Source organism: Ensifer aridi (assembly GCF_002078505.1).
GTDB lineage: Bacteria > Pseudomonadota > Alphaproteobacteria > Rhizobiales > Rhizobiaceae > Sinorhizobium > Sinorhizobium aridi.
The window spans coordinates 1-57,671 of the sequence record NZ_LUAV01000010.1; the positions used below are offsets into that span (position 1 = coordinate 1).

The 57,671-nt window shown below is 62.1% G+C and carries 50 protein-coding genes and 1 riboswitch (1 of these 51 running past the window's edge); of the genes, 24 read left to right on the forward strand and 26 right to left on the reverse strand.

The genetic code is table 11. The features are described 5' to 3' along the window. From AYK65_RS08480 to AYK65_RS08490, 3 genes are all read left to right on the forward strand, one after another. The coding region (locus tag AYK65_RS08480) for a PfkB family carbohydrate kinase (protein ID WP_244559959.1) at positions 1-295 on the forward strand (295 nt) is incomplete at its 5' end. Positions 296-430: 135 nt separating this feature from the next. Continuing rightward, positions 431-1,360, forward strand: a complete 930-nt coding sequence (locus tag AYK65_RS08485; protein WP_026613976.1) for a pseudouridine-5'-phosphate glycosidase — start codon at positions 431-433, stop codon at positions 1,358-1,360. A gap of 235 nt (positions 1,361-1,595) precedes the next feature. Then, on the forward strand, positions 1,596-1,997 hold the full coding sequence (locus AYK65_RS08490) for a VOC family protein (RefSeq protein WP_081158173.1): 402 nt from the start codon (positions 1,596-1,598) through the stop codon (positions 1,995-1,997). A gap of 112 nt (positions 1,998-2,109) precedes the next feature. Here AYK65_RS08490 and cckA read toward each other — a convergent pair whose 3' ends face one another. Next, positions 2,110-4,725: a cell cycle histidine kinase CckA gene (gene cckA / locus AYK65_RS08495; RefSeq protein WP_081158174.1), complete on the reverse strand. Its 2,616-nt coding sequence runs from the start codon at positions 4,723-4,725 to the stop codon at positions 2,110-2,112. Positions 4,726-5,101: 376 nt separating this feature from the next. Between cckA and AYK65_RS08500 the strand changes: the two genes are divergently transcribed. Next, positions 5,102-6,076: a flagellar biosynthetic protein FliO gene (locus tag AYK65_RS08500; protein ID WP_081158175.1), complete on the forward strand. Its 975-nt coding sequence runs from the start codon at positions 5,102-5,104 to the stop codon at positions 6,074-6,076. 117 nt (positions 6,077-6,193) lie between these two features. Here AYK65_RS08500 and dksA read toward each other — a convergent pair whose 3' ends face one another. Continuing rightward, entirely contained in the window at positions 6,194-6,613 is a 420-nt protein-coding gene (dksA, locus tag AYK65_RS08505; protein WP_026613972.1) for an RNA polymerase-binding protein DksA, read from the reverse strand. 398 nt (positions 6,614-7,011) lie between these two features. Between dksA and AYK65_RS08510 the strand changes: the two genes are divergently transcribed. The 4 genes from AYK65_RS08510 to AYK65_RS08525 all read left to right on the forward strand — a co-directional run bounded on the left by AYK65_RS08510 (position 7,012) and on the right by AYK65_RS08525 (position 10,995). Beyond that, positions 7,012-7,548 (forward strand): SixA phosphatase family protein, encoded by a 537-nt coding sequence (locus AYK65_RS08510; RefSeq protein WP_046120892.1) that lies wholly within the window; start codon positions 7,012-7,014, stop codon positions 7,546-7,548. Positions 7,549-7,724: 176 nt separating this feature from the next. Continuing rightward, a complete protein-coding gene (locus tag AYK65_RS08515) occupies positions 7,725-9,221 on the forward strand; it encodes a YcjX family GTP-binding protein (protein WP_081158176.1) in 1,497 nt (498 codons plus the stop codon). Beyond that, positions 9,218-10,297 carry a YcjF family protein gene (locus AYK65_RS08520; protein ID WP_026613969.1) on the forward strand — a complete coding sequence of 360 codons (1,080 nt, stop codon included), beginning with the start codon at positions 9,218-9,220 and terminating at the stop codon, positions 10,295-10,297. The genes AYK65_RS08515 and AYK65_RS08520 overlap by 4 nt, the downstream gene beginning before the upstream one ends. A gap of 146 nt (positions 10,298-10,443) precedes the next feature. Then, positions 10,444-10,995 carry a hypothetical protein gene (locus tag AYK65_RS08525; protein WP_026613968.1) on the forward strand — a complete coding sequence of 184 codons (552 nt, stop codon included), beginning with the start codon at positions 10,444-10,446 and terminating at the stop codon, positions 10,993-10,995. A 73-nt stretch (positions 10,996-11,068) separates the two neighbouring features. Here AYK65_RS08525 and folK read toward each other — a convergent pair whose 3' ends face one another. Genes folK through folP form a run of 3 tightly spaced genes read right to left on the reverse strand, consistent with a single transcriptional unit; the run spans position 11,069 to position 12,817 of the window. After that, positions 11,069-11,593 (reverse strand): 2-amino-4-hydroxy-6-hydroxymethyldihydropteridine diphosphokinase, encoded by a 525-nt coding sequence (gene folK / locus AYK65_RS08530; RefSeq protein ID WP_026613967.1) that lies wholly within the window; start codon positions 11,591-11,593, stop codon positions 11,069-11,071. Further along, the gene (folB, locus tag AYK65_RS08535) at positions 11,580-11,951 is read right to left on the reverse strand and encodes a dihydroneopterin aldolase (RefSeq protein ID WP_026613966.1); all 372 of its coding nucleotides are present in this window, start codon (positions 11,949-11,951) and stop codon (positions 11,580-11,582) included. The genes folK and folB overlap by 14 nt, the downstream gene beginning before the upstream one ends. Further along, positions 11,948-12,817 (reverse strand): dihydropteroate synthase, encoded by an 870-nt coding sequence (gene folP / locus AYK65_RS08540; protein ID WP_026613965.1) that lies wholly within the window; start codon positions 12,815-12,817, stop codon positions 11,948-11,950. Before folP ends, folB begins: the two co-directional genes overlap by 4 nt. Before the next feature lie 203 nt (positions 12,818-13,020). On the opposite strand from folP, the gene AYK65_RS08545 reads away from it, so the two are divergent. Next, positions 13,021-13,650, forward strand: a complete 630-nt coding sequence (locus tag AYK65_RS08545) for a DUF922 domain-containing Zn-dependent protease (RefSeq protein WP_026613964.1) — start codon at positions 13,021-13,023, stop codon at positions 13,648-13,650. Positions 13,651-14,081: 431 nt separating this feature from the next. On the opposite strand, the gene AYK65_RS08550 is transcribed toward AYK65_RS08545, so the two are convergent. Both AYK65_RS08550 and AYK65_RS08555 read right to left on the reverse strand, forming a co-directional pair. Next, positions 14,082-14,402, reverse strand: a complete 321-nt coding sequence (locus AYK65_RS08550; RefSeq protein WP_026613963.1) for a 2Fe-2S iron-sulfur cluster-binding protein — start codon at positions 14,400-14,402, stop codon at positions 14,082-14,084. A gap of 193 nt (positions 14,403-14,595) precedes the next feature. Next, positions 14,596-14,964, reverse strand: coding sequence for an Hpt domain-containing protein (locus AYK65_RS08555; protein WP_026613962.1), 369 nt, complete (start codon positions 14,962-14,964; stop codon positions 14,596-14,598). A gap of 499 nt (positions 14,965-15,463) precedes the next feature. Between AYK65_RS08555 and AYK65_RS08560 the strand changes: the two genes are divergently transcribed. Then, positions 15,464-21,724, forward strand: a complete 6,261-nt coding sequence (locus tag AYK65_RS08560) for an apolipoprotein A-IV repeat region-like domain-containing protein (RefSeq protein WP_081158177.1) — start codon at positions 15,464-15,466, stop codon at positions 21,722-21,724. 438 nt (positions 21,725-22,162) lie between these two features. Beyond that, entirely contained in the window at positions 22,163-22,585 is a 423-nt protein-coding gene (locus AYK65_RS08565) for a VOC family protein (protein ID WP_046121032.1), read from the forward strand. A gap of 139 nt (positions 22,586-22,724) precedes the next feature. Here AYK65_RS08565 and AYK65_RS08570 read toward each other — a convergent pair whose 3' ends face one another. The 5 genes from AYK65_RS08570 to AYK65_RS08590 form a co-directional block, all read right to left on the reverse strand. Next, positions 22,725-23,597: a cytochrome c1 gene (locus AYK65_RS08570; RefSeq protein WP_026613959.1), complete on the reverse strand. Its 873-nt coding sequence runs from the start codon at positions 23,595-23,597 to the stop codon at positions 22,725-22,727. 32 nt (positions 23,598-23,629) lie between these two features. Further along, complete coding sequence (locus AYK65_RS08575; RefSeq protein WP_026613958.1) at positions 23,630-24,910, reverse strand: cytochrome b; 1,281 nt, start codon at positions 24,908-24,910, stop codon at positions 23,630-23,632. 14 nt (positions 24,911-24,924) lie between these two features. After that, positions 24,925-25,503: a ubiquinol-cytochrome c reductase iron-sulfur subunit gene (gene petA, locus AYK65_RS08580; protein WP_026613957.1), complete on the reverse strand. Its 579-nt coding sequence runs from the start codon at positions 25,501-25,503 to the stop codon at positions 24,925-24,927. A 322-nt stretch (positions 25,504-25,825) separates the two neighbouring features. Then, positions 25,826-27,748 carry an ABC transporter ATP-binding protein gene (locus AYK65_RS08585; RefSeq protein ID WP_081158178.1) on the reverse strand — a complete coding sequence of 641 codons (1,923 nt, stop codon included), beginning with the start codon at positions 27,746-27,748 and terminating at the stop codon, positions 25,826-25,828. 42 nt (positions 27,749-27,790) lie between these two features. Further along, complete coding sequence (locus AYK65_RS08590) at positions 27,791-29,644, reverse strand: ABC transporter ATP-binding protein (protein ID WP_026613955.1); 1,854 nt, start codon at positions 29,642-29,644, stop codon at positions 27,791-27,793. Between the two features lie 473 nt (positions 29,645-30,117). Here AYK65_RS08590 and AYK65_RS08595 point away from each other — a divergent pair, with 473 nt between their 5' ends. Then, the gene (locus tag AYK65_RS08595) at positions 30,118-30,585 is read left to right on the forward strand and encodes a tRNA (cytidine(34)-2'-O)-methyltransferase (RefSeq protein WP_026613954.1); all 468 of its coding nucleotides are present in this window, start codon (positions 30,118-30,120) and stop codon (positions 30,583-30,585) included. 50 nt (positions 30,586-30,635) lie between these two features. On the opposite strand, the gene AYK65_RS08600 is transcribed toward AYK65_RS08595, so the two are convergent. Further along, a complete protein-coding gene (locus AYK65_RS08600; RefSeq protein WP_026613953.1) occupies positions 30,636-31,208 on the reverse strand; it encodes an NADPH-dependent FMN reductase in 573 nt (190 codons plus the stop codon). 78 nt (positions 31,209-31,286) lie between these two features. Here AYK65_RS08600 and soxR point away from each other — a divergent pair, with 78 nt between their 5' ends. Continuing rightward, positions 31,287-31,772 (forward strand): redox-sensitive transcriptional activator SoxR, encoded by a 486-nt coding sequence (gene soxR, locus AYK65_RS08605; RefSeq protein WP_026613952.1) that lies wholly within the window; start codon positions 31,287-31,289, stop codon positions 31,770-31,772. Between the two features lie 2 nt (positions 31,773-31,774). Here soxR and AYK65_RS08610 read toward each other — a convergent pair whose 3' ends face one another. Next, complete coding sequence (locus AYK65_RS08610; protein ID WP_081158179.1) at positions 31,775-32,953, reverse strand: MFS transporter; 1,179 nt, start codon at positions 32,951-32,953, stop codon at positions 31,775-31,777. Positions 32,954-33,115: 162 nt separating this feature from the next. Beyond that, positions 33,116-33,376 carry a hypothetical protein gene (locus tag AYK65_RS08615; RefSeq protein ID WP_026613950.1) on the reverse strand — a complete coding sequence of 87 codons (261 nt, stop codon included), beginning with the start codon at positions 33,374-33,376 and terminating at the stop codon, positions 33,116-33,118. Positions 33,377-33,618: 242 nt separating this feature from the next. On the opposite strand from AYK65_RS08615, the gene hemF reads away from it, so the two are divergent. Further along, complete coding sequence (gene hemF / locus AYK65_RS08620; protein WP_026613949.1) at positions 33,619-34,530, forward strand: oxygen-dependent coproporphyrinogen oxidase; 912 nt, start codon at positions 33,619-33,621, stop codon at positions 34,528-34,530. Between the two features lie 87 nt (positions 34,531-34,617). Next, the gene (locus tag AYK65_RS08625) at positions 34,618-34,896 is read left to right on the forward strand and encodes a BON domain-containing protein (protein WP_026613948.1); all 279 of its coding nucleotides are present in this window, start codon (positions 34,618-34,620) and stop codon (positions 34,894-34,896) included. Positions 34,897-35,006: 110 nt separating this feature from the next. Here the strand turns inward: AYK65_RS08625 and AYK65_RS08630 are convergent, their stop codons facing one another. From AYK65_RS08630 to AYK65_RS08645, 4 genes are all read right to left on the reverse strand, one after another. After that, complete coding sequence (locus tag AYK65_RS08630; protein WP_046120887.1) at positions 35,007-35,624, reverse strand: ABC-type transport auxiliary lipoprotein family protein; 618 nt, start codon at positions 35,622-35,624, stop codon at positions 35,007-35,009. Between the two features lie 81 nt (positions 35,625-35,705). Further along, positions 35,706-37,076 carry an MlaD family protein gene (locus tag AYK65_RS08635; protein WP_046120886.1) on the reverse strand — a complete coding sequence of 457 codons (1,371 nt, stop codon included), beginning with the start codon at positions 37,074-37,076 and terminating at the stop codon, positions 35,706-35,708. A 91-nt stretch (positions 37,077-37,167) separates the two neighbouring features. After that, the gene (locus AYK65_RS08640) at positions 37,168-37,980 is read right to left on the reverse strand and encodes an ABC transporter ATP-binding protein (protein ID WP_046120885.1); all 813 of its coding nucleotides are present in this window, start codon (positions 37,978-37,980) and stop codon (positions 37,168-37,170) included. A 13-nt stretch (positions 37,981-37,993) separates the two neighbouring features. Further along, positions 37,994-39,148: an ABC transporter permease gene (locus AYK65_RS08645; RefSeq protein ID WP_026613944.1), complete on the reverse strand. Its 1,155-nt coding sequence runs from the start codon at positions 39,146-39,148 to the stop codon at positions 37,994-37,996. A gap of 68 nt (positions 39,149-39,216) precedes the next feature. On the opposite strand from AYK65_RS08645, the gene AYK65_RS31575 reads away from it, so the two are divergent. Continuing rightward, the gene (locus AYK65_RS31575) at positions 39,217-39,405 is read left to right on the forward strand and encodes a hypothetical protein (protein ID WP_139793151.1); all 189 of its coding nucleotides are present in this window, start codon (positions 39,217-39,219) and stop codon (positions 39,403-39,405) included. On the opposite strand, the gene AYK65_RS08650 is transcribed toward AYK65_RS31575, so the two are convergent. Beyond that, positions 39,372-40,586, reverse strand: a complete 1,215-nt coding sequence (locus AYK65_RS08650; RefSeq protein ID WP_026613943.1) for an MFS transporter — start codon at positions 40,584-40,586, stop codon at positions 39,372-39,374. The genes AYK65_RS31575 and AYK65_RS08650 overlap by 34 nt on opposite strands. A 121-nt stretch (positions 40,587-40,707) precedes the next feature. Continuing rightward, the gene (locus tag AYK65_RS08655) at positions 40,708-41,550 is read right to left on the reverse strand and encodes a UDP-2,3-diacylglucosamine diphosphatase (RefSeq protein WP_046120884.1); all 843 of its coding nucleotides are present in this window, start codon (positions 41,548-41,550) and stop codon (positions 40,708-40,710) included. Between the two features lie 180 nt (positions 41,551-41,730). Between AYK65_RS08655 and AYK65_RS08660 the strand changes: the two genes are divergently transcribed. The 4 genes from AYK65_RS08660 (at position 41,731) to AYK65_RS08675 (ending at position 47,155) form a co-directional block, all read left to right on the forward strand. Then, a complete protein-coding gene (locus AYK65_RS08660) occupies positions 41,731-44,043 on the forward strand; it encodes an NADP-dependent malic enzyme (protein ID WP_046120883.1) in 2,313 nt (770 codons plus the stop codon). 223 nt (positions 44,044-44,266) lie between these two features. Then, complete coding sequence (locus AYK65_RS08665) at positions 44,267-45,004, forward strand: autoinducer binding domain-containing protein (protein WP_026613940.1); 738 nt, start codon at positions 44,267-44,269, stop codon at positions 45,002-45,004. A gap of 157 nt (positions 45,005-45,161) precedes the next feature. Continuing rightward, positions 45,162-45,806, forward strand: coding sequence for an acyl-homoserine-lactone synthase (locus AYK65_RS08670; RefSeq protein WP_026613939.1), 645 nt, complete (start codon positions 45,162-45,164; stop codon positions 45,804-45,806). Between the two features lie 242 nt (positions 45,807-46,048). Next, complete coding sequence (locus AYK65_RS08675; RefSeq protein ID WP_081158180.1) at positions 46,049-47,155, forward strand: DUF2865 domain-containing protein; 1,107 nt, start codon at positions 46,049-46,051, stop codon at positions 47,153-47,155. Between the two features lie 60 nt (positions 47,156-47,215). On the opposite strand, the gene bluB is transcribed toward AYK65_RS08675, so the two are convergent. From bluB to AYK65_RS08690, 3 genes are all read right to left on the reverse strand, one after another. Further along, entirely contained in the window at positions 47,216-47,932 is a 717-nt protein-coding gene (gene bluB, locus AYK65_RS08680) for a 5,6-dimethylbenzimidazole synthase (protein WP_046120882.1), read from the reverse strand. A gap of 44 nt (positions 47,933-47,976) precedes the next feature. Beyond that, positions 47,977-48,186, reverse strand: a riboswitch (cobalamin riboswitch). 213 nt (positions 48,187-48,399) lie between these two features. Further along, on the reverse strand, positions 48,400-49,227 hold the full coding sequence (locus tag AYK65_RS08685; RefSeq protein WP_081158207.1) for a TolB family protein: 828 nt from the start codon (positions 49,225-49,227) through the stop codon (positions 48,400-48,402). A 3-nt stretch (positions 49,228-49,230) separates the two neighbouring features. After that, complete coding sequence (locus AYK65_RS08690; protein ID WP_046120881.1) at positions 49,231-50,913, reverse strand: NAD+ synthase; 1,683 nt, start codon at positions 50,911-50,913, stop codon at positions 49,231-49,233. A gap of 267 nt (positions 50,914-51,180) precedes the next feature. Between AYK65_RS08690 and AYK65_RS08695 the strand changes: the two genes are divergently transcribed. From AYK65_RS08695 to AYK65_RS08710, 4 genes are all read left to right on the forward strand, one after another. Further along, positions 51,181-53,103 carry an LTA synthase family protein gene (locus tag AYK65_RS08695; RefSeq protein WP_046121030.1) on the forward strand — a complete coding sequence of 641 codons (1,923 nt, stop codon included), beginning with the start codon at positions 51,181-51,183 and terminating at the stop codon, positions 53,101-53,103. 329 nt (positions 53,104-53,432) lie between these two features. Beyond that, positions 53,433-53,855: a TadE/TadG family type IV pilus assembly protein gene (locus AYK65_RS08700; protein ID WP_026613933.1), complete on the forward strand. Its 423-nt coding sequence runs from the start codon at positions 53,433-53,435 to the stop codon at positions 53,853-53,855. 1 nt (position 53,856) lies between these two features. Then, complete coding sequence (locus AYK65_RS08705) at positions 53,857-55,593, forward strand: pilus assembly protein TadG-related protein (RefSeq protein WP_081158181.1); 1,737 nt, start codon at positions 53,857-53,859, stop codon at positions 55,591-55,593. 139 nt (positions 55,594-55,732) lie between these two features. Then, positions 55,733-56,635, forward strand: coding sequence for a helix-turn-helix domain-containing protein (locus tag AYK65_RS08710; protein ID WP_081158182.1), 903 nt, complete (start codon positions 55,733-55,735; stop codon positions 56,633-56,635). 6 nt (positions 56,636-56,641) lie between these two features. On the opposite strand, the gene AYK65_RS08715 is transcribed toward AYK65_RS08710, so the two are convergent. Both AYK65_RS08715 and AYK65_RS08720 read right to left on the reverse strand, forming a co-directional pair. After that, positions 56,642-57,037 carry a GFA family protein gene (locus tag AYK65_RS08715; protein WP_046120878.1) on the reverse strand — a complete coding sequence of 132 codons (396 nt, stop codon included), beginning with the start codon at positions 57,035-57,037 and terminating at the stop codon, positions 56,642-56,644. 108 nt (positions 57,038-57,145) lie between these two features. After that, positions 57,146-57,671 carry the 3' end of a class II 3-deoxy-7-phosphoheptulonate synthase gene (locus AYK65_RS08720; RefSeq protein ID WP_046120877.1) on the reverse strand. Its footprint extends 848 nt past the window's final position, so only the last 526 of its 1,374 coding nucleotides appear in the window; the start codon falls outside the window, past its right edge; the stop codon is at positions 57,146-57,148.

Sequence of the window (57,671 nt, forward strand, 5' to 3'; positions counted from 1 at the left end):
CGGCGTCGTCACCCGCGGCGGGCGGGCTGCGGTCGCCTTCGATCGCCACGGCGCCTGCGTCGCCGTGCCACCCGCCCTTCCCTCACTTGCCGACGTCACCGGCGCCGGGGACGCGCTGGCTTCAGGCTTCCTCGCCGCTCGGCTTGCTGGCTTCGATCTTGCCGGATGCCTGCGGCACGGCATTGCTGCGGCCATCATAACGCTCCGTTCGCCTTTCGCCGCGTCGGAAGAAATGTCGGCGGAGGCCATCGAACAGGCACTCGCCCTTGTGCCGGCACCGGAAATGCTGTCATGAGATTGGCAGCCGAAAGCAAGGCGGGGCGAGAAGCAGCAGGGTTTCCGTCTTTGCCCGCTCCCGTCTTTTCAGAAGCAATCACGACGGCCTTGATCGAATCGAAGCAAAAATCATCGTCACCCAAGGGAAAAGATCATGACCAAACCCGCCTCGCCATCGCTGCCGATGGAATATTCCGATGAAGTCGCGGCCGCCAAGGCGCGCGGTGCGCCGATCGTTGCGCTTGAATCGACGATCATCACCCACGGAATGCCCTACCCCGGCAATCTCAACATGGCCCGCAGCGTCGAGACGATCATTCGCGAGCAGGGCGCGGTCCCCGCGACCATTGCGGTCATTCACGGTGTTCTGCATATCGGCCTCGATGAGGCGAAACTAGAGGCGCTGGCGAAGACGCAAGGCGCGATGAAGCTTTCGCGCGCCGATCTCGCCTACGCGATCGCCGAGCGCCGCACGGGCGCCACGACCGTCGCCGCGACGATGATCGCCGCCGCCCGCGCCGGCATCGACGTTTTCGCGACCGGCGGCATCGGCGGCGTCCATCGCGGGGCGGAAGAGAGCTTCGACATCTCGGCCGATCTCGATGAACTCGCCCGCACCGGCGTCATCGTCGTCTGCGCTGGCGCCAAGGCCATTCTGGACATTCCGAAAACGCTCGAAGTGCTCGAAACCCGCGGCGTGCCGGTCGTGACCTATGACAGCGAAATCTTCCCTGCCTTCTGGTCGCGCGATTCCGGCATCAAGAGCCCGCTGATGCTGAACAGCCCGGCGGCGATCGCCAATTTCCAGCGGATGCGCGATCTCCTCGGCATCGACGGCGGCATGCTCGTCGCCAACCCGGTTCCAGAGGAAAGCGAAATCCCGCGCGAGGAAATGGAAATCTACATTACCCGGGCGCTCGACAATGCCGCAAGCGACGGCATTTCCGGCAAAGCGGTCACGCCCTATCTGCTCGACAACCTCTACCACATGACAGAGGGCCGCAGCCTTGAAACCAATATCGCCCTTGTCGAGAACAATGCGCGCCTCGCAGCCGAAATCGCAGTAGCGCTCGCGGCGAAATAACGCTGCGATGCAAAGGTGGTCTCGGCACGTAGACCACCACTAACTGTAACCGAGCTGTGGAATTAAGGGATGTTGAATCGCTTGCAACACGCGTTGTGAGCGGTTCCTTGCCGAAAGCGCCTTCGTGAAGCATTCTCATTGCAGAATATCCATTTTCGTGACTTCGTAAGCGGCAAAAACCGTCGCCTTGTCGGACGTTCGCGACAACGGCTTTGAACTTCACGGGAGGAATTCGATGCGTTTTATCAATCCTATCCCGTTCGTCCACGACATCAATCACTCTAAGGAATTTTACGAGAAGAGACTTGGGCTGAAAATATTAGAGGATTTCGGAAACTTCGTTCTTTTCGAGGCTGGCTTTGCGCTTCACGAAGGAACTTCACTTGAACAAACAATTTGGCGGAAAGCATTTATCAGGAAAGAACCCTATGGGCGAAGAAATTTGCTGTTGTATTTTGAGCATGAAGATCTTGACGCGGCGTTCGAAAACATTGCGCCACACGTGCAGCTGATCCATCCTATTGAGCGGCAAGCATGGGGACAGCGCGTATTCCGTTTTTATGATCCAGACAGACACGCAATAGAGATTGGAGAGCCACAAACCCTCAGGCCTCTTGGCAATTCGCATAAATCCTAAGGTTTGCGACGCCCCTTAAGAGGAATTTCGGTCGAAGAACCAGCGCATAACTTCAACTTTTTGCCACCCACTTCTGCGACAGCAAGCATTCCACTGCAAAAGCAGAAGCTCGTTAGGAATCGAGCATCTCGCGGACCGCGACGGCCAGTTGCTTCAGCGAGAACGGCTTTGGCAGGAAGCCGAACTTGGCGTCGGCGGGCAGGTTGCGAGCAAAGGCGTCTTCCGCATAACCGGACACGAAGATGAATTTCAGATCCGGGTATTTCTTGCGCAATTCGCGGAGCAGCGTCGGACCGTCCATTTCCGGCATCACGACATCCGAGACGACGATATCGACGGCGCCGTCGAGCTCGTCCATGATCTCGAGCGCTTCGACGCCCGACCCCGCCTCGTAGACCGTATAGCCACGCGTCTCCAGCATTCGCTTGCCGCCGCGGCGAACCGCCTCCTCGTCCTCGACCAGGAGGACCACCGCGGAGCCGCCGGTGAGATCGGCCGGCTCCGGCCGAGGCGCTGCCGCCGCCGGTGGCTCGCTTGGCGCCGGCGGGATCGCGGCGGAGGTTTCGTTGTGTGCCGCTTCCTCACGTGTGTCGGCCGCTTCGACATACCGCGGAAGCAGGATGCGGAAGGTCGTGCCTTTGCCGACTTCGGACTCCGGATAGATGTAACCGCCGGACTGCTTGACGATTCCGTAGACCATCGAAAGGCCGAGCCCTGTGCCCTTGCCGACCTCCTTCGTCGTGAAGAAGGGCTCGAAGATCTTGTCCATGATCTCCGGCGGAATCCCGGTACCCTCGTCCGCCACCTCGACCATGACGTAGTCGTCCTCCGGCAGCTCGCGCCGTCCGATTGCCGGCACTTCGCTTGCCGGCAGATTCCGCGTCCGGAGCGTGATGGTTCCGCCGCCTGGCATGGCATCGCGAGCATTGACGGCGAGGTTTAAAAGAACCTGCTCGAACTGGCCGAGATCCGTCTTCACCGGCCAGAGATCGCGACCGTAGTCCACTTCGACCTTGACGTTCGTGCCGGTCATGCGGTCGACGAGCATCCTGAGGTCGCCGATGACGTCGGTGAGGTTGAGCACGGTTGGCCGCATGGTCTGCTTGCGCGAAAAGGCGAGCAATTGCCGCACGAGAACGGCTGCGCGGTTGGCGTTGCGCTTGATCTCCATCAGATCCGCGAACGTCGCGTCCGCCGGCCGGGCCGACAGCAGGAGATGATCGGCTGAAAGCAAGATCGCCGTCAGCACATTGTTGAAATCATGCGCGATGCCGCCGGCAAGGGTTCCGACCGCGTTCATCTTCTGTGTTTGCGCCATCTGGTTTTCGAGCGCCTTCTGCTCGGTGATTTCCAGCGCATAGATGATCGCCGCTTCCTCGGGAGCTTGGTCGCTCTGGTCGATCACGGCGTTCACGTAGAAGCGGAAGTGACGCCCCTCATCCGTCGGATGCAGCGCGTCGATCGGGGCGATATCGCTCTGCCGGTCCTTGGCCGCGGCCAACGCCTCCTGCAGCCGGCCCTTCTCAGACGGGTGCACTACGGCCTCGATCAGGGCACCGCGCTCGACATCGTCCTGCGAAACGAGGCCGGCGAAAAGCTTCAGGAAGGGTGCGTTGGTCCTGAGAATCCGCCCGTTTCCGTCCACCGAGGCGATCGCCATAGGCGTGTTGTTGAAGAAGCGGGTGAAGCGCATGGCCGCATTCGAAGCCGACTGGTCGCCGTCGTCGCCTTCGCGCGACATCACGATCGTCCTGCTTTCTCCCGGCGCGCCGTCGCGCGTCGAGGAAACGCGATGGATCAGCCTGGCCGGGAGGCTCTGGCCGTTCATCTTGCGCAGATCGAGGTCCAGAACTTTTGTCTTCTTTAGGCCCGGTTCGGCCTGCACCGATTGCACGAGCGCCAGGCCCTCGCCCGCGACGAGGTCCGCGATGCTGATCGATCCCGGCTGGAACTTGGTGAGATCGATGCCCAGCCAATCGGCAAGTGTCGCGTTGATATAGAAGATCTCGCCCTTGCGCCCCGCGGAGAAAAAGCCCGCCGGTGCATGGTCGAGATAGTCGATCGCGTTCTGCAGCTCCTTGAAGAAGCGCTCCTGATCGTCGCGCTCCGCGGTGATGTCGGCGATCTGCCAGAGATAGAGCGGATTGCTGTCTGCATCCTCGAGCGGCAGCACGCGCGCCTTCAGACGAAACCAATGGGCGCCCGCACCGGCTCCCTTGCCGTTGGCGAGCGGTTTCAGCAGCCGGAATTCCTCGTGTCCCTGCTTGCCCTCGTGCAGCCCGTTGGTCAGGCGATAGATCGCCTCCGTCGCTTCGCGGTTCCGCGACAGGATGGTTTCGAGAGATTGTATGCCGGCTGCGCTCTTCGCGCCCGTCAGAGCGCCGTAAGCGGCATTCGCATAGATGATGCGGCCCTTGCGGTCGGTGACGATCGTCCCGTCTTCATGCGCGTCGAGGAAGGCACGGGCCAGTTCGTCAGGTCGTGACTGCGGCATCACCTCGATGAAACCGATGACCGACGAAACGAGGAAGAATATGCCGACCATGGCCAGCACGCCGAGAATGCCGAGGACGATTTCGTTCTCGAGCTGATTCTTGAAGACGACGAAAGCGGCGGCCGAAGCGGTGAGAACGATCGCCAGCAGGACGATCCTGAGGATCGTGCCCGGCCGCACGCCCCGGTCAACGACCGGCATCTGGTAGTCACCTGACTGCCGCAATTTCGTCATCGGGGTCCTCACCTGCTGCCGGGTCGGCGCCCTACCGGCACGATCCCGCACGCTTGCAACGCCGCCCATCCCTGCAGACGCACAAGGGCCGCTCTAATACTTTGAATTGCTGCATAAGTTATCCCTAAAACGGTTCCGGTTTAAGGAAACTATGCAGTGACCGGCATCCGATGACGTCGCCGCGAAATCGGTAGCCGCCTTCCCCGCGCTCCCGCCCATCGAACTGGAATCATCTTTAACAATCAGAGATAACAGCAAAAAGCGTCTCGGCGGAAGCGCCGCGGTCAATTCACAGGGAATGTCGGGCGGAAGCTTGTTCCGGCCCGAAAAAAGCCGTCAAATGCTGCCATCCGGGCGGCAGTAAGGAGTTCAGCCTATGATGGAAACGATCCTGGGGGACAACGGTAGCCGGTTCATCATCGCCGCCGGAGCAGTGGCCATTGGTCTCTTGTGCCTTGTGGCGGTGCTCTGGATCATGCGGAACAGGCCATCCTCTCCCTTCGTCCGTGGCGGCAAGAACAGGCAGCCGCGCCTTGCCGTGCTCGATGCTGCAGCAGTGGACACACGCCGACGGCTCGTGCTCGTGCGCCGCGACGATGTCGAACACTTGATCATGATCGGCGGCCCGACCGACGTCGTCATCGAGAGCCGCATTGTTTCGGAGGAGGCAGCCCCGGCATCGGCCGGCGTCCGCGTCGCGGCGGAACAACGGCCTGCCGATACCCCCACCGCGGCAGCCCGACCGGAGGCAAAGCCCCAGCCCGTTTCCTCTACCGCCCCCGCCGAGCTTGCAGCCGTCGAACCGGTTCGGCAAATGACACGGCCCGTCGAGCCTGTAAAAGCTCCGGTGCGCGCTGAGCCGGCACCGCCGGTGCGCGTTGCGGCCGATCAGTCCGAGACGGCTAGCTCGCCGCCGCAACAGCCAGCGGTCTCCAGACCGGCGCCGCTACCGTCTGACGCCCCGCCTGTGGCCACGGCCGTCGAGCCGGTGCGCCATGTTCTTACAGCCGCACGCGACCGAGTGCTTCCGTTGGTCCAGCCTGCAAGCGGAGACCGCTCAGTGCCACCTAACCCCGCTGAGCCCTTCAAGCCGGTACTGGCGCAGCCTGGGCCGACGCGGCCGGCCACACCGGATGCTGCCGAATTCGAGCGCATGCTCGATGCGGAAATCAGCGGAGATCTCCAACGCCTGACACCGACAGCCCCGCTGCGGCCGGAAAATCGTCCAGCGCAGGGCGGTCGCCAGGAGCCTATGCTCGGTGCCACACCGGAAGACCTCCGCAAGGAACCGACGATCGAGGAGGAGATGAACCGGATGTTGGCTGACATCTCCGCGGGCCGCAAACCGTGAAGGGAGAGTGCGGCGGTCTCGTCCCCGCACGAGCGGCTACGATCTATACGGCAAAACAAAAGAAAACGGCGCGGTTGAACCGCGCCGTTTGCTGTAGGTCAGGCAATCTTCCGCGACTTACTCGTCGCGGTAAACCTTCTCGCGCCGCTCATGGCGTTCCTGAGCCTCGATCGAAAGGGTCGCGATTGGCCGGGCGTCCAGGCGCTTGAGGCCGATCGGTTCCCCGGTTTCCTCGCAGTACCCGTAGGTGCCTTCGTCGAGGCGCTGCAGTGCGGCATCGATCTTGGCGATCAGCTTGCGCTGGCGATCCCGAGCGCGCAACTCGATTGCCCGGTCTGTTTCGGAGGAAGCGCGGTCCGCAAGATCAGGATGATTGGCGCTCTCCTCTGCCAAGTGATCCAGTGTCTCGCGGGCTTCGCGAAGGATATCGTTTTTCCAGGCATTCAACTTCGCACGAAAATATGCCCGATGGTTTGCATTCATGAATTCCTCGTCCTCGGAGAGGACATAGGTACTAAGATCGATCTTCTCACTCAACGCGATTCTCCTGAAGAACATCTCATTGCGGCGGTGTATAGACCTATGGAAGCTCTGATTCAAGCCTCGTAGACGGTGCTTACGCGGCAATTTAGCACTGCGCGGATTCCAGGCTAAACGGCTAATATTTCATCAAAATTACACACAAAGTCCTGGTCGGCGAGTTACCGCCGCAACTGCCGGCAGGAGCCGTCATTCAGCCGGTGCGCGAATTCGATCGCGGCCGGATTGCGACATTTGGTGTGCGCCGAGCGTCAGTTCAATAGCGCCAAAAACGCGGGACATGGCTTGATCTTTGCGTCGACCGGCGGGACAAGGGACCGAGCCGACGGGGGCGTTTGTGCTGCGGGCGCAGGCAGATGCCTCCATTCCCGGGAGTTTCAATACCGGACAGGTACATGCAAGATAGCGTCGTTCCAGCCTTCCGCCTCTTTCTCCTTCGTCATGCCCGTTCGGGCTGGGCCTTGCCGGGCCAGCGGGACTTTGACCGCACGCTCGACGGCATCGGTTATGTGGAGGCGGAACTTACCGCGCAGACCATTGCCGATCACGGGCTGCGACCGGACCTGATCCTGTGTTCCACAGCAACACGATGCCGCCAGACGGCAGAACCGCTCTATCGCACCCTCGGCGAGGACATCGACATCCGCTATCTCGACCCGCTCTATACAGGCCCCACGAGCGTCTACACCGAGCTTGTCGAGGCGTATGCGGACCGGTCCTCGCTGATGATCGTCGGGCACAATCCGATGGTCGAGGAACTGTTCTGGCAAATTCTCGATGGGACAACGGCTACAACGGCATTCGGCGATGGTTATCCGCCGGCCGGATTGGCGATCATCAACTTTTCGGCCCGCCCGACGGCCGGCTCCGTCTGGTCCGCCGCACTTGCGCAGTTGCTGGTACCGACCCTCGAGGACGCCGAAGGGCAATGACCCGGTATTTCGTCCGGTTCGAATCCGGCCCGAGGAGCCATCCAAGTTCCCTCGAATCGTTGCACCCACGGAAACATTTCCTATATCGCCCCCGAGCAACGTCGATGCCTGTAACCCGGCGGGGATATCGGCCATAACGCTGTATCGCTGAACGATTCCCGGAGGGACGAGAGAACTTGGCGCCCATGCTGACCAGCCTCAAGGACGACACGTTGATCGCGCTGGACAATCTTGCAGACCGAGCGGCCGGGCTCGTCCATCCCACCGTCAGGCTCGGCGTCACCGGTCTTTCGCGCGCCGGCAAGACCGTGTTCATCTCCTCGCTGGTGCACAACTTGTTGAACGGCGGGCGGCTGCCGCTGTTCGAGCCTATCCGCTCCGGCCGCGTTTCGAAAATCCGGCTGGAACCGCAGCCCGACGACGCCGTGCCGCGCTTCCAATACGAGGATCACATCGCCGCTCTCGTCCGTGACCGGGCATGGCCGGATTCGACGCGCGCCATTTCGCAATTGCGCATCACGCTCGACTACGAAAGCGCGAGCGGCTGGAATCGACTGTTCTCTCCTGGACGGCTGTCAATCGACATCGTCGACTATCCCGGCGAGTGGCTGCTCGACCTGCCGCTGCTCGCCCAGGACTTCCGGCAGTTCAGCGAAGCGACGGTGCGGCGAGCGCACGAAGGCACGCGTGCAGCCCTATCGCGCGAGTGGCTGGACCTTGCCGCCTCCATCGGCGCCGAAACGGCCGAGGACGAAGGTGCCGCGCGTCGGCTCGCCGAAAGCTTCACTGCCTATCTCAAGGCCTGCAAGGAAGACGACCGCTCGCTCTCGACTCTGCCGCCCGGCCGCTTTCTAATGCCAGGCGATCTCGAAGGTTCACCGGCGCTCACTTTCTCGCCGCTGCCCGACCTGCCGGCCGGACGGGCGCCCAAAGGCTCGCTTTGGGCGATGATGGAGCGGCGATACGAAGCTTACAAGACGCATGTAGTGAAGCCGTTCTTCCGCGAGCATTTCGCCCGCCTCGACCGCCAGATCGTGCTGGTCGATGCGTTGCAGGCGATCAATCGCGGGCCGGAGGCGCTTAGGGATCTGGAGCAGGCGCTCGCCGACGTGCTTGCCTGCTTTCGTCCCGGCGTCAATTCCTGGATTTCCTCTCTCCTTACGCGGCGGATCGACCGGGTGCTGATTGCCGCGACGAAAGCAGATCACCTGCATCATGAGAGCCATGACCGCCTCGAGCGGATCGCCGCTCGCCTGGTCAGCCGTGCAGCCGAACGCATCGGAATGAGCGGAGCCGGCCTCGAAGTCATGGCGCTGGCGTCGGTCAGGGCGACGCGGGAGGCGACGGTAAACCATGATGGGCACAGCCTGCCAGTCATCGTCGGAACGCCTATAGCCGGCGAGAAGATCAACGGCGAGATCTTCGATGGCGAAAAGAAAACCGCCATATTTCCCGGGGACTTACCGGAAAATCCCGATATTCTGTTTGAGGTTGCGGAGACCTCTCCCCGCCCCCGCGTCGCCACCGCGGCGGAGCCGTCAATGCCGGAGCTGAACTTCGTTCGCTTCCGGCCGCCGCATCTGGAGGAGACGCGCGGCGGGTTGAAACTCTCTGTACCGCATATCCGGCTCGACCGGGCCATGCAGTTCCTGCTCGGAGATCGCCTGGCATGAATGACGATTTCAAGGATCGCCGCCGCAAGCCCGCCGCCTTTCCGGTTACGCCGGAAGAACGCACCCCGCGTGCTGAACAACAACCGCGGCGCGCACCGGCAAGCTTCAGCGACAAGGTTGCCATGACGCCAGATGCGGAGGACCCGTTCATCGAGACGACTGCGGCGATCGAAGCGCTCGACTTGCCGGAAGCTCAGCCCCGCCGGCGGCGCCTCTCCTTCGGCAAGGTGGCCGCGGGCGCTTTCGGTATCCTCTTGTCGCTGGCGATCGGCCTCTGGATCGACCGCCTCGTGCGCGATCTATTTTCCCGCGCCGACTGGCTCGGCTACGCCGCCGTCGCGGTCGTGGCAATCGGCGCGGTTGCCTTCCTGATTGTCATTGCCCGCGAGCTCACCGGCATGATGCAACTGACGGCGATCCAGGCGCTGAAAGCGGACATCTTGGAAGCAGCCGGACCCGGAAAGACCAAGGCCGCGCGTGCCGCTACGTCAAGGCTCGTCCACTTGCTGGCCGCAAACCCACGTACCGCCAAGGGTCGGGCGCGGCTTGCGCAGACCGAAGGCGAGATCATCGACGGTCCGCACCTCCTCGAACTAACCGAACGCGAGTTGCTGGCGCCGCTCGACCGCGAAGCGCGCCGAATCATCCTCGCCGCGTCGAAGCGCGTGTCGATCGTCACCGCCGTCAGCCCGCGCGCACTCGTCGACCTCGGCTATGTGCTCTACGAATCCGCGCGCATGATCCGCGCGATGGCCGAGCTTTACGGCGGGCGCCCCGGCACGCTCGGCCTCTTGCGCCTGATGCGTGACGTCATCGCTCATCTGGCCGTAACCGGCTCCATCGCCGTCGGGGACAGCTTCATTCAGCAGGTCCTCGGCCACGGTCTCGCATCGAAGCTCTCGGCCCGCCTTGGCGAGGGCGTGATCAACGGCTTGATGACGGCGCGCATCGGGATTGCGGCGATGGATCTCTGCCGCCCCATGCCGTTCCGGGCACTGAAGCGCCCCGGTATCGGTGATTTTCTTGCCGATCTGACGCCGGGAGCAGCGAGAGCTGAAAGCTCGCTGGACGGCTGAGCACCATGATGGCGGGCCGCCTCAATTTCTGGCGAGCGGCCGAAGCCGTGAAGCGGTAATATATGAGCGGCGACGAAACCATCCATTAACCATTTTCGCGCAAATGTGATTACCAGATTTGCACGTTGACCCATCAAGGATCGTTCATGTTTTCGCGCCTTTCTTTGATTGCTCGCGGCGTTGCCGCTATCGCGCTTGTCGCTGCCCTCGGCGCCGCAACGCCGGCACTCTCCGGCGCCCGCGACAAGGCGTTCTTCGACAAGGTCGCCGGCCAGTGGAAGGGTCCAGGCGAGATCGTGGCCGGCAAGTACAAGGGCACGAAATTCACCTGCGACCTCACCGGCGAACCCATGTCCGGCGCACAAGCCGGATTGAAGCTTGACGGCTTCTGCCGCGTCGGCGTCTTCAAACAGCCGATGTCGGCGACGATCACGCAGAAAGGCAACAGCTATACCGGAAAGTTCCTCGACGGCGCCGACGGCAAGGGCCTCGACGTCGTGTCCGGCAATGTTGCCAAGGACAAGGTCGTGGTCGGCATCAACCGCAAGCAGCTCAACGGTGCGATGATCGCTCGCCTCCAGGACGAGGAAACCATGAACATCACCATCTCGGTGAAGGTCGAGGAGACGATGGTCCCTGTCATCGGCGTCAGCCTCAACCGGCAGATGGATACGATCGCGGTGGGCTCGATCAAGTAGCCGCGCTTTACAGAGAAATCGCAAGCCCGATTGAATGCCGGGCTTTTGCGGCGTTCGGAAGGGTAATTGCCGCTCAACCCTGCGCGCGCCACCAGTCAAGGTTCTCATCGGCAACATCGATCCCGGTGACATCCGCCTCGTTCAGCCACTCCCTGATCGTCCGCCCCCTAACGGAAAGGTCTGCGGCAAAATCCGCAAGAGGCATCAGCACGAAACCGCGCTCCGTCATGCGCGGATGCGGCAGATGCAGCGCGTCGCTGACAATACTCAGGTCATCGAAGGTCAGGAGATCAATGTCGATGGTGCGCGGCCCCCAGCGCTCCTTTCGCACGCGCTTCATAGCGCGCTCGATCTCGAGACAGGTTTCAAGAAGTGTCTCGGGGCCGAGTGTCGTCTCGACTTTCGCGCAGGCATTGAAGAACCAGTCCTGATCCGTCTTGCCCCATGGCGGCGTCCGATAAAGCCGCGAAACCGCCCTAACCCGGCAGTCCGGCCGCGCATCTAGTGCTCGCAAGGCTTCCGCCATAGCTCGGCGCGGTTCGCCGAGATTGCCGCCGAGGCCGAGTGTCGCGCTGCGCCAGCTCTTATTCGGCAACATGCTCGACCGTGACTTCCACGTAATCCAACACCCCGGGAACGGGTGCGTTCGGTTTGCGTATCGAGACCTTCGCCCGACGGATCTGACGGAAGCGCGCGCAAAGCGTCTTGGCGACCTCAAGCGCCAGTGCCTCGATCAGATATCGCCGGCGCCCGGTAACGATCCTCTCGATCTCGGCGAAAGCGATACCGTAATGCACGGTATCGTCGATGCAATCCTCGACCAGCGCGGTGCCCTGCTCCACTTCGAGCTCCGCATCCACGAAGAATCGCTGCCCGAGGAACTCTTCCTCGTCGAGCACGCCGTGGCGGGCAAAGAACGCGCAGTTCTTAAGGGTGATCGTGTAGGTCGCAGTCATGGCTTCATGTCCCGTCGGCTGTTCTTTGCAGTCAGCATAGCATCGGCCATCGCCAGCGCATCCCTGTTGATTGCGACATCATGTACCCGAAAAATCGCAGCGCCCTGAGCCCTGAGAAGCGCGGTCGTCGCCGCGGTGCCGACGTCTCGGGCCTGCGCTTCCCTCCCCGTCACCGCACCGACGAAGCGCTTGCGCGACGTTCCGACGAGGAGCGGCAGGGCAAATCGATGCAGTTCCTCGAAGCGCCCGATCAGTTCCAGGTTTTCATCCGTATCCTTGGCGAAGCCGAAGCCCGGATCGAGAACGATCTGCTCCCGCCGAACGCCGGCCTTGGCGGCGATCTCGAGCGACCGGTCGAGAAAATGGAATTGATCCTCTATGACATCGCCGAGTTTCTCGCGGCCTCGCCCCGTATGCATAATGCAGAGGCCCGCCCCCGTCTCGGCCGCGACGGAGGCAATTGCCGGTTCGCGCTGCAGGCCGTGCACATCATTGACGGTATGCGCCCCGGCCTCCACGGCAAGGCGCGCGGTGTCGGCACGATAGGTATCGATGGAGATGATCGCCTCGGTTTCACCGGCAAGAGCGGCGATGACGGGCATGACACGGGCTCGCTCCTCCTCGGCGCTTACCGGTTCAGCGTCCGGGCGGGTGGACTCGCCGCCTATATCGAGAATTTCCGCTCCCTCCTCGACGGCACGCAAAGCGGCTGCCACGGCGGCATCGGCGTCGGTAAAGCGCCCTCCATCGGAGAATGAATCCGGCGTGACATTGATGATTGCCATCAAAACGCCACGCGGACCCAGTTCGAGACTGCGTCCATGAGCCAATCGCCAACGGAAGGGCTGAAATGGAGTATATGTCATGGTCTTTCGATCCGCGGCTCCAACGGCATAGAGTTTCATCGACGGCGCATGCTGCAGGCAATTTCGTTTTGACGCAAAGCGTTATCGCCTTTTCCTCGTGCGATACACCAATTTTCGGACGGGAGTCCTAGCCGATTTGTGTTGCGCTGGCATTGGCTATGCCCCAAGCTTCTATGAAGTTCAACCGACGAGAATACGCAGCGATGCCCGGAATACACGCCCCGTTAAGAGCCGCCCTGATCGCATTGCTCGTTGGCCTTCCGCTTGGTGGCGCCTCGGGCGAAACGCTCATCAGCAAGAGCGTCTCCTACTTTTCGATCGGCGGACGCACGGCAGAAGAGCTCGACAAGGCGCTCTCGGTGTCCGGCCCCTTGATGAGGAGCACCGGCACACGCCATCCGGGCGCGACGCGCATCAAGTTCGGCGGCACCGTAACCTATGTCGGTCGCGAAGGGCGTTGCGCGGTCGGCACGGCGCGCGTCACGCTCAGCACACGCATTATCCTGCCGCGATGGAAGTACCGCAAACAGGCCGGACGCGACCTTGCCTTGGTCTGGGATACGCTCGCCAGCGACATCAAGCGCCATGAGGAGCGCCATGCGGAGATTGCCCGCATTCACGCGCGCCAGATGGAAAAGGCGCTACTCGCGTTGAAACCGGAAAACAATTGCGAGCGGATGCAGGCTCGCGTGGCCGAGGTGAGCGCGGAAGAGGTCGAGAGCCACGATAAGGATCAGGCACGCTTCGACCGTACCGAGGCAGCGAACTTCGATCGGCGCATGATTCGATTGCTGCAGCACCGGCTGGAAAGCCTAACGAAAGCCGGCCGTTAGCGAGCCACCTTCGCCGAAAGCGCCATACCCCCAAGAAATGGGTGATTATAGTTTCGCCCATCGAAGAAAAGCGCAAAAACCCACAGTATTTTATTGGCGGAATCTAACGATAGCGAGCGACGCCCGACTCAGCTATATTAATATCATGAAACGAGCGGAAGAACTGAAGTTCTACTGCTCGATGTGGGTAACGTTGAATTGCGGATCGACAGTAAGACTACGTGCTTTGCTGGCGGGCTGCTTGAGTTTGGCTCCGTTGTTTTCGGGTTTTGAAGCAAGATCCAGGCAATGAAGCAGCACAGGTTCTCCTGGCGTGTCTTGGTGCAACAGATGCTCCCTCCCTCATCTGTTTGCGATGCGCCCTCCTTGCCTCGCTAGTCGACCGACCGGCGAGGCATTTTTTTTCTAAATATTAAAGTGCCGAGCGCCGATCAGGCTTGGCGTTCGGGAACGTGAACGACCAAGCCGTCCAGGGCCTCAGACATCTTGATCTGACAGGAAAGCCGCGATGTCGGCCTTACGTCGTAGGCGAAATCCAGCATGTCCTCTTCCATCGCCTCCGGAGCGCCGACTTTCGCCGCCCAGTCCTCGTCGACATAGACATGACAGGTGGCACAGGCACAGGCGCCGCCGCATTCCGCTTCGATCCCCGGAACCGAATTGCGAACCGCATTCTCCATGACCGTGGAGCCGTTCTCGACATCGAGTTCGTGGCGCGTGCCGTCAAAGGCTACGATCGTTAGTTTTGTCATTTCTCTTTCCGGAACGAATTGATTGGGATCGGCCGCCTAGCGCAGGGGTTTGTCGAGGCAGGCGTCGCCGCGGCATTTGAAGTCAGGCACGTTCTTCCAACAAATCGGCCGGCCAGTCAACACGAGCCGGGCTTCGCCGCAGCCGGCGGTGGCGCGGCGGCAAGGCGTAGCGGACCTACGGCCGAGGCTGAAATCAACGGCAGAGTCTTAGGATGAAAAGCTCGGCATCGAGAACGGCGGCGGCAAGTCCGCTCCGCAGCATCGCATCCGTCGGTTGCTCTTCGATCGCGGCGGCGGCATTTGCGACATTGTCCGCGCCGACTGCAAGAGCCGCCCCCTTCAGCCGATGGGCGACTTGCCTGCAGCGGTCCGGGTCGCCGTCCGCCATCTCGCACATAGCCTGGCGTGCCTGCCGCGCGAAGAGCTGCAACACCTCGGTTTCGAGGCTCGCGTCTCCCATCGTCTGTTGGGCGAGACGGGCAAGATCAATGGGATTTCCGGCCGAAGAGGAAGAACTTGCGGGATTGTTAGGTGCTTGGAAGGCTATCGGCAGTGCCGCCATGGGCTCGTTTCCTTATCAGTGTCGCAGCGAGTGACCGCACCGTTTTCAAACAGTTATCGTCGGTGGGTGGCACTGCCATCGGCTTAAAAAGGCGGCACAATGAGACAGAAATTTGGGGAAATGGTTAATGGCCGTTAAACCGCGTGATTTCCTGGGCTTTTCCGGTCAGGAGACGGCTATTTGGTTAACAAATGATTAGGATTTTAGTGAATGCGGACCGCTCTTAATTGTAAGAACCCGGCTAATGTGTCACTACGATACGATTAGGAGCGGGCCTGCATATGAAATTGGCAACTGTTCTGGTGGATAAGCGGCGCGCGGCATCGCAAGGTGCAGGCGCGGCAGATCCATCGAGGCGATGAATGGGTGATCGGTCAGGGTATTGCGCAGATGGAATGCGTATGCCTTCCTGTCACCGCCCTGTCGAGGATGTCACGGCGCACCTTAATGGCGTCAGGAAGACGGCCATCAGCGGGCAATAGTAGTGAGGCGTATCCCTATGGCGACGAAGAAGAGCAACGAGTCGATCGACGAGAAAGCGTTTCAGGCGCTGGAAGCGGCCCTGAAGATCGACTTTGACGACCTGAAGTCGGCCTTGAACGACAAGACTTCCCTGGATGAGCCGGAGGAGCAAGTGTCCGAACCCGCGAAGCAGGCTACGGCGCCCGATCAGGCGCGCGCTGCAAGAGCACCGCAGGAAGCCGTGAAGTCGCGTGGGGGCGAAGCTCCGCGCAGCCTCGCTCCAGAGACCGCGCCGAAGCAGCCGCCGCTAGCACCCGCCAACGACGATATGCGCAGGTCCCCGGCAGCGATGCTCCGCTCCCTCGAAGTACGCTCCAGCCGGGCGGCGATCCGCGTCGCCGCGCTTGTGTCGCTCGCCTGGGCGGCCGCCGGTGTAGCTGTCGCCCACCTGCTCTACGCACCCGAGATCTGGCAGATCCGTTCGCTCGGCGATTTGGCGGCCATACCGGGCGCCATCGGCATACTGGTCGGCATCGCCCTGCCGATCATGCTCTTCTTCTCCTTCGCCATCATGATCGCGAGGGCGCAGGAACTGCGCAATGCGGCGCGTTCGATGGCCGAGGTCGCACTGCGTCTGGCGGAGCCGGAAACGGCGGCCGCGGACCGGGTGATGACCGTCGGCCAGGCGGTACGGCGCGAAGTCTCAGCAATGAACGAGGGCATCGAACGGACCATCGCTCGCGCAACCGAGCTTGAAGCGCTCGTCCATTCCGAAGTCAGTGCGCTCGAACGCAGTTACAGCGAAAACGAACTGCGAGTCCGCACGCTGCTGCAGGAACTCGGGCTCGAGCGCGAAGCGATCATCGGCCACTCTGAGCATATCCGTTCGACGATCGCCGGGGCGCACAGCAAGCTGAAGGACGATCTGGAACTCGCGAGCGAAGACATCGCCTCGCGCATCGCCGTGTCCGGTGAGGCCTTCGCGTCGCTGATTGACACGCGCGCGGCTGCGCTTTCCGAGAAATCGGACCATGCGCTGGAAACGCTGGGCACGATGCTGTCGACCCGCACCGATGCGCTGCTTTCCGGCCTGACGACCGCCGGCGTGGCGCTCAGCAATGAATTCGACGCGCGCCTCGACTCGCTCAGCGAAAACCTGACCAAACGCGGCGAGCAATTGCTCAACCAGTTCGAAACCCGCGCCTCGACCCTCGATGCAAATACCGAGAAGCTGAATGCCGCGCTCAACGAGCGCGCACGTCAGCTCAACGAGACGCTGATCGCCCGTACGCGTGACCTCAACGAGAGCCTGAGCGTGGGGCAGCAGGCAATCACCGGCGGCCTCGACGATATGCTCGCGACCCTCAATGCCGCTCTCGACGAGAAAGGCGCGAGCTTCCGCCAGAGCCTTAAGTCGAGCGCGGACGACGCGATCATGGACCTCGACCTCAGAGGCGGCTTCTTCGAGGAGAAGCTGCAGACGACGGTCGGCCAGCTGGCGACCGCTTTCGACGAGCGCTTCCACGAGTTCGCAAGCGCCTTCGACAAACGGGCGAGCCAGCTCGACACCAAGTTGATGGAAAGCTTGCACCGGATCAACGAGACCGTCTCCGGCGGCTCGGAGGCGATCGGCAGCGCGCTCGACAGCAGTGTCGAGAAGATCGGCTCTGCGCTTTCGGATCAGTCACTGACACTGGCGACGGCGCTCGGCGCGACGCAGGATTTCATTGAGGAAACGATCGGCGGCCGCACGACCGAGCTCAGCAATCTCATCGGCAGCGCCCATAGCCGTATCGAGGGCGTGCTCTCCGAGAAGACCGGCTCGCTGATGGGAGCCCTCACCGCAGCGCAGGAGCGCATCGAGAACGGCTTCGGCCAACGCGCCGATCGGCTCGCCGATGCGCTTGCAACCAGCGAGCAACGCCTGACCGAGGGTCTCGATTCGCGCACATCCGCCTTCATCGACGGCCTCCAATCCGCCCATCAGCGCATCGAGCAGACGCTCACGGGCTCGACCGACGAGATCACCAGCGCGATCGCGGCAAGCCAGCACCGCCTGGACAACACGCTCTCCGAACGCACCGCCGCCATCTCGACCGCCCTCGCCTCCGGCGCGAGCCTCATCGAAGGCGCCGTCAGCGGCACCGCGGATCGGCTCGAGCGCGTCCTTTCCGATCGCGGGCAAGCGATGTCGGTTGCGCTCAGCAACCAGGCAGATACTATAGACGACGTGCTGTCGCAGCGCGGTCAGGCGATTACCGAGGCGCTTGCAACCCAGACCTCGGCGCTCGACGGCGTGCTCGCCGAGCGCGCGGCGCAGATCGATTCAACCATCTCCACCCGCGCCAACGAGATGGCGGATTCGCTGAGCCGCCACGCCGAAGACGTCGCGGACAACTTGACATTCCGGGCCATGGCTATTGCCGAGACCATGACGGACCGGGTCGGCGACATCGAAAACAGGCTCTCGCAAAGCGTGTCCGAGGTCGCGGAGAACCTCGGCGGTCGCGTCAGCGACATCGCGGGCACCCTGACCGAGACCAGCGCGCGCATCGCGGAAGATCTGAGCAGCCGCGTCGGCAAGATTTCGGATGCCTTGACGGGAACGAGCGCCGAGATCGCCGAAGCACTCACCGCCCGGACAACCGAGGCAACCGCTTCCCTCGCCGGCAAGGCCGCCGAAATCGAACAGACCCTTTCCGGCAGGGCCGAGCATCTGCGCGATACGCTGGACAAGACGCATAGCGAAATCCGCTCGACGCTCGACAACCGTATCAGCGCGATCAATCTCGCCGTCGGCCAGGGCCGCGAACAGCTGGAAGAGCTGCTCTCCGACCAATCGATGGCGATAGCAACGACACTTGCGACCAGCGCGAGCATGCTCGAAATGTCCCTCGAGGAACGTCAGGCGTCGATCGCCGGCGTTATCGACCGCAGTGCCCAGGCGCTCGATGCGCTCACGACACGCACCTCGGAGGCAACCGCTTCTCTCGCCGACACCGCCGCGGACATCGAGCGGACCCTTTCCGGCAAGGCCGAACACCTGCGCGATGCGCTCAGCGAGACGCATGAGCAGATCCGCTCGACGATCGATGATCGGATCAACGCGATCAACCGCGCCGTCGGCCAGGGGCGCGAGCATTTGGAAGAACTGCTCTCGGACCAGTCGATGGCGATGGCAACGACGCTCGCGACCAGCGCAAGCATGCTGGAGATGTCGCTCGAAGAACGCCAGGCATCGATCGCCGGCGCGATCCATCGCAGTGCAGAGGCGCTCGAAGCTCGCATGCGTTCGACCACGGGCAACATAGCCGAACGGCTTGCCGAAACGGCCGATCAGATCAGTCTCGCGGCCGACACGCTCACCAATCGAGTCGACATCTCGATCGGCGGCATCAAGAGCCGCCTCGACGATACCGGTGCACGGGTCGAGTCGAGCCTCGGTTCGCTCGAAGACCGTATCCGTGACAGCGTCGGCACTGTCAGCGCGATCGTCGACGATACCGGCGCCCGGATCGAGACGACGCTTGGCTCCCTGGGGGATCGCATTCGCGATAGCGTCGGCAGCGTCAACGCCATCGTCGACAATGCCGGCCAGCGCATCGCCGACAGCCTCGGTGAGCACGCGGGCGAGATCGATCGGCTCAGCGAGGCGGCGGCGGCTCGGATATCGACCGCCATCGAAACAGGTGCCGGCCGGATCGAAGAGCGGCTCGGCACGATGGACCGCGCCCTCAACATCGGCCTCGAAAACGTCAACCGGACGATCGAGGGCAAGGCAGCGGCGCTCGTCACCAGCCTCCGCGGCGCCGTCAGCGATGCCGCCCAGGAGATCGACGCGGAAGCGGCGCGATCGGCCGACGTCCTTTCCAAGGCAGGTGTGGATTTTGCCAATGCGCTTGCCGCGCGGAATGCCGAGTTCGCGGCCTCGATCGAACAGACCGCATCGGCGACGGCCGCACGCCAGGCCGATCTCGCCCGCTCGGTCGCCGACGCTGCCGACACGGCCACCGCCCGCCTCGCCTCGACCCACAGCCGCGTTGCAAGTCACGCCGAGAGCATTCAGCAGAGCCTGAGCGATGCGGAAAAAGCGCTCGATGCGCGCGGCCAGTCGATCCGCAGCGTGCTCGACGAAAGCACCCGCGAACTCAATTCGATGCTTGCCGGCCGCTCGATGGAACTGTCGCGGCTCATCGACGAGCAAGCGCGCCCAGTCATCGAGCAATATGCTGCGACCGGCAAAGAGGCGGCCGAACGGATCGCCGCCCTCACGCAGGAAAGCGCCGATCGGCTGCGTGCTGAAAACGCCGCGCTCATCAATGCCATCACCGAGCGCACGGGCGAGACGCTCAATGCCATCTCGCTGCGCGCGGAAGAGACCGCGAAGGCCATGAAGATGGTCGAAAACCGGCTGCAATCCACGGCGATGGGCCTGATCGATCAGCTTGCCGCAAGCAACTCGGCGATCGCGAATGTCATCGACCAGGCGAGCGGCAATCTGGGCGACATGGATCAGCGCCTCGAAGCGACGGCGGCCAGGGTCTCGGAAACTGCACGTCAGGCCTCCGACATGCTCTCCACCTCGACGCGCCTCATCGAGGGCAAGGTCGACAAGCTGTCGGACATCGCCGGCTCCACTCTCTCGCAGATCGGCGGTATCGTCGGCCGTTTCGAAGATCATTCGAAGGTTCTCGGACAGGCATCGAACCTCCTCGCAGCCGCCCAGTCGAACCTGGTCAGCACGCTCGAAGAGCGACAGGATGCGCTTCGCACCCTTTCAGTCGGCCTCGTCCAGCGTTCGGAGGAAATCGAAAAGACCATGCGGGCGCTCGAGGGCTTCGTCGATGGCGCCTTCCAACGCGCCGAGGAACGTTCCGGCCAGGTTGCCGGCAATCTGCGCAGCGGCATCCAGGCCTCCTTCACCGATGTCGGCCGGCTGCTGTCGAGCACGGAGCAGCGTGCGGCGGAAGCTGCCGAAGCCATGCGCAATACGCTTGCGACGGCGGGCGATGAAGCTGCCGCCTCGGTCGAGGGCGTCTTCTCGCGTGCCGAGGAGCGCTCGCGCCAGATCGCCGATACGTTGCGCTCCGGTGTCGAAACCTCCTTTACGGACGTCAACAAGACGCTTTCGCAGGTCGAAGGACGTGCGCTCAGCGCCTCCGAGGCTCTGCGCCAGGCAGTCGCCAAGGCAGGCGAGGAAGCCGGCCAGGCGCTCGAGGGAGCTCTGGCCACTGCGGAGGAACGCGCCAAAGAGGCAGCGTCGCGGCTGCGTGGCAGCATCGGCGCCTCTGTCTCCGATGTCGAGCGCATGCTCGCGGAGAGCGGCAAGAAGTCGGATGGCGTTGCAACGCAGTTGCGCGACGCCGTTCGTCAGGCGATCGACGAGGCGATCAGCCGGTTCAGCGGCGCGACCGATGACATACGTCGCTCGGCAGGCGAGATCCGCAAAGAACTCGACATGACCCGCGACGAGCTGAAGCGCGGCGCCTTCGATCTTCCGGAAGAAGCCAAGGAGAACGCAGCACTGATGCGTCGTGCCGTCGGCGAGCAGATCAAGGCACTGCAGGAGCTCTCCGAAATCATCGGCAAGTCTTCGACGCAGCTCGAGATCGCCCAGCCGGTTCGCCAGCAGGCCGCCGCTGCCCGCGCCGTTCAACAGCCCGTCGCGCCGCAGCAGGCCGCGATCCAGCACCAGCCCCAGATCCAGCAGCCGACCCCGGCCCAGACGCCCGCCCCGGCGACCGCTCTGCGCGGGAGCCTGGGTATGGAGCAGGCAACGCGCCCGCTGCAGCCAGCCCGACCGCCGTCTGCGGAGGAACGCGTTGAGGAAGGCGGCGGATGGATGCGTGATCTGCTGCGCGCCGCCTCGCGCGAGGAAGAGCCTGCAGTTGCCCGGCCGCGGCCGGCCGAAAGCCAGCCGGTCGCGCGGGCCGGAGACAGCCGCAACCCGCGCCATGTCGTCGAATCGCTAAATTCGCTCTCCGTGGACATCGCCCGGGCGATCGACCACGACGCCTCGGTGGAACTGTGGCGGCGATATCAGCGCGGCGAACGGGATGTGTTCACCCGGCGTCTGTACACGCTCAAAGGGCAACAGACATTCGACGAGATCAAGCGGAAGTACGATCGCGAACCGGAGTTCCGCACGGCTGTCGACCGCTACATCGCCGATTTCGAAAAGCTGCTGGCAGATGTCGCACGCAACGATCCGGACAAGCGCATCACTCAGACCTACCTGACGTCCGATACGGGCAAGGTCTATACGATGCTCGCCCACGCAGCAGGGCGCTTTAGCTGATCGCCACTGAGATCGGCAGTTGCAACGGCCTCGTCGAAAGACGGGCCGTTCTTGCATTCGATGCCGACGCATATCGTGGATGCAGCACCAGCCAACTGAATCGGCTGCAGCGAAGCGCCAACGGGTGAAAACCAGGACTATTAGCGGTAATCTGAAAAGCGGAGCGGCTTGACCGCGGCGCTGGCCTCCCTCGGGCCTAATCGAGCGCGTCGCATCGGTTGGAGCCATCTCTGTTTGCATGCATGTCGTTATCCCGACCGTTTCGTGCTTTCGGCGGGGTGCAGTGATTGCATGCGGTGGGAACCGCACGCGCCCGGCCGGCTTCGGCCGTCGCGTCGTTGAGAGGTGATTGAGCCGCCGAACAAATATGAGACTGCTGCGCTGCTCTTCGGAACACTTGCCGGCGGTTACAGTTCGCAGCAGGTCTGGAGGCGCGATATGAAACCCCGAATAAAAGTCCTGACACTAGCCGTGAACGACCTTGAGAGGTCCCTTGCCTTCTACCGCGACGGCCTCGGGCTGCCGACGAAAGGCATCATCGGCCAGGAGTATGAAGACGGCGCTGTCGTCTTCTTCAACATGGGAGATGAGCTGATATTGGCGCTCTTCCCCGCAACGTCGCTCTCCAAGGATGCGGGGATCGCTGCCACCGAGACGCGGCTCGGCGCCGTATCGATCGGCCACGTCGTCAACTCGAAGGAGGAGGTCGATGCGGTCATGACGCAGGCGGCAGGCGCCGGCGCCGTTATTACGGAACCCGCGCGCGATCGTTTCTGGGGTGGCTATTCCGGCTATTTCCACGACCCGGACGGGCATCTTTGGGAGATCGCCTGGAACCCTGAATGGGTTGTCGAAGATTGACAACCAAACAGCACCGCATTTCACGTCCGACGCGCAAAGTTCACGATTGCTGCTGCAGGATGGCCGGACTGAGCGCACAAAAAAGCCCCGGTCGAAACCGGGGCTTTGTCCGTGAACGGATCGGCATTGCCGTCTCCGATCAATGTACCTTGCTCGCGTAGACCGACTTCTTCGTCAGATAGATGAGGCCGGTGAAGATGAGCAGGAACACCATGACCATGAAGCCGGTGCGCTTGCGATCCTCGAGGTGAGGCTCTGCGGCCCACATCAGGAAGGCCGAGACGTCTTTGGCGTATTGATCGACGGTCTGCGGCGCGCCGTCGTCATAGCTGACCTGCCCGTCGGAGAGTGGCGGCGCCATGGCGAGCGCCGCGGCGCCGGCGAAGTACGGATTGTAATGCGTACCTTCGGCGACCTCGACACCTTGCGGCGGTTCCTGGTAACCGGTCAGCAGCGCATGGATGTAGTCCGGGCCGCCTTCCTGATAGGGCCAGAAGATGTCGAAGACGAACTGCGGGAACCCGCGTTCGATGCCGCGCGCCTTCGCGATCAGCGAGAAGTCCGGCGGTGCGGCGCCATTGTTTGCCGCAGCCGCCGCTTCCTTGTTCGGGAAGGGAGACGGGAAATAGTCGGACGGAATTGCCTTGCGGCTGAACATCTCGCCATCGGCGTTCGGTCCATCCTGCACTTCGTAATTCGCCGCAAATGCCTTCACCTGGGCCTCGGAATAGCCGAGGTCCTGGAGCGTGCGGAATGGGACGAGGCTCATCGAATGGCAGGCGGAACAGACTTCGGTGTAGACCTTGAGGCCCCGCTGCAACTGGCCCTTGTCGTAATGACCGAACAGACCGGCAAAGGTCCAATCCTGCTGCTCCGGCTTGTGGATCGGATAGTGGGGCGTGCCGCCTTCAGCGTGCCCCTCGCCGCCCGCCTCATCCTGGGCAATCGCCGCTCCGAGCCCGAGACCGGCAACGACAGCGAGTGACAGAATGCCTGTAACAAGCTTTTTCATTGTTGTGAGTTCCTTATCAATCGCTGTTCCGGTCAGGCTTGCGCGGTCGTCGGTTGCGCCTTCGCATTCTGCTTTTCCAGCACCGCTTCGGTGATGGAGTTCGGAATGCGCTTCGGCGTTTCGATCAGGCCGAGAACGGGCATGATCACGAGGAAGAAGCCGAAGTAGTAGAGCGTACCGAGCTGCGAGAGCACGACATAGACGCCTTCCGCCGGGCGGGAGCCGAGCCAGCCGAGCATGATGGCATTGGCAACGAAGATCCAGAAGAAGAGCTTGTACCACGGACGATACACGGCCGAGCGGACCTTCGAGGTGTCGAGCCAAGGCAGGAAGAACAGGATGATGATCGAGCCGAACATCACCAGAACGCCGCCGAGCTTGGAGTCGATCGGGCCGATGTTGAAGGTGATGGCGCGCAGCATCGCGTAGAACGGCAGATAGTACCATTCCGGAACGATGTGAGCGGGCGTCTTCAGCGGGTCGGCGGGGATATAGTTGTCCGGATGGCCGAGATAATTCGGCATGTAGAAGACGAACCAGGCGTAGACGATAAGGAAGACGGAAACGCCGAGCGCATCCTTGAGCGTCGCATAGGGCGTAAAGGCAACGGTGTCGGTTTTCGACTTCACTTCGACGCCCGTCGGATTGGTCTGGCCGGTAACGTGCAGCGCCCAGATGTGCAGCACGACGACGCCGGCAATCATGAAGGGCAGCAGGTAGTGCAGCGAGAAGAAGCGGTTCAGCGTCGGCTGATCGACGGCGAAGCCGCCGAGCAGGAACTGCTGGATCCACTCGCCCACCAGCGGGAAGGCCGAGAAGAAGCCGGTGATAACGGTCGCACCCCAGAAGGACATCTGGCCCCAAGGCAGAACGTAGCCCATGAAGCCTGTCGCCATCATCAGGAGGTAGATGACAACGCCAAGAATCCAGAGGATTTCACGCGGCGCCTTGTAAGAGCCGTAATAGAGGCCGCGGGCGATGTGCAGATAGACAGCGATGAAGAAGAAAGACGCGCCGTTGGCGTGCAGGTAGCGCAGCAGCCAGCCGTGATTCACGTCGCGCATGATCTTTTCGACCGAATTGAACGCAATGGTCGCTTCTGCCGCGTAGTGCATCGCCAGCACGATACCGGTCAGGATCTGCACGATCAGCATCACCGACAGCATGGCGCCGAAGGTGTAGGCGTAGTTCAGGTTGCGCGGCACCGGGTAGGAGACGAAGGAGTCGTGAATGAGCCGCGGCAGCGGAAGACGGGAATCAACCCACTTCTCGATGCCCGTCGTCGGCGTGTAGGTTGAATGATCAGCACTCATTATCAGTAGTCCCCTCAACCGATCTTGATAACTGTGTCGGAAACGAACGTGAAGGTCGGCACGGGGAGGTTCTCCGGCGCCGGGCCCTTGCGGATGCGGCCGGCCGTGTCGTAGTGCGAGCCGTGGCAGGGACAGAACCAGCCACCGAAATCACCGGCCTGGCCGAGCGGCACGCAACCGAGATGGGTGCAAGAGCCGATCATCACGATCCAGTTTTCTTTACCCTGGCCGGCGGAGCGATCGAGGTCGGTCGCCTCGGCATCGGGCGCGAGATTGGCATTGCGCGCGACCGGATCCTTCAGTTCCTCGAGCGGCACGGCTTTCGCATCCTCGACTTCCTTGTCGGTGCGGTTGCGGATGAAGACCGGCTTGCCGCGCCACTTCGCCGTCAGCGACATGCCGGGCTGCAAGCTCGAAACGTCGACCTCGATCGATGCGAGCGCGAGCGTCGAAGCGTCCGGGCGCATCTGGTCGATGAACGGCCAAGCCGCCGCGCCGGCGCCGACGACGCCGGCCATGCCAGTGGCCAGGTACAAAAAGTCGCGGCGAGTGGGCTCGCCCAGGGTCTCGCTTGAAGTCTCGTGTTCGCTCACGGCCAAAACATCCTCTCACGCAATAGTGCGGAAACCGCATCCGCCCCCGGCGCGTCTCCTGCCCTTCCGAGCCACGGAAGCACGCCCTGTCAGCACGCTGGCATCCCACCCGGCCTGTCGAGCAAGCCTCGGATCGGATGTCAGAATCCGGAGAATTCTGCACGCAGATTCCCCATCAATCCGGCGCGTTCTATGCTTGATCGCAAATTATGTCCAGCCTTGACAAGGGGTGGCGGGCAGATTGTCGCGGGGGAAAGGCGCGGCCAATTGGCACAAGGGGTTGAGGCGATCGCGGGGCCCGTCCGCAGGGCTGCCCGGCGCTCTATTCCGCTGCCTCTTCCCGCGCGATGAAGCCGCCCGACTGACGGGACCAAAGGTCGGCGTAAAGACCGCCACGCGCGATCAGTTCGGCATGGGTGTCGTCCTCGACGATGCGCCCTCTATCCATGACCACAAGCCGGTCGAGCGCGGCGATCGTCGAGAGCCGGTGGGCGATGGCGAGCACGGTCTTTCCCTGCATCAGGCGTTCGAGGTTCGATTGGATCGCTGCCTCGACCTCCGAGTCGAGCGCCGAGGTCGCTTCGTCGAGAACGAGGATCGGTGCGTCCTTGAGCATGACGCGGGCGATCGCGATCCTCTGGCGCTGGCCGCCGGAGAGCTTGACGCCACGTTCGCCGACATGCGCGTCGAAACCCCTGCGGCCGCGCTGGTCCTGCAGATCGACGATGAAGTCATAGGCTTCCGCCCTGCGCGCCGCTTCGATCAATTGCTCCTCGCTCGCGCCCGGCCGGCCAAAGAGGATATTGTCGCGGATCGAGCGGTGCAGAAGCGACGTATCCTGGCTCACCATGCCGATCTGGGCCCTCAGCGATTCCTGCCGGACCGCCGCGATATCCTGCCCGTCGATGAGGATGCGCCCGCCTTCGAGATCATAGAAGCGCAGCAGCAGATTGACGAGGGTCGACTTGCCGGCACCCGAGCGGCCGACGACGCCAACCTTCTCGCCGGGGCGGATCGTCAGCGAAAAATCGTCGATGACCCCGCCGCCCCTGCCGTAGTGAAACGTCACATGCTCGAAACGGATCTCCGGCCGGTTGACTTTGAGATCGCGCGCGCCCGGCTGGTCGACGAGCCCGATCGGCTGTGACACGAGTTCCGCCGAATTCTGGATCGTGCCGATATTGCGCATGATCGAGTTGAACTGCGTCATCATGCGGCCGAGCAGCATGTTGAGACGCAGCACCAGCGCCAATGTGAAGGCCACTGCGCCGGAACTGACGGAACCCGCGAGCCACAGATGAACCGAGTAGACGGCGATCGCCGTGATCATCAGGCCGGAGAGCAGCGCCAGCGACGCGCGCACGGCCGTCAGCAGACGCGTGAAGGGGATGACCGCCCCTTGGAACCGGTCGAAGCCGGCTCGGATATAGCGGTCGTTCTCCTCGTCGCTGCCAAAGAGCTTGAGCGTCTGGATGTTCGCATAGGCATCGACCATGCGCCCGTTGAGCATCGATGCCATCTCCGCCGTTTCGCGGGCGTGCTTGCGCACGCGCGGAACGAAATACCGGGCAAGCGAAAGGAAGACCACGATCCAAAACGCCACCATCGCCGCCAGCCGCCAATCGAGCTGCGCAATCAGCGCCATTGTTGAGGCCGTGTAGATGACGATGAACCAGACGACCTGCAGCAGCGAGACGATGAGGTCGCTCGTCGCCTGAGCGCCGGTCCACACCTTGGTAACGATGCGCCCGGAAAAATCGTTCTGGAAGAAGGTCACCGACTGCCGCGCGACGTGTACATAGGCCTGCCAGCGGACGAGGTTGAGGAATCCGGTGATGATGGACTGCTCCTCGACGAGGGCTGCGATCGAAACGGCAACGAAGCGGAAGACGAGCACAGTCAGCAGCATGAAGAGCAGCTCCGGCCCGTTCGCCGAGATCAGCCCGCTCCAACCGTCCTGCGGCTGCACCGTGTCGAGGATATCGACCAGCCGCCCGACGAAATAGAAGAGCCCGGCCTCTAGCATCGCCACCAGGCCGCCGAGAACCGCCATGGCGAAGAACGGGCCTTTCGCCTGGCTCGCATAGAACCAGGCGAAGCCCCAGAGGGATCGCGGCGGCTGCAGCCGTTCGCGTGGCGCGAAGGGTTTTACCCAGTTCTCGAAAATCCTGACGATGGCGCTGAGCATTGTTCCGATATAGGCGGTTCTGAAAAGGCGGCAATCGGTTTCCGCTGCCGCGCTCATTACAAATGGGTAAGGTCTGCCGAGAAGCGTCGAGGCGGCGGATTACTCCGCCGCCTCCTCTTTTTCGACATCGTCGGCGATGAAGCCGCCGGACTGGCGCGACCAAAGATCGGCATAAAGCCCGCCCTTGGCGACGAGTTCGATATGGGACCCCGTCTCGACGATCCGGCCCGCTTCGAGGATGACCAACCGATCCATCTCGGTCAGCGTCGACAGCCGGTGGGCAATCGCGATCACGGTCTTGCCGGACATCAATGCGAAAAGGTTCTCCTGGATCGCCGCCTCCACCTCGGAATCGAGTGCCGAGGTGGCTTCGTCGAGGACCAGGATCGGCGCGTCCTTCAGGAAGACTCGGGCGATCGCGATCCGCTGGCGCTGGCCGCCGGAAAGTTTCACCCCGCGCTCCCCCACCTGCGCGTCGAGCCCTCGCCGGCCCAGATTGTCTTCGAGCGCCTGGATGAAATCCCAGGCATTCGCCTTCTTCGCCGCGGCGATTATTTCCGCATCGCTTGTTTCCGGATGTCCATAGGCGATGTTATCGCGAATGGAGCGATGCAGCAGCGAGGTGTCTTGCGTGACGACGCCGATCTGCGATCGCAGGCTGTCCTGCGTCACCGTCGCGATATCCACGCCGTCGATGCGGATCACACCCTGTTCCAGGTCGTAGAAGCGCAACAGCAGGTTCATCAATGTCGTCTTGCCTGCGCCGGAGCGGCCGACGAGGCCGATCTTCTCGCCGGGGCGGATATCGAGCGACAGCCGATCGATGACACCTTTCGCCTTACCGTAGTGAAAGCGGACGTTCTCGAAGCTGATCGCGCCTTTCTCTGCCTTGAGCGCCGCCGCGTTCGGTCGGTCGACGATGTCGTGCGCCTTGGTCATCATGCCCATGCCGTCATAGACCGTGCCGATATTTTCAAACAGCGCCGAGACTTCCCACATGATCCATTGCGACATGCCGTTGATGCGCATGGCGAGGCCGATCGCGACAGCGACCGCTCCGACCGACATCGCACTCGTCAGCCACAGGTAGATCCCGAGAGCGCCGACGGCGAAGAGAGCCAAGCAGTTGTTCGTGTACACGAATATGTGGAACAACGTGACCTTGCGCATCTGCCGGTAGACGGTGTCCAGGAACTCTTCCATGCCGGCGCGCGCATAGGTCTCTTCGCGCCCCGCATGGGAGAACAGCTTCACCGTGCCGATATTGGTGTAGCTGTCGACGATCCGCCCGGTCATCATCGAGCGCGCGTCCGCCTGCTCTTTGGAGATCTTCTGCAGTCGCGGCACGAAATAGGTGACTATAGCGATGTAGATAACCAGCCAGATCGCGAGTGGAGCTACCAGACGCCAGTCGGCCGTCGCCACGACGATCAGCATGGTCGCGAAATAGCTCACGACATAGACGAAGACGTCGAGGATTTTCATCACCGTTTCGCGTACCGCAAGCGACGTCTGCATGACTTTCGTGGCCACGCGTCCAGCGAACTCGTTGGCGAAGAAGGTCATGCTCTGGCGCAACAGGTAGCGGTGCATCTGCCACCGCGCGATCATCGGATAGTTGCCGAGCAGCACCTGGTGCATCACGAACGAATCGAGCGCAACCAGGCCCGGCAGACCGATGAGAATCAATGCGCCCATCCAGGCGAGCCTGCCGCCTTCTGCCGCGAGGAAGGTCTCGCGGTCCGCATTCGACAGCCAATCGACGACATTTCCGAGGAATTGGAAAAGCGCCACCTCGCCGACCGCGATCAGCATCGTGCAGATGGACATGATCAAAAGCCACGGCGCAGCCGGCTTCGAATAGTGCCAGCAAAAGGCAAAGAGCCCCTTCGGCGGAAGCGTCGGCTCTTCCATCGGATAAGGGTTGAGGCGGGATTCAAACCAGCCGAACATTGTCTAGCTCCTTCAGATATTTTGAAGGAAGGCGGGTCTCCCCGCATTCTTGATCTTTGAAGAAATGCAAATCCGGAATGGCGCCCACAATGGCACTATACACTCCGGAGAACCGGAGCACGCGTCATTCGATCGACAGAAGGAAAAAGCGCGGAACCGGTCAGCCCAGGAAAGGCCACTTTACCCCAGAGAGGCGCGTGAACATCAAAACAGTCATGCATGCCTCCTTCGGTTCGCGTTGAAGAGGACTGACCTTTACCCTCATTCGCGCCGCTACGCCAGATTGTCGCAGGGATTTTCATGCCTATTTTTTCGTCGGCCTCCAGCCTGTTGCCGATACGGCACAAATTAGCGGGCGCAAAACCAGCAAGTCCGAATGAACCATGCCGCAAATCACACGATGGATCGCAGAGCGGATCGGTGTCATAGGAGCTTTCATGTTTCCGCCTGCCGCCAATCCCGGACTTCTCTGAATGACCACGAAAGATCTGCGCATCGCCCTCTACCAGCCCGATATTCCAGGCAATACCGGAACGATCCTCAGGCTTGCCGCCTGCCTCGGACTGCCCGTCGATATCATCGAGCCCGCCGGCTTCGATCTTTCGGACCGCAATCTCAAGCGCTCCGGCATGGACTATATCGCGGCCGTAACGCTCACCCGGCATCTCAACTGGGAGCGTTTCGAAGCATGGCGGGCGGACACTGGCCGGCGCCTCGTGCTCGCCTCCACCAAGGCAGCCGAACCCTACACACGCTTCCGCTTTCGGCCGGACGACATTCTCCTGTTTGGCAGGGAAAGCGCCGGCGTTCCCGATCATGTGCATGAGCGTGCCGACGGACGCATCCTCATTCCGATGGCGCCCGGCCAACGTTCTCTCAACATCGCCATGGCGACCGCGATGATCGCTGGCGAGGCGCTGCGGCAAATCGACGGGTTCTGAGCCGGGCCCGGAAGATGTGACGTCTCGCCCCGCTGCCGTGGCCCTGCCCGTCATGCCGCGATCTCGTTGTAAGGCGTCGTCTTGCGGGCATATTTCAGCGTGCGCGCCCACCAGATCAGCCGATCCATCATGAGGAACAGCGGCGCGCGCATCTCCTCGGGTTTGTACAGATTGCCTGCTGCATCGAACTTCGACCACGCCTTGGGTATGGCGATGCCGTCACGCAAGGTGACCGCGTGCAATTCCCCGAAAACCTGGCGCAACTGCTCGACCGCCCGAATGCCGCCGGATACACCGCCATAGGAAACGAAGGCGACCGGTTTGGCGTGCCAAGGCTCGTAGACCGCATCGATCATTTCCTTCAGCGCCGCCGGATAACCATGATTGTATTCAGGCGTGATGACAATGAAGGCGTCCGCCTCGGCCACCTTCCGCTCCATCCATTCGGCTGGATCCTGGGTCTTCTCGCCCCGGGAGCTTCTCAATCGCATGGGATCGATGATCGTCAGGCTGAAGATGTCGGAAGTCGAAAGCTCTCTGATCAGCCAACTGGCGACCGTATCGCAGAAACGGCCCTGCCGCGCACTGCCATAGATCAAGGCGAGGGTCATCTTCTCTGTCATGCCGTTTCAGCTCCGTGTTGTTGGTTACAGGGAGCTCATGCTATAGAACCTCAAGTATAGTTGAGGTCAATAGCATCCGTGAAAAAAGACAAAGGCAGTGATTTCACGCGCGAGCTGACGGTCGGCGAAGTCGCGGAGCGCAGCGGCGTCGCAGTGTCCACACTTCATTTTTACGAATCCAAAGGGCTTATCCGCAGCTACCGCAGCCGCGGCAACCAGCGGCGTTATCCGCGGGCGATCTTGAGACGCGTGGCGGTCATCAAGGTGGCCCAGCGCACCGGCATTCCGCTGGCAGAGATCCAAGCCGCCCTATCGGTGCTCCCCGACGACCGTCCGCTGACGGTGGAAGACTGGGGGCGGCTGTCGAATGTCTGGCGGCAGCAACTCGACGAGCGCATCGCCAAGCTCACGGCCTTGCGCGATCAGTTGACCGGCTGCATCGGCTGCGGGTGCCTCTCGATGCGCGACTGCCCCTTGCGCAACCCCGATGACGTTCTTGCCACCGAGGGCGTGGGCCCCCGCCTCATCGATCCGATGGATGGGGTGGAGCACGAAGCGAACTAGGCTCACGGAGCATGCCGCATGCGGGCAAGCAGAATCATGCTCGCGAGAGCACCGAGCGAAAAGAACAGCGCAACCGAAAGCGCCCAGCCATTTCCCGCTTCACCGAGGACGAAGGAGAAGAACGGCGGAGCTGCCGCGAAGGCGAGGTTGAGCGGCAGCCCGAGACGCGCCATGACCGCCGCATATTGCGCCGGCGAGAAGAAGACGAGCGGCATCGTCGCGCGGCTGACGGACATGGCACCGCTCGAAAGCCCGTAAAGCACGAGGAACAGAACAATCGACCACGTTGCGCCGGCACCAAGAATTAGAACGACGAGCGCGAGCGGCATGATCGCCGCTGCGACGAGACCGGTCGTCACCCCATCCCAGCGGTTACCGCCGAGAAAGTCGAAGAGGCGCGCCGAAAGCTGGATGAAGCCGATCGCCGAGCCGAAGCCGACGGCGAGATAGTTCGGCACCGCGAAGCTGCGGAAGAGATCGATCACGACGAGTTGAAATCCCCACGTAACGAAGCCGTTGAGCGCCACCGCTGCGGTTATCAGCGCAACGATGTACCAATGGCGGCCGGCTGCCGCTGGCTCAGCTTTCCCGGTAGCGCTGAGCGGAAAGGTCTTAGCCGCCGGTTGGCTTCGCGGCAGCGCGAGAAAATGCAAGGGCGCGCAGACAAAAAGCATAACTGCACCGTACAGCGCGAAGGTACCCCGCCAGCCGAGCGCCCCCTCGCAGAAGACGGTGACGGGCCAAGAAATGCTGGGCGCCAGGGCCATAGCGAGCATCTGCGCAGCGATCGCGCGGCGCGCGCCCGCCCCGGCGATCTCGGTCAGAAAGACATGGGCCGACGTCGTCAGCGTGGCGGCACCCGCCATGCCGAGAACGACCCAGGCCGCGAAATAGGAGGGCGGGCCATCGGCGAGTGCGAGCAGCCACAGCCCGGGCGCGGCAAGTGCCGAACCAAGAGAGAGCACGCGCCGAGCACCAATGTGCGCATAGAGTGATGCCAGCGGCGGTGAACAAAGCGCCATCCCCACCAGCATGACGGTCGGCCCCAGATAGATGCTGGAAGGCTTCATCCCCAAATCACCGGCCATGCCATCCGCCGTCACCGACACGAACATGAACATCGTTGCCCAGGCAATGATTTGCGTGGCGGACAGGATGACGACCGAGCGGAAGACGGGCATGGAGCGAAGCCGGCTGGGGTGCACGCAGGAATGGTGCGAAGTTGGATGGCACCAACCGGTTTAGCGTCTCCGCGTGACTTTGGCCACGCGGCTAACGATCGCAAAAGGAATTTTTTGCCCCGCGCGTCGGGCGTGCGGCTCTACGAAGTGACAGCGGTCCGATCAGTCCGCGCTCGGCAGTCGGCGCATTGTGAACTCGATCTCCCCGCCCTCGAGCTGACGCCAGCTTTCCACCTCGGTCCAGTAGGCGGCCTTTGGCCAGGTCTCGAACCATTCGCGCGCTTTGGCACGGGCGGCGTTGCGTTCAAGCCGAAACGTCTCACGCACGAAAAGTTTGTCGCTTCGCGTGGAATGTTCCCGGCGGTGCCGGGCGATCTGGCGCCGCAAGCCATCGAGCGGCGGTCCTGGGGGTATCTTCGCCATGGGCTATACCTCTGGCCAAAAGATAGGATGAGCGTGGCGCTATTGCCAGCCCTTTGCCATCAACGCCTTACGCCTCTATCGATCGGATTTGACGCTCCAGACCACTCTTACGCCTGAGCCTTGCGCTAGACTGTTGCTGACACCGTGCCACGTTGCCATCCGCTCAAAAATATGAACTGTGGCGACACGAACGAATCTCCGGCTTTCCGACATGGAAATCCGCGAACGGAACCTGAATTCTCATGGAACGACCGCAATTGCCGCAGGGCCTGCCGGCCGATATAGAAGACAAAAAGGCTGCCGCGAAGGCGTGGTTCGAAAGCCTGCGCGACGCGATCTGCGCAGCCTTCGAGACGATCGAGGACGACCTGACGGGCCCGCTCTCCGATCGCCCACCAGGCCGTTTCGTCGCCAAGGATTGGCTGCGCGACGAAGGCGCCGGCGGCGGCGGGCGCATGTCGATGATGGAGGGCCGCGTGTTCGAGAAGGTCGGCGTCCATACGTCGACGGTCTTCGGCGAATTTTCGCCCGAGTTCCGAAACCAGATCCCGGGCGCGAGCGAAGATCCGCGTTTCTGGGCTTCGGGTATTTCGCTGATCGCTCACCCGGTCAATCCGAATGTGCCCGCCGTGCATATGAACACACGCATGGTCGTGACCACGAGCAATTGGTTCGGCGGCGGAGCCGACCTGACGCCCGTTCTTGACCGCCGGCGCGTCATGACCGATCCGGACACCGTGATATTCCACCGGGCGATGGAGATCGCCTGCAATCGACACGCGGTCGCCGATCATGCGAAATTCAAAGAATGGTGCGACGAGTATTTCTTCCTGAAACATAGGAACGAGCCGCGCGGCACCGGGGGGATCTTCTACGACTGGCTGCATTCTTCCGAGGAGCTCGGTGGCTGGGATGCGGACTTCGCGTTCACCCGCGACGTCGGCAAGGCCTTTGCGCTCGTCTATCCAAAGATCGTTCGGAGCAACTTCGACACAGCTTGGACCGAAGAGGACCGCGACGAGCAACTGGTGCGCCGCGGCCGCTATGTCGAGTTCAACCTGCTCTACGACCGCGGCACGATCTTCGGCCTCAAGACCGGCGGCAACGTCGAATCGATCCTCTCGTCCCTGCCCCCGCTCGTACGCTGGCCCTGATCCGGGCCGGGTGACGCTCGCCGGCTGAGCCAAGCGAACAAATTCCCCGCGGCCGGCGTTACCTTCCGCAAAGAGAAGGAACGCCGCATGATTTTCAAGAAACGGACATTCTTCGGCGAGGAGCCGGAGAGAGTATCTGCGGAGCATCCGGCCGAACTCGAGCGTCGCGTCGCGCACTGGCTTGCGGTGTCCCCGGGCCTCGATGCCATCGACGTCACGGTCACCTGCACCGGCGATACCGTCCTGTTGGGCGGCACGGTCGCGACCGAAGAGGAAATTGTCCGCGCCGAGGAGGCGGCAAAGGCCGTCGAAGGCGTTGCCGAGGTAATCAACCGCATCGGGATTTCAAAAGCCGGCACAGGCTGAGCGCCGCTTCACAAGCTCTCGAACCTGCCTCGGCCCTGCCTGTCGCCTGCCGGCCGGCAGATGAGGGCCAAAGAGTTTTCGACCGCCGAAGTGCCAGAGCTTCGTCCACGTCAGATCGACGCCAGCGTCCAGCCGACGATATCCGCCGCCACTTGCGCGAATGCCGCATCGAGGGCGGTGACGAAGGCGGGATTTCCGGCCTCCCGCACCGGAGCGACCGCGCGGAACGCCTTTTGCGTCAGAACCGTTCCGTTACGGTCATTCAGGATCTTCGCGAAAATCTCGACGATGGCCGTAGGCGCCCCATCGGTGGAGATTTCGAAAGCACGGATCTCTGTGATGAGCTGATAATCAATGGCGAGCCCCTGGCCCGGCCTGCCCACGCCTGCGACCCTGCCCGTGTTGTCAAAGGTCTGGACGAGTCTATCCTGCACCATACGCGGCAGGCTGTCGCCCCATTGGGCTCTGGCGAGATACTGCAGTTCCGATTTCGACAGGCGAACGACGATCTGGTCGCTCGCAAGCGTCTTCAGTGCCGTCGGTTCCGGCACGAGAATCTGGCGCTTCGTCGCCGCTGGACGCTCCACGACGGGCACCGTCGCCAGGCTGAACGTATCATTGACTGCCTGGCGCGTGCCGCAGCCCGCCAGCATCATCGCCAATGTAAGAATTACCGCAGACCGGGCCGCCCCCGCACCACGAAAAGCTACCAGACCCGGAAAACCCATACGCAAAATATCCCCAATCAACGCGGCGCCGCCCGGCTCCCCGCCCCCCACGCAACCAACCCGCGATCGACGATCAGCGAATCACCGACGCGTGCGTCCATCATATTGCTTAACAGTCTCGCCGCCGAATAGGAGACGCTGCGGATTTCTGTCGAAATTGGAAATCGTATTCTGGAGGCTTTGCACTGTGCGCCGCGTGTCGCTGACGAGCGTCTCCACGTCCCGCAGCCCCGAATTCGAAAAGCGCCTCAGGTTCTCCGCAATGGGGCCGAGCTGGGCATTGAGATTGTCGGCCATCTTCCGGAAGGACTCCAACGTTGCGCGCGCTTCTGCCGAAAGCGACGGAGCATTCGCATCGCCGAGGAACCCGTCGATTTTCACCAGAATGCCGTCGACGCGGTTCGAGGCCGCATTCAGCTTGTTCGACATCTGCGTGAAATCGGTGATCGTCTGGTCGATGTCTTCCTGCCGCGCCGAGATCTTCTCGGCGAAGTTGGATATCTGCGCCACGGTTTTGCGGGCATCCGCGCTTGCGGCGGAGATGTCGTTGACGACGAGCTCGACCTTCTGCCTGTCGACGGAGGCGACCAGCGAGTCGACGCGCTTCAGCGTCTCCTGCGCATTCTTGCCGAACTGGTCGTAGGTTTCGACCGTTCGCCTGAATGCCGTTACCGTTTCCGAGACGCCGCCCGACGCCGCCTTCAGGTCCTTGCTCAACTGCTCGACATTGCCGACGATCGTCTCGACTTTCTTCGGATCGACCGACTTGATGAGCGTATCGGCGCTCGCAAGCGTCGTGTCGAGCTTCTTCGACGCGGCGTTGATCGATCCTGAAAGCTCCTCGACGCTTTTCAGGAATTCATCAATCGCCCCGGAATTGTCGGCGAGCGCCTTAGAAAAGCGCTGCGCATTGCCGATCGTAGACGTCAGCGGGGCGCGGACATCAGTCACGAAGCCCTGGATGTCGGTGATCGCCGTGTTCGCACGGTCGAGAATCTGGTCGGCGGTCGCAAGCAGGCTGGTGACGCTCGACTGATCGGCGAGAATATGCGCCTGCGTCCCTTTTTCCAACGCCGTCTTGAGAATGTTCTCGTCACCCTTGCGCCCGCCGCTGAGCTCGATATAGGCAGCACCGGTCAGGCCCTGTACTTCCAACGTCGCCCTGGTGGACTTCAGTACGGGTGCGTCGGCCGAAACCTCCGTGATCGCTATGGAGTAACGCGGATCGTTGGCATCGATTGCGAGATTGCGGACGCTACCGACATTGATGCCGTTGAAGCGCACCGGCGAACCGACCGACAAACCGTTGGCAGACCCCGGAATGTTGACGATGAGTTCGACCATCTGGCCGCTGCGGCCGTACTGCGCCATCCAGTAGACAAAACCGAAGGCGGCGGCGATGACGAACACCGTGAAAAAGCCGACAATGGCATAGTTTGCTTTAGTTTCCATCGGCTCCGACTACCTTTGCGGCCCCTGCCGCCCTTTCACTCTGCTTTGCCGCCCGCCTCTGCCGGCAATCTTTGCGTTCATCCCCGCTGCGTCAGGCGCTCTCGTGCACGATCGCCCGCGCGCGCTTGCCGCGGAAATAGGATTTTACCCACGGCTCGTCGCAGGCGAGCATGTCCTCGATGGTCCCCTCGACCAGAACGCGCTTCTGACCGAGGACGGCGATCCGGTCACAGACCGAGAACAGGCTGTCCAGATCGTGTGTCACCATATACACGGTCAATCCAAGCGTGTCCCGCAACTTGGCGATCAACTCGTCGAACTCCGCCGCGCCGATCGGATCGAGGCCCGAGGTCGGCTCGTCGAGAAACACGAGGTCAGGATCGAGCGCGAGGGCACGCGCAAGCGCCGCGCGCTTGATCATACCTCCGGAAAGCTCGGACGGATATTTCTCCGCTGCCTCCGGCGCCAGCCCGACCAGCTCGATCTTCAGGCGCGCCAGTTCATCCATTAGATCTTGCGGCAGGTCGAGATATTCGCGCATCGGCACCTGAATATTCTCACGCACCGTCAGGGCTGAAAAGAGCGCGCCGTGCTGGAACAGCACGCCGAGGCGCATATCGAGGGCGATGCGCTCGGCTTCGGTTACCTTGTCGTAATCCGCACCAAGAATCTCGATCTTTCCCGAGCGCTTCGGCAGAAGCCGCAACACCGTGCGCATCAGCACCGACTTGCCGGTGCCCGACGCGCCCACGAAGCCGAGAATCTCGCCGCGCAGGACCTCGAGATTGAGCTTGTCGAGGACGATATTGTCGCCGAAACCGACCGTCAGGTCGCGAACGGAAAGAACCGTCTCGCGTCTCTCGGCCGCCGCATCCGGTTGTTTCTCCATCACCGCCTGAACCATGTTTCGCTCGCTTTCAGAAGTCGATTGCCGCGTAGAACATGGCAAACAAACCGTCGATCAGGATGACGACGAAGATCGATTTCACGACCGATGAGGTCACCCGGCGTCCGAGCGACTCGGCACTGCCGCCGACTTTCAGCCCCTCGACTGCGGCGACGACGCCTATGATCAGCGCCATGAAGGGGGCCTTGATCATGCCGGCCGCCACCGACGAGAAATCGATCGCCTCCTGCAATCGCGCCAGGAACGTCGAAACCGTGATGCCGGAATACGCCCAGGCGACAAGTGCGGCACCGACGAGGGCGGCGAAGTTCGCGATGACCGTCAGGAGCGGCAATACGATCGTCAGCGCCACAAGGCGCGGGAAGACGAGAACGCCGACGGGGCTCAAGCCCATGACCTTCAGCGCGTCGACCTCTTCGCGCATTTTCATCGAGCCGATTTCGGCGGTGATCGCACTCCCCGACCGGCCGGCAATCATGATCGCCGTGAGCAGTACGCCGATTTCCCGCAATTGCAGGATACCGACGAGATCGACGACGAAGATTTCCGCGCCGAAGGAGCGGAGCTGGAAGGCGCCCTGCTGCGCGATGATGGCACCGATCAGGAAGGACATCAGCGTGATGATCGGCGTCGCCATGACGCCCATGCGGTCGATCTGATGAACGATTGCCGCCGGCGAGACGCCCGCATGGCGCCCTAGCTTCATCTGTGCGCCGCGGACCGCCGAGCCGAGGATAAACATGGCCGCGACCGTATCGGTCCATATCGACACCACCAACTCGCCTACCGGAGCAAAGAGCCGCTGGAAAAGCGGCACTCTGGTTGCATCGCGCTCCGGCAACGGGAGTTGCGACGGCAGAGCGCGGACCAATTCGACATATCGCTGGCCACCGCCGCTGAAGCGGACCTCGCCGCCCGCCTCGCTGCCGATACCGTTCATGAAGCGCCGGATGATCCATGCGCCGGCCGTATCCATGGCCGTGATGCCGGAAAAATCGAACTCGTTCTGCCCGCCGGCGGGCTTGCCGAGCCGCTTCAGCTTCGCGGCCATAGCTTCCGCCGTCTCGTGCCGCCACGCGCCGCTGAACACGTAGCGCCGGCCGGGTCCACCGGCGCCCTCGTCGAGGACGACGTCGGCTGCGATCTGGTTTTGGGCGCTCGTCACGTGATCTCGATCTTCCGATTCATTGCTTGCATATTCTCTTAAACCAGATTCGATCAAAGGACAAAATCATGCAGAAATTCAAAGTCGTAGAGTGGCTTTATTGCGACAGAAAAGACACATGGCGCTACGACGCACGTAAAAGTCGCTGCGCCATCCTTGCGGGGCAGGATGGAAACACTCAACAGGTGCTCAACCGCATCCCGAAGATCGGATCTGCGCCCCGCTACGAGGTCTTTTCGGCGGCGGCGAGGCTCTGAGGGCGAAGATACCAGCCGGCAAATGCAAAGCATGAGCCCGACAGGGCCACGACTGACATGGAATAGAAGCCGTTCACGCCGAACCAGGCGTAGAAATACCCCGAGAGAAAGGTGAAGATCGCGGTAAAGATGCCGGTGTAGAAGAAATAGAGCCCCTGGGCCGAGGCCTCCTGCTCTTCGGCGACGCGCTCGACCAGCTTGTGCTGCATGCCCGTATGCATGATCGCGTAGGTGAACGCATGGAAGCACTGGAGAACGAAATAGCCCGAGAATCCCAGGTCCATCGGGAAGATCAGCCAGCGCACGACCGCCAGAAGACAGCCGGAGAAGATCATCGTCCAGACGCTGAAGCGTCGCACGATTGCCCTGGCGAAGAAGAACATCAGCACTTCCGCCGCCACGCCGGCACTCCACAGGGCGCCGATTTGCATGCCGCTATAGCCGATCTGCTGCCAATAGATGGCTGAGAAGGCAAAAAGCATCGCGTGGCTGCTGTTGACGAGCGTGACGCCTACCAGGAGCAGTTGCAGATCTGTTTGACGCAGCGACTGCGGCGGCGGTTCCGTCAGCGCCGTGATCGGCGACGGACGGCGTGGGCGACCAACCCGAGGCGCCGCGAAGGCCATCAGGATCGTAAGCCCGAATGCTGCCGCCATCGCCGGCAGGACCATCGCCCCGCCGATGAGGCCGATGAGCCAGCCGCCGATCATGGTGGCGCCGATGAAGGCGATCGATCCCCAGACGCGCATCTGCGCATAGTCGAAGCCCCAGCGCCGCACGCCGGAAAGCGCGATCGCCTCGACGATCGGCAGATAGGGTGAATAGACTGCCGATTGCAGCGTGTAGATGAGGAGGATCGGCCAGAAGCTCGGCGCAAAGAAGAGCACAATGGCCGTGGCGAAGGACAGACAGCCCGACCAGATCAGGACGATCGTGCGTTCGCCGAGACGGTCGGCGAGGACTCCCGCCAGCGGCGCCGTGAACACCCGAACAAACATCGGAAGCGCCAGCACCACGCCGATTTCGAAGTCGCTCAAGGAAAGCGTGCTGAGCCACACCGGAAAATACGGCATGGCAAAGCCGTTGACGATCAACGGCGCGCAGAAGAGCAGCGCGATGCGGAGCGTGAAATGGCGCGGCGGAGGCCCCACGGTAAATGTGGGCGCAGGCGAGGGAATCATGGGGAGACCTGATGGCTGTGTCCGACACCTAGCACGACCGCGTGGCCGCTTGCTATTGGCTAGTTTTCGCTACACAGCACCGACTTGCTGCGGATAATGGCGGCGCCGCAACATGGACCGATCAGGCGGCAGCCCGCTGTGCAAGGCGCCGCGCCGGTATCTTTTCGCCCTCGCCCATCCGGTCGAGCGCATCGCCGCGCATCTGGTGCCAAGTGATAAGCTCCATGGTGCCGTCGTAGTGCTCGGCGATCGCCGTGCAGCTTTCGACCCAGTCGCCCGTGTTGATGTAGCGGATGTCATCGATGTCCTCGATAACGGCATGATGAATGTGGCCGCAGATGACGCCCTGCGCGTCATGGCGACGAGCCTCCTCGGCTACGACCTTCTGGAATTCGCCGATGAAGTTCACCGCATGCTTGACCTGCAGCTTGGCCCAGGAGGAGAACGACCAGTAAGGCATGCCGAGACGCCGGCGTATGGCAGCAAGGCCGATATTGATGGCGATCGCCATGTCATAGGCCCAATCGCCGAGATAGGCGAGAACGCGTGCGTTGCGCACGACGACATCGAACTCGTCCCCATGCAGCACGAGATAGGTCCGCCCGTCCGCGCCCCGGTGCAGGTAGCGCTGCGCCACCTCGATGCCACCGAAGTGCACGCCGGGGAAATCCCGTAGGAATTCATCGTGATTGCCCGGAACGTAAATGATGCGGGCGCCCTTTCGCCCCTTGCGCAAGAGCTTCTGCACGACATCATTGCACCGTTGCGGCCAATACCAACTGCGCTTCAGCCGCCAGCCGTCGACGATGTCGCCGACCAGGATGATGGTCTCTGCCTCATGATGGCGCAGGAAATCGAGGAGATAATCCGTCTTGGCCGCCTTCGAGCCCAGATGGACATCGGAAATGAAGAGCGTCCTGAGTTTCCGAACCGGTTCTTGTTTGGATGCCGATGCCGTCAGCATGCCAGCCTCACCTTTGTTTGTGCCGTCTGAGAACCGTGAAAACCAGACTCGTGTTTCAGGATGATGACACGGCGCGTGCAGGCGGAGGCCGCGCCCGTGCAAAAGAACCACGGCAAAAACTGTACGCGGTCGGGATTTCGTGCCAAAAGGCCTCGATCTTGAACTCGAGGACTGCAAGGCATGAACACGGGCGACAAAGCAAAATCCCAAACCGTTCCGGCGAGCGGAGACATCGATCAGCAGGCACTTTTCTTCCATCGCTATCCCCGCCCGGGCAAGCTCGAGATCCAGCCGACCAAGCCGCTCGGCAACCAGCGTGACCTGGCACTGGCCTATTCTCCCGGCGTCGCCGCGCCCTGCCTCGCCATCAAGGATGATCCTGAGTCCGCTGCCGACTTCACCGCGCGCTCCAATCTCGTCGCCGTGGTATCGAACGGCACCGCCGTTCTCGGTCTTGGCAATATCGGCCCGCTCGCCTCCAAGCCCGTGATGGAGGGCAAAGCCGTTCTCTTCAAGAAGTTCGCGGGCATCGACGTCTTCGACATCGAGATCGACGCACCCACGGTCGATCGAATGGTCGATGTCGTCTCGGCATTGGAGCCGACCTTCGGCGGCATCAACCTCGAGGACATCAAGGCGCCCGAATGTTTCGAGGTGGAGCGGCGCCTCCGCGAGAAAATGGAAATACCGGTCTTCCATGACGACCAGCACGGAACCGCGATCATCGTCGCCGCCGCCGTGCTGAACGGGCTGGAACTCGCCGGCAAGGATATCGCCGAGGCGAAGATCGTCGCCTCCGGCGCCGGAGCGGCGGCCCTTGCCTGCCTCAACCTCTTGGTGACCCTCGGTGCGAAGCGCGAAAACATCTGGGTCCACGACATCGAAGGCCTCGTCTACAAAGGCCGCGAGGTGCTGATGGACGAGTGGAAGGCGGTCTACGCCCAGGAGAGCAACAACCGCGTCCTCGCCGACTCGATCGGCGGCGCCGACGTTTTCCTCGGGCTCTCGGCCGCCGGCGTCCTCAAGCCCGAACTGCTCGCTCAGATGGCCGAGAAGCCTCTGATCATGGCGCTCGCCAACCCGACGCCGGAGATCATGCCGGAGGTGGCCCGCGCCGCGCGGCCCGACGCGATGATCTGCACCGGCCGCTCGGACTTCCCGAACCAAGTCAACAACGTTCTCTGCTTCCCGCACATCTTCCGCGGTGCGCTCGATTGCGGCGCGCGTACGATCAATGAAGAGATGAAGATGGCGGCGGTGCGCGCTATCGCCGGGCTCGCGCGCGAGGAGCCGTCGGATGTCGCCGCGCGCGCCTATTCCGGCGAAACGCCGGTCTTCGGTCCGGACTACCTCATCCCCTCGCCGTTCGACCAGCGGCTGATCCTGCGCATCGCCCCCGCCGTCGCAAGGGCCGCCGCGGAGAGCGGCGTCGCCAAGCGCCCGATCCAGGATTTCGACGCCTACCTCGACAAGCTCAATCGCTTCGTTTTCCGCTCGGGCTTCATCATGAAGCCGGTCTTCGCCGCGGCCAAGAACGCTGCGAAGAATCGCGTCATCTTCGCGGAAGGAGAAGACGAGCGGGTGCTGCGCGCAGCCCAGGTGCTGCTGGAGGAAGGGACCGCGAACCCCATCCTGATCGGCCGCCCGCAGATCATCGAAACACGCCTTCGCCGCTATGGCCTCAGAATCCGCCCCGATGTCGATTTCGAAGTGGTCAATCCTGAGGGCGACCCGCGTTACCGCGACTATGTCGACGATTATTTTGCGCTTGTCGGCCGCCAAGGCGTCATTCCGGAGGCAGCCCGTACCATCGTGCGTACCAATACGACGGTGATCGGCGCGCTCGCGGTCAAGCGCGGCGAAGCGGATGCACTGATCTGCGGCGTCGAAGGACGCTACAGCAAGCATCTGCGCGACGTGTCGCAGATCATCGGCAAACGGCCCGGCGTGCTCGACTTTTCGGCGCTCAGCCTCCTGATCTCACAACGCGGCGCGACCTTCTTCACCGACACCTACGTGAGCTACAATCCGAGGGCCGAGGAGATCGCCCAGACGACGGTGATGGCCGCCAATGAGATCCGTCGCTTCGGCATCACGCCGCGGGCCGCGCTCGTCTCGCACTCGAATTTCGGCTCGCGCGATTCAGAAAGCGCCTTCAAGATGCGCGCGGCGCTCCATCTCGTCCGCGAGCTCGCTCCCGATCTTGAGGTCGACGGCGAGATGCATGGCGACGCCGCGATCTCGGAAACCCTGCGGCAACGCGTGATGCCGGACAGCACCTTGAACGGCGAAGCGAACCTGCTCGTCTTCCCCAACCTCGATGCGGCCAATATCACGCTCGGCGTCGTCAAGACCATGACCGACAGTCTTCACGTCGGCCCAATCCTGCTGGGTTCGGCACTGCCGGCCCATATCCTGTCGCCGTCCGTCACCTCGCGCGGCGTCGTCAACATGGCCGCGCTGGCTGTCGTCGAGGCGAGCCATCCCGTTTAAGGGGCGGCCCGATCTGCCCGATCAAAGCTAAGTTCAAAGGCCGAAGCGAGCATCTTTGCTCGCTTCCCTGCTTCAATGGCAGTGAAAGCCGGTTTCCTACGGCCAGGAATTCAATCCAAGATTGTAGCGCCTGCACGGCTTCACCGTTTACGAAATATAGCACTAGACAAAGGCCGCCGCCCTAACCCATGTTTATTATAGGGGCAAGACTCGGTGTTACGGCATGACTAATCAACAGGCTGTCCTCGATCTGCTGGATATCGTGGAATACGGGGGGTGCGCAGAACCGGAGCGCTTTTTCGCCCTGATGCGTCGCACCTTCAATATCGCGCACCTCCTTTACCTGGAGGCGGAGCCCCTGTCCGACGGCCTCAAGGTCTGCCGCCTGCACCATACATTCGGCGCCTATGCTGCCGAAATCTACCTGTCGAGAGGACTCTATCGGATCGATCCGATCCTCAAGCTCGCTCTCGGGGGTGTCAGGCCCGTGGAATGGGCAACCGCGCGGCGCCGTTTTCCTGAATGCGAGCCACTCTTCGAGGCGGCCGAAGAAATCGGCCTTTCCACCGAGGGCGTGGCGCTGCCGCTTCCCTCGCCTGCCGGCCGCCTCGCGCTGCTCGCGATCAGTGCCAACATGTCTCCCGCCGAGTGGGCGACCTACCGCCGTTGCCATCTGCGTGACTTTCAGTTGGCCGCCAACCTCTTTCACGCCTCCATGCTGGAACATTCGGCAATGGCGGGCGCGCTCGACGAGCGCGACCTGCGCCTGACCGGCCGCGAGACCGAGGTACTGACCTGGTCGGCGGCCGGCAAGAGCTATTGGGAGATCGCGACGATTCTCGGCATCTCCGAGCGCACCGTGCGTTTCTTCATGACCAATGCCCGTCGCAAGCTCAATGTCGTCTCCAACACGCAAGCGGTGGCGCAGGCCGTTCGCCACGCCCTGATCCCAACGATCTGACGGGTTTTCGCTGCCGACCGGCTGCGGTAAACCACCCACAGCCCCACAAATCTATCGGGAAAAATTACTGAATTAAACTGTCACTATCGACAGTTACATGTGTCAGCCGAGCCTGACAGCATCACTCTATCGCGCAAATTAACGCATGGAGCGAAAGATGATCAGGATCGTGAATGGAAACGCTCGCGGACAGCACCCGCAAGTCATCGACGAGATGTTTCGGCTGCGCAAGCGCGTATTCCACGACTTCTTGAAGTGGGACGTCAAGACCCAGGGCGACTGGGAAATCGACCACTACGACAAGGCAAATCCGCTCTACGTCATGTCGTATTCGCCGGAGAGCGGAAAGCTGCGCGGGTCCCTGAGGCTCCTGCCGACACTCGGACCGAACATGCTGGACGACACGTTCCCAATCTTGCTTGGTGACAATCCCGAAATCCGCAGCGCATCGGTGTGGGAATCGAGCCGCTTCTGCATCGATCCGGACATCTCCCAGGATCGATCGTCGAACCAGGTGACGGTGGCCGCTGCCGAACTCATGTGCGGCGTCGGCGAGCTGAGCCTTGCCTCAGGCATCAGCCATATCGTCACGGTCACCGATGTCTTCCTCGAGCGGATGTTTCGCCGCATGGGTTGCCCGGGGGAGCGTATCGGCGAACCGCAGCGGATCGGCTCCGTTTACGCGGTCGCAATTGCTTGGGAAGTGAGCAGGAATCTCCTCGAAACAATGAAGGCAGTCGCCGCGATCGAGGGCACCGTCCTCGAACGCCCGATGTCGCTCGAAACGGCGCGAGCCGCCTGACATCGCTAGCCGGGTCGCAACGCGCGTCGCATTCAATGCGACGCGCTTTTAGGTGTTTTTGCATCTCGCTGCTGCAAAGCCGCTGCACTCTGCGCGACGTGCCTAAGCCGCGCGGATGCTCCTTCGCGATTGCCGTTAACGCAACGCCGCTCTTGTCGTTGCACCATCACGACGAGGGCCTATGATAGGCTGGACAAGCGGCAGTCGATGGAACGAGCCGCCGCAGCCTAGGAAGAAGACGCGTGTCAGTGTCCCGGAAGGTGGCATCCCGGAAGATCGCATGCATAGCGGCCGCGCTTGCGTCGCTGCTGATGACGGCCGAAATCTCACTTGCATCGGACGTTTGCGGCCGCCTCAACGCCCGCCTCGCGGAGCTTCCTGCAAATTTCAGAACGAACGCCAGCCTGCGCGATTTCACCGGCGCGGTCTCCCGCCAGAACATCGAGCTGCGCCGTGCGAAAAATGAGCGCCGGCGCATGGACTGCAGCAATGGCAGTGTCATCATCGTGGGCGGCGATAGCGACGCCTGTGCAGCGCTGGACGACACGATCGCCGAGATGGAGGATAACCTTCGAAGGCTGAAGGCGCAGCGACGGCATTTGATCGGCGACGGCAGCGACGACATGCGCCGGCGTATCCTTGCGGCAATGGAAATCAACGACTGTTCGAGGCCGCCGGATGAGGGCCAACTCGCCAGTGCGACTGGCGAGGAGACTGAGATCCATCGCAACATCCTCAGAGACCTGCCGCCGGACAGTGAAGATTATCCGCTGCTGCTCGACGGCCCAGGAACGGCCGAATATCCGCTCGTCGAGGACGGCGCGAAGGGCAGCCTCCGGACCATGTGCGTACGCACCTGCGACGGCGCCTTCTTTCCAATCTCGTCAAATGCCACGCCGGCCGATTTCGGCCGCGATGCCGAGCTTTGCCGCACGCGGTGTCCCGGAGCCGAGACGGAACTCTATTATCACGTGCTTGCGACGGAGGAGGCAGACAAGATGATCTCCGCATCGACCGGTCGCCCCTACACCGAACTTCCGGCCGCCTTCGCCTATCGCGCCCGTGATGTCGGCGCCCCCGGCATTTGTGGCTGTCAGATTCCGAGCGTCGCTCCCGGTTCCGACAACCCAAAAGGCTCGTCCTCAAACAATCTTACCGTCGTCAGCCCTTCGGTCGTAACCATCGGCACGGCAAAGAAGTCCTCAGCCAAACCGGTTGAGGAGCGTCCCTATGATCCGGCGAAGAGCAAGGTGCGCGTGGTCGGTCCGACTTTTCTTCCGCAGCAGGAAAGCGCGATCGACCTCAAGCACCCGCTCGGACCGCGCTATCAGCCGCTGCAGGACAATTGATACAGCCATCGAAATCAGATGTAGGAAACGAAAGCAAAGCTTCGAATCGGCTGGCTTATCTCAGTCGGGAAGACAGCCTTGCGACACGCGGCCTTGGGGAAGACCCCACCCTTCCTCGAAGACGAGATCCTCGAGCGGCAAGCGCTGACGCCAGCCCTTTACGGCGAGCTCCGGCTGCAGATAGAGCCTGTCGACGAAGCCGAGGCAAAGCCAGGCAACGATCTCGATATGCTCCGGTATCCCCAGGATCTCCTTGACCTCGCTTTCGTGGAAGATGCTCACCCAACCGACGCCCACGCCTTCCGCCCGTGCGGCAAGCCAAAGGTTCTGCACCGCGCACACCGTCGAATAGACGTCCATCTGCGGATTATGGGTGCGGCCGAGAACGACCGTACCGCCGCGCGTGCGATCGCAGGTCACGCAGATGCTGAGCGGCGCCTTGCGAATGCCTTCGAGCTTCAGCGAGCGGTATTTCTCCTGCGCCTCGCCTGAAAACATTCGGACCGCCTCTTCATTGGCGCGCTGGAAGGCCTGCCACACCCTTTCGCGTGTCTCGGTCCGACGCACGAGCACGAAATTCCATGGCTGCATGAAACCGACCGAGGGTGCCCGATGTGCTGCGCCAAGCAGACGGGCGATCAGCTCTTCAGGCAGTGGTTCGGGACGGAATTCGTCGCGCACGTCGCGGCGCGTTTCGATGGCACGGTAGACGGCAGCGCGCTCGTCCGGCGAAAAAGCTCCGGCAACCGCCAGGCAGCCGCTTTTGTCAATGAGCATCGTTCGACCCCCAACAATGCACAACCTCCCCGCCGTCCGCGCGGGGCGGTCCATCTCGCCAGGCCGGTCTTCTGACTTTGGATCATCCGCTCGCACCGCCTTCCCAAATCGCTTCAAGATTCAGTGGAAAAAGCGCTGAAAATTCAGAGCTTTCTGGCACGACCGTCCCCATCACAGCGTTGGGCACGTCCCGGAATTGCACCGGCTTCCCGATTCTCCCGCGTGTAGCGGGCACCTAGCGCGGGCATATGGCCACAGGCCCCAGAGAAAGGCAAGACTAACGGATGCACCGTCGGCTTAATGCGGCGCTGTCGGGTGCGGCGAGGCGCTCATGGGCGACCATTACCGACTGGTCGAAGCAGAACGCGGGTCGGGCCCGCCGCCCTCGCGGAAGTCGCCGAAGCCATATCGAACTGCTCCGGGTACCCGACGAGCACACCGCGATCCGATCGATCTGGCCACCGGCACTACCGCTCCGGTTGATACCGCACGAAAGCAAAGGCGTCGCCAGAGGGAGACCAGTTCGGGACGTTCATCGTTCCCTGCCCGCCGAAGAGCTCGAACAGAACATGCGCATTGCCGCCCTCCGGGTCCATCAGGCGCAGCCGTACATCGAGGTCTCGTGGATGATCGAAGACATCGCCGTCATAGGAGAGCACGAGCAGATGCTTGCCATCCGGTGACGGGTGCGGAAACCAGTCACCATAGGGGCTGTTCGTGATACGCTTGACATCGCTGCCGTCGGGTCTGACCCGCCAGATCTGCATGCGCCCGGTGCGGCTTGAATTGAAATAGATCCACTCTCCGTCCGGCGACCAGTCCGGCCCGTCATTGCGGCCTTCGCCGTGGGTCAGGCGCCGTTCGTCGCCGCCGTCGACCGAAATCGTGTAGATGTCGAAGACCTGGTCGCGGATACCGCAATAGGCGAGCGCGCGGCCGTCGGGCGACCAGCCGTGCCAATAGGAGGGCAGATTGCGGGTGACGAGCCGCGGTGTCCCGCCCTCCGCCGGCAAGAGATAGATCGCCGACTGGCCGAATTCCGTCTTGTCGCTGATCACGAGCGTGCTTCCGTCCGGCGAGATGCCGTGATCATTGTTGCATTGGCGGGCAAAGCCCGTGTCGATCTCAGTGGGCTCGGAGCCGTCGAAAGCAAGCCGATAGAGCCTGCCATTGCCATTGATGACGAGAAAATTGCCATCCGGTGACCAGTTCGGTGCCTCGACGAGCCGATCCGTCTGCCAGACGATACGGGTCTCGCCGCCCGCGACGTCGAAGATCTCCACCGAACTGCGCATCATCTACCCCCTGTCGCGGAAGCGGTTGGTGATCGGATAGCGTCGGTCGCGACCGAAATTCTTCTTGGTGATCTTCACACCGGGCGCCGACTGCCGGCGCTTGTATTCGGCTATGTAGAGCAGATGCTCGATCCGATGGACCGTTGCCTCATCATGCCCACGGGCGACGATTTCCTCTGTGCTCATCTCCCTCTCCACCAGGCACTCGAGAATGTCGTCGAGCACCGGATAGGGTGGCAGCGAATCCTGGTCCGTCTGATTGGGGCGCAGTTCGGCAGACGGCGCCTTGTCGATGATGTTCTGCGGAATGACCTCGCCGGATGGCCCAAGCGCACCGGGGGGCACCGCGGTGTTGCGCCACCGCGCCAGCGCGTAGACCTGCATCTTGTAAAGGTCCTTGATAGGGTTGAAGCCGCCATTCATGTCGCCGTAGAGCGTCGCATAGCCGACCGACATCTCCGACTTGTTACCCGTTGTCACCACCATCGAGCCGAACTTGTTGGAGATCGCCATCAGGATCGTTCCACGCGTGCGGCTCTGCAGGTTTTCCTCGGTGATACCGGATTCGGTTCCCTCGAACGCGTCGGAAAGCGCGCTGAGGAAGCCTTCGACGGGCTCCTCTATCGCGACGATATCGTAGCGGCAGCCGAGCGCCCTGGCGCAGGCCTCGGCATCTTTCAGCGACTCCTGCGACGTATAGCGATAGGGCAGCATGACCGTGCGAACCCGTTCTTCGCCCAATGCATCCACCGCGAGGGCAGTGCAAATCGCCGAGTCGATGCCCCCCGACAGGCCTAGAATGACATTCTTGAAGCCGTTCTTGTTGACGTAATCCCGGAAACCCAGCATGCACGCGCGGTAATCCGCCTCCTCGCCTTCCGGAATACGCGAATTGAGGCCATTGCTCGAGCTCCAGCCGTCCTCGCCCCTTCTCCATTCGGTGACGGCGATCGCCTCTTCGAACTGACTCATCTGGACGGCCAGCGACTTGTCGGCGTTGAAGGCGAAGCTCGCCCCGTCGAAGACCAGTTCGTCCTGGCCGCCGAGCTGGTTGGCGTAGATCATCGGCAGACCGGTCTCGATCACCTGTTTCAGGACCACCTGATGGCGTACGTCGACCTTTCCGCGATAATAGGGCGAACCGTTCGGTGAAAGCAGGATTTCGGCGCCGCTCTCCTGGAGCGTCTCGCAAATGCCGAGATCGCCCCAGATGTCCTCGCAAATCGGGATGCCGATACGCACCCCGCGGAAGTTGACGGGCCCCGGCATTTCACCGGCGTCGAAAACGCGCTTTTCGTCGAACTCGCCGTAGTTGGGAAGGTCGACCTTGTCGCGCACGGCAATGACCTTGCCTCCGTCCAGCACCGCCACGGAGTTGTGCCTGAGGCCGGCGGCCTGACGGGGAAAGCCGATGACGACTCCCGGCCCGCCGTCCGCCGTCTCCGCCGCAAGCTTCTCCACCGCCTGCTGGCAGGCCTTCAGGAATGCCGGTTTCAGGACGAGATCTTCGGGCGGGTAACCGGAAACGAAGAGTTCGGTCAAAAGCAACAGGTCGGCGCCCTGGCGTGCCGCTTCAGTGCGCGCTTCACGCGCCTTCGCCAGATTGCCGGCGATGTCGCCGACCGTTGGATTGAGCTGTGCCACGGCGATCCGTAGCGTTGAAGGAACGGCGTTCTGTGCAGTCATGGGGCTGGCCTGTCGGTCTTTCATCACGATGCATAGGGCAATCGCGATGTTCTTACCGCATCCCGCGGCAAAAAACCCACACCCAATCGCGAACAAAACCCAAAATTCCTGAAAATTCTGCCTTTTCCGCATCTTACGCCGGCGGAGAAAAATCTTTCACGCCGCACGGAACCGGCAGATGGTCGAGCTCGTTCGGCCATTCATCCCCTGTTCAAGATGACAGTCGTATGACAGTTAGACGAAATATTTATGAAATTGGAGAAGTCGTTGGCCCCTATCGATCCCGCCACCGCGAGAGGTTCTCAAGTCTACGTCGATAGACCAGGCTTTTCCTTAAGACATACGAAGACATTGGCAGGAACGCGCAGTGCGTTGCTCACGCTTTTCATGGCCGCAGCGCTCGTCTTCGCCGTCGAATTCATCGTACGTCAGTCCGTTTCCGAAACGGTTGCTTATTTCCTCGATCCGATGCGCCCGGCCTGGACAACGGTTGCGGCCTTCTTTCTTACGATGCTGGCGCTCGATGCGCTGTTCGGCCGTGAGCACAAGGCTGCGCTCGTCGTCGCGCCCCTTGCCGTTCTCCCGGCGTTTATCTGCCAGCAGAAGCAGGTCTTCCTGTCCGACCCCCTTTACCCGACGGATTTCCTTTTCGGCCGGCAGATCATGGAACTCATGCCTGTTCTCGTGAAGGACAGGCCGTGGACCGCGGTCGGCGTCGTCGCGGGCGTGATCGCTGCGATCGTCGTCGGCGTCCTGCTTCTGCGCTATGCCTGGCGGAACTTTCCCAAGCTGGCGCGGCGCGAGCGTTTCGCGCGGGTGGCCTTCGCGCTGCCGCTGCTCGTCGCTTTCTGGAATATCATGGACTACAACCAGTTCTCGTGGATCCGCGACCGGCTGAGGGTCGTACCCATCATGTGGGATCAGACCGAGAACTACCGACACAACGGCTTTGCGCTTGCCTTCGCAATCAATCTTCCGATGGCCAATGTCAGCGCCCCGCCCGGCTACATGGCGGATGCGATCGACCGCATTCCGGTCAAGCCCCTGCCGGCCGGAACGACGCACCGCGGCAAGCCGGACGTGATCGTACTCATGAGCGAGTCCTTCTGGGATCCGACTCGACTTCCCAACGTGAAGCTGACGCCCGATCCGATGCCGACGGTCCGCGAACTGCAGGGCGGCAATGTCTTCTCGCCGGAGTTCGGCGGCATGACGGCCAATGTCGAATTCGAGGCGCTGACTGGTTTCTCGAATGCGTTTCTGCCCTACGGCAGCATTCCCTACCAGCAATATATCCGCAATCCGATCCCGTCCCTCGCCACCTTCTTCCGCGGCGAAGGGTATGTCTCGCGCGCCATCCATCCCTTTCAGGGCTGGTTCTGGAACCGCACGGCCGTGTACAAGTCCTTCGGCTTCGACATGTTCAGGTCGGAAGAGAACATGCCGCCCATGCAGAAACGCGGCATCTTCACCTCGGACGAGGCGTTTACGAAGGAGATCATCCGCCAGGCGGATGACATGGAGGATCCGTTCTTCTTCTTTGCCGTAACCCTTCAGGGTCACGGCCCCTACGAGCCCAACCGCTACGCGAAGAATACGATCAAGGTCGAGGGCAATCTCCCGGAAGCCGACCGCCAGGTGCTCGCTACCTATGCGCAAGGCATCAAGGAAGCCGACGACAGCCTGAAGATGCTGATGGACTGGGCCAAAAAACGCGACCGCGAGACGATCATCGTGCTCTTCGGCGACCACCTGCCGCCGCTGAACACCGTCTATACCAGCACCGGCTACATGAAGGACGTGACGGCCGAGCGCAAAGGCCCGAAGCATCAGATGAAGGCCGAGCACGAGACGCCGCTTGTCGTCTGGTCGAACAAGACCGGGCCGAGGAAGAACATCGGCACGATCAGCCCGGCCTTTCTGTCCTATCAGATCCTGAAGCAGGCGGGCTATGAGCATCCGTACTACACCGGTTTCCTCGGCAAGGTTCACGACCACTTCCGCGTCCTTGACCGCTATATGCTGATCCGCAAGAACGGTAAGGACGTCGCGGATTGGCTGCGGCAGCCGAAGATCCCGCCGTCGCTGCGCGACTATCGTTTCCTGCAGCACGACATGATGTTCGGCAAGCGCTACAGCACCGAGCGCTTCTTCAAATCCCACGCCGAGCTCTACCAGACCGGCTCCTAAGCCTGGCGAGGACATCCTGTCCCTGCCACTGCCCAATGCGGCCCGGCTGCACAACGCCTCGCGTCACCACAACACAATAGAGCGCGCCCCCATCGGCGCGCTCTGAGTGTTTCCGGCGTGCGGGCGCCGTCAACAGCCTCAAGGTCCTGGCAAATGCGGCAAAACTCACCGCGAAATCAATTAAAAGACGAATAAACAACATCTAAAAAACACGGAAAATCAACAGCGAAGCACTGGATTAAGAAAGTATAAAAAAATTAACACTTAAGGCGCACCCTATGAGTGCAGAGGATACTGCACTGTAGCAATGATTGCTCGGAGATGTTGGCATGTCCGTTTTCAAGCGCCTCCTCGGAAGCCGCAATGGTGCTGCGGCTATCGAATTCGCGGTCATCGCACCGCTTTTCTTCATGTGTGTGCTCACATTGATTGCCTATGGCATTTATCTCAGCGCCGCCCATTCCATACAGCAGATCGCCGCAGACGCCGCACGCACGGCGATTGCCGGCCTCTCCGAGGAAGAACGCGAGCGCCTTGCGACCGATTACATCCGTCGCACCACGATGAGCCAGACCTTCATCCAATCCTCCCGCATGAGCGTCAGCGTTCGCGACGACGCGAACAACGCCAACCAGTTCACCGTCACCGTTACTTACGACGCCAGTGATCTGCCCATCTGGAATCTTTTCACCTTTGCCCTGCCCGGCGAGCAGATCGAGCGCTACGCGACGATACGGGTGGGAGGAATCTGACATGCTCACAAGGACGAACGCCATCCGCCGTTATCTGACGTCGCGCGGCGGCAACATCGGCGTTTCGGCGGCGCTCGTCATGCCGCTCCTGATCACGTCGATGGGGCTCGGCATCGACTACGGCTACCTCACGCTGCAAAGGCGCGAGCTGCAGTCGGTGGCGGACCTCGCAGCGATTGCGGCCGCTGCCAATGTCATCTCCGCCGAACAGGCGGTGCTCGCCCACTTCAGGAACAACGGCCTGAACTTCGCCGTGTCGACATCTTCCGGCCTGATGACGGTGGACGGTAAGGTCTTGACGAGCGACGTTGAAACCGCCGGCGAGGGTGTGGCAACGATCGTGCGCGGACGGTATGTTCCCGACCCGGAAATCGATGTTGGCCAACGCTTCATCAAGGATGCGGTCCCCGCCGACGCGGTCCAGGTGATGCTGGAGAAGAAGGGCGAGATCTTTCTCGCAGCCCTGTTCAGCGACCCGCCGGACCTGGGCGTCATCGGCACCGCGGCGAGTTCCAAGGTCGCCGCCTTTTCCGTCGGCTCCCGTCTCGCCAGCCTCAACGGCGGTCTGCTGAATGCCATCCTCGGCCAGATGCTCGGCACGAGCGTCTCGCTCAAGGTCATGGATTACGAGGCGCTGATCGACGCCGATATCGAAATCCAGCCCTTCCTCAAAATCATCGGCACTCGCCTCAATCTCACGGCGGCCTCCTACGAAGACGTGCTCACGGCCGAGCTGACGATGCCGCAGCTCGTCGGATCGCTGCGGCTCGTGCAGGGCCTTTCCGGCACCGTGAGCTCTGCACTGAAGAGCCTTGAGCTGGCAACGGCCGGCGACAAACGGACTTTCACCCTGGCGCAGATTCTCAACATCGACCCGAAGAAAAGCCTGAGGGTCGACGGCGGTTCCGACTGGTCGATGAAAGTGAGCGCGCTGCAGATCGTGTCGGCGGCCGCGGCGATAGCCAATGGCGAACATCAGATCGCCCTCGATGCCGTTGCCGGCCTGCCGGGAATCGCATCGGTCAACGTCAGGCTCGCGATCGGCGAGCCGCCGGTGGAGACGCCGAGTCACCGCCTCGGCGCGCCCGGCACGGCCGTGCGCACGGCACAGACGCGCCTCGCTGTCGAAGTCAACGTCAACGGTCTTGCAGCGCTTGCGGGCACGCGCCTGCGCCTGCCGATCTATGTGGAGCTCGCGCATGCGGAGGCGAAGCTGTCGGATATCCGCTGCTACGGCGGAACGCCAGAGAATGCTGCCGTCGTCGTGGATGCGGTTCCGGGCGTCGCCGAGATCGCCCTCGGAGAGGTCAACCCCACGGTTCTCTCCAGTTTCTCCTCGGACGCGCGGGTGACCCCTGCCCGCCTCGTCGATTTGGCCGTCCTCAAGATCGACGCCATCGCTCACGTCGAGTCGAAGAACCTGCAGGCATCCCGCCTCGCCTTCAGCCCGCGCGAAGTCGCTGCACGCGCGACTAAGAGCGTCTCCACCAAGGACATCCTCGGCTCGGCCACCCAGACCTTGCTCGGCAATCTCGACGCGAAAATCAACGTGGGCGGAGCCCTGTCGCTCGGAACCCCGACATTGCTGCAGCAGGCCCTCGCGCAAACCCTTGGCGCCGCAACAAAGCCGATCGACGAGTTGCTCTATAACCTGCTTCTCCTGGTCGGCGTGCGTGTCGGGGAGGCCGACATCCGGGTCACCGGCGTCAAATGCCAGCAACCGGTCCTTGTCCAATGAAACTGAGTTAAACTTTATGTGAAACAAGACAGCGGCCTTGCGCATTCAGGACAACGCGTGAATCTTAGAACTGGATTGCATCGGTGCACGGGACGATTGTGGCGCATGGATGCATGGAGATTGGGGGCACACGCGACAGATGCAGCGCCTTGCGAGCAAGGAAAGCGCCGAGCAGAAAGCTCCGCTCGGTTTCACAGTGGATGCGTTGCTGGATAATCCGGAGTTCCTGCAGGTCCTGCAGGCGGGCGCGCGTACTCTGATTTCCGTGAACGATCTCTTCCCGCGCATTGCTCGCTTGGTGGCCTCCCATCAGAAATGGATGCTTACCCAGGCAATCTATGCCCTGCATCTCGAACGCGATCGCGACAATCCGGACTCAGGCATCACGGCCGCGCGGCTGCTCAAATTCATGCGCGATACCGGCTGCGCCAGCCGCAATACCGCGGCCGCATTCCTGGCCGAACTCGTCGCCTATAAACTGCTTCGCCCGGCAGCCGGCGGGCGCACGAAGAGAGCGCGTCCGCTCGAGCCGACCGAGATCAGCCAGGATGCCATGCAGCTTTGGTTCAAGAGCCAAATGAGCACGCTCGACCTGCTGGACGGCGGGTCGAGGGTTCAACGGGTGGAAACCGATATTACGATTTTCGAGCGCGCCCATCCGCTTGCCGTGCGGCGCCTCCTGTCCGATCCGAAATGGACGAAGCCGCCGGAAAGCGTCGCCGTCTTCGTCTGGTCGGAATCTGGCGGAGTGATCCTCGACGATCTCATGGCACGCCCGCCGAGCCTGGCGCCGGACGAAGGCAACGTCTCGATCGAGGTCAATCTCGCGAAGCTTGCCGAACACTATCTGATATCGAACACGCATGTCCGCCGCCTGTTCACCTATGCAGAATCGGGCGGTTTTGTCGGCAAGCTGGATGACGGCAGGCGTGGTCGATTCTGGTTGGGCGCTCGGCTGATTGAGGAATACGCCTTCTGGCAGGCGGTCAAGTTCGAGGCGCTCGCCAGCGCCTTCGACCGGGCCGCCGCCGCACGGCCCTGAACGGCGTCACGGCGAGCCGGCAAAGCGCGGAAGGTCGTCACTGATATCGTAGTAATCGGCCTTATCGGCGCAAAAGATATGATAGCCGGGCGTGAGCTCGGTCGGTGTGTCGAAAGTGCCGGCAAGGATCGACGTGTAATCGAGCCCATCCGCCTTCCAGAACAGCGCCGAGCCGCAGTGGCGGCAGAACCCCCGCTGCGCCTCACCGCTCGAGCGGTACCAGGTGACGTTGTCGGCGCCCTCAAGTTCCAGATCGCTGTCGAGTACATTGGTGGCCGCGTAATAGAGCCCCGTTTGCTTCCGGCATTGCGAGCAGTGGCAATAGATCAGCTCGCGCAGCTTCCCCTGCGTCTTGAACCGCACCGCCCCGCAAAGGCAGCCGCCCCGATGAGTTTCCGTCATCTTTCTCTCCCTCAGCAATGAAAAGCCGGGCCAGCTATCAAGCTTGGCCCGGCTCGTGTCAAATTCAGACAATGCGTCGGTACTTCAGAAATTTTGAACCAACGAGACTCAGCCGTTAACGACCATCTTCTTCTCGTCGCGGCCGCCCTTCATGCGTTCGGCAAGCAGGAAGGCCAGCTCGAGCGCCTGATCCGCATTGAGACGCGGATCGCAATGGGTGTGATAGCGATCGGCGAGATCGTCGCCGGAAAGCGCGCGCGCACCGCCCGTGCATTCCGTCACGTCGTTGCCGGTCATCTCGATATGGATGCCGCCCGGATGCGTTCCTTCCGCGCGGTGGATCTGGAAGAAGCTTTCGACCTCCGACAGGATGCGCTCGAACGGACGGGTCTTATAGTTGTTGAGCGTGATCGTATTGCCGTGCATCGGGTCGCAGGACCACACGACCTTCTTGCCCTCGCGCTCGACCGCGCGGATGAGACGCGGCAGGTGCTCGGCAACCTTGTCGTGACCGAAGCGGCAGATGAGCGTGAGCCGGCCGGCCTCGTTGGCCGGGTTCAGAATGTCGATCAGTTCCAGAAGGCCGTCTGCCGTCATCGACGGACCGCACTTCAGGCCGATGGGGTTCTTGATG

Excerpts from the sequence above, each read along its gene's own strand:
- AYK65_RS08575 (WP_026613958.1), bottom strand. The coding sequence starts at position 24,910 with ATGAGTGCTGATCATTCAACCTACACGCCGACGACGGGCATCGAGAAG.
- AYK65_RS08640 (WP_046120885.1), bottom strand. The coding sequence starts at position 37,980 with ATGGTTCAGGCGGTGATGGAGAAACAACCGGATGCGGCGGCCGAGAGA.
- AYK65_RS08710 (WP_081158182.1), top strand. The coding sequence starts at position 55,733 with ATGCAGCGCCTTGCGAGCAAGGAAAGCGCCGAGCAGAAAGCTCCGCTC.
- AYK65_RS08635 (WP_046120886.1), bottom strand. The coding sequence starts at position 37,076 with ATGGAAACTAAAGCAAACTATGCCATTGTCGGCTTTTTCACGGTGTTC.
- AYK65_RS08555 (WP_026613962.1), bottom strand. The coding sequence starts at position 14,964 with ATGGCGGCACTGCCGATAGCCTTCCAAGCACCTAACAATCCCGCAAGT.
- AYK65_RS08700 (WP_026613933.1), top strand. The coding sequence starts at position 53,433 with ATGTCCGTTTTCAAGCGCCTCCTCGGAAGCCGCAATGGTGCTGCGGCT.
- AYK65_RS08550 (WP_026613963.1), bottom strand. The coding sequence starts at position 14,402 with ATGACAAAACTAACGATCGTAGCCTTTGACGGCACGCGCCACGAACTC.
- AYK65_RS08625 (WP_026613948.1), top strand. The coding sequence starts at position 34,618 with ATGATTTTCAAGAAACGGACATTCTTCGGCGAGGAGCCGGAGAGAGTA.
- AYK65_RS08500 (WP_081158175.1), top strand. The coding sequence starts at position 5,102 with ATGATGGAAACGATCCTGGGGGACAACGGTAGCCGGTTCATCATCGCC.
- AYK65_RS08570 (WP_026613959.1), bottom strand. The coding sequence starts at position 23,597 with ATGAAAAAGCTTGTTACAGGCATTCTGTCACTCGCTGTCGTTGCCGGT.
- AYK65_RS08630 (WP_046120887.1), bottom strand. The coding sequence starts at position 35,624 with ATGGGTTTTCCGGGTCTGGTAGCTTTTCGTGGTGCGGGGGCGGCCCGG.
- AYK65_RS08670 (WP_026613939.1), top strand. The coding sequence starts at position 45,162 with ATGATCAGGATCGTGAATGGAAACGCTCGCGGACAGCACCCGCAAGTC.
- AYK65_RS08615 (WP_026613950.1), bottom strand. The coding sequence starts at position 33,376 with ATGGCGAAGATACCCCCAGGACCGCCGCTCGATGGCTTGCGGCGCCAG.
- AYK65_RS08600 (WP_026613953.1), bottom strand. The coding sequence starts at position 31,208 with ATGACAGAGAAGATGACCCTCGCCTTGATCTATGGCAGTGCGCGGCAG.
- AYK65_RS08650 (WP_026613943.1), bottom strand. The coding sequence starts at position 40,586 with ATGATTCCCTCGCCTGCGCCCACATTTACCGTGGGGCCTCCGCCGCGC.
- AYK65_RS08705 (WP_081158181.1), top strand. The coding sequence starts at position 53,857 with ATGCTCACAAGGACGAACGCCATCCGCCGTTATCTGACGTCGCGCGGC.
- AYK65_RS08490 (WP_081158173.1), top strand. The coding sequence starts at position 1,596 with ATGCGTTTTATCAATCCTATCCCGTTCGTCCACGACATCAATCACTCT.
- folP (WP_026613965.1), bottom strand. The coding sequence starts at position 12,817 with ATGACATATACTCCATTTCAGCCCTTCCGTTGGCGATTGGCTCATGGA.
- folK (WP_026613967.1), bottom strand. The coding sequence starts at position 11,593 with ATGTTGCCGAATAAGAGCTGGCGCAGCGCGACACTCGGCCTCGGCGGC.
- AYK65_RS08610 (WP_081158179.1), bottom strand. The coding sequence starts at position 32,953 with ATGCCCGTCTTCCGCTCGGTCGTCATCCTGTCCGCCACGCAAATCATT.
- AYK65_RS08590 (WP_026613955.1), bottom strand. The coding sequence starts at position 29,644 with ATGTTCGGCTGGTTTGAATCCCGCCTCAACCCTTATCCGATGGAAGAG.
- AYK65_RS08545 (WP_026613964.1), top strand. The coding sequence starts at position 13,021 with ATGCCCGGAATACACGCCCCGTTAAGAGCCGCCCTGATCGCATTGCTC.
- AYK65_RS08560 (WP_081158177.1), top strand. The coding sequence starts at position 15,464 with ATGGCGACGAAGAAGAGCAACGAGTCGATCGACGAGAAAGCGTTTCAG.
- AYK65_RS08655 (WP_046120884.1), bottom strand. The coding sequence starts at position 41,550 with ATGCTGACGGCATCGGCATCCAAACAAGAACCGGTTCGGAAACTCAGG.
- AYK65_RS08485 (WP_026613976.1), top strand. The coding sequence starts at position 431 with ATGACCAAACCCGCCTCGCCATCGCTGCCGATGGAATATTCCGATGAA.
- AYK65_RS08690 (WP_046120881.1), bottom strand. The coding sequence starts at position 50,913 with ATGACTGCACAGAACGCCGTTCCTTCAACGCTACGGATCGCCGTGGCA.
- hemF (WP_026613949.1), top strand. The coding sequence starts at position 33,619 with ATGGAACGACCGCAATTGCCGCAGGGCCTGCCGGCCGATATAGAAGAC.
- AYK65_RS08595 (WP_026613954.1), top strand. The coding sequence starts at position 30,118 with ATGACCACGAAAGATCTGCGCATCGCCCTCTACCAGCCCGATATTCCA.
- AYK65_RS08520 (WP_026613969.1), top strand. The coding sequence starts at position 9,218 with ATGAATGACGATTTCAAGGATCGCCGCCGCAAGCCCGCCGCCTTTCCG.
- AYK65_RS08525 (WP_026613968.1), top strand. The coding sequence starts at position 10,444 with ATGTTTTCGCGCCTTTCTTTGATTGCTCGCGGCGTTGCCGCTATCGCG.
- folB (WP_026613966.1), bottom strand. The coding sequence starts at position 11,951 with ATGACTGCGACCTACACGATCACCCTTAAGAACTGCGCGTTCTTTGCC.
- AYK65_RS08685 (WP_081158207.1), bottom strand. The coding sequence starts at position 49,227 with ATGCGCAGTTCGGTGGAGATCTTCGACGTCGCGGGCGGCGAGACCCGT.
- bluB (WP_046120882.1), bottom strand. The coding sequence starts at position 47,932 with ATGCTCATTGACAAAAGCGGCTGCCTGGCGGTTGCCGGAGCTTTTTCG.
- AYK65_RS08510 (WP_046120892.1), top strand. The coding sequence starts at position 7,012 with ATGCAAGATAGCGTCGTTCCAGCCTTCCGCCTCTTTCTCCTTCGTCAT.
- AYK65_RS08665 (WP_026613940.1), top strand. The coding sequence starts at position 44,267 with ATGACTAATCAACAGGCTGTCCTCGATCTGCTGGATATCGTGGAATAC.
- AYK65_RS08660 (WP_046120883.1), top strand. The coding sequence starts at position 41,731 with ATGAACACGGGCGACAAAGCAAAATCCCAAACCGTTCCGGCGAGCGGA.
- AYK65_RS08585 (WP_081158178.1), bottom strand. The coding sequence starts at position 27,748 with ATGAGCGCGGCAGCGGAAACCGATTGCCGCCTTTTCAGAACCGCCTAT.
- AYK65_RS08715 (WP_046120878.1), bottom strand. The coding sequence starts at position 57,037 with ATGACGGAAACTCATCGGGGCGGCTGCCTTTGCGGGGCGGTGCGGTTC.
- cckA (WP_081158174.1), bottom strand. The coding sequence starts at position 4,725 with ATGACGAAATTGCGGCAGTCAGGTGACTACCAGATGCCGGTCGTTGAC.
- AYK65_RS08565 (WP_046121032.1), top strand. The coding sequence starts at position 22,163 with ATGAAACCCCGAATAAAAGTCCTGACACTAGCCGTGAACGACCTTGAG.
- AYK65_RS31575 (WP_139793151.1), top strand. The coding sequence starts at position 39,217 with ATGCAGAAATTCAAAGTCGTAGAGTGGCTTTATTGCGACAGAAAAGAC.